This is a genomic window from Vibrio agarilyticus, from assembly GCF_012641465.1.
In the GTDB taxonomy this organism is placed as follows: Bacteria; Pseudomonadota; Gammaproteobacteria; order Enterobacterales; family Vibrionaceae; genus Vibrio; species Vibrio agarilyticus.
Genome location: NZ_JABAIK010000019.1, coordinates 1 through 57,671, shown reverse-complemented (window position 1 = coordinate 57,671; position 57,671 = coordinate 1). Strand labels below are relative to the sequence as shown.

The window sequence follows — 57,671 nt, the reverse complement described above, 5'->3', positions numbered from 1 at the left end:
AAAGACACTTTTATTGTGGGTTATGATGCTATGCGCGGAGAAACGCGAGGGCCGCGCAAGCGCAAAGCCGATCCCAAATCTCTTGGCTTAGGCGATTGCATCGATTGCGATCTTTGCGTTCAAGTCTGCCCCACCGGAATTGATATTCGTCACGGCCTGCAATACGAATGCATTAACTGCGGGGCGTGCATTGATGCGTGTAATAGCACAATGAGCAAAATGGGTTATGCCCAAAATCTCATCAGCTATACCACAGAACGGCGCTTATCCGGGCAAAAAACGCAGATTTTACGCCCGAAACTGCTTGGATATGGCGCGGTTTTGCTGATCATGTGCGGTCTATTTATGACTCAAATTGCGACGGTCGAACCCGCAAGCTTTACCGTATTACGTGACCGCAATGCGCTTTATCGCATCAATAGTCACGGTCAAATAGAAAACATTTACACACTAAAAGTGCTCAATAAAACGCAGTCTTCTCAAGAGTACCAACTGACGGTGGCAGGCTTGCCTGATGCAAAGTGGTATGGTCAACAAATCGTTTCAGTGGCCCCTGGTGAAGTGCTCAATATTCCTATCACTCTCAGTGTTCAACCTGAAGGGCTGCCCTCCTCAATCACAACGATTGCGTTTATACTCAGCAACAAGCGCGAGGCTTTTACTCTTGAGGTAGAAAGCCGGTTTATCAGCGCACTTTAATTTTGATGACGGTAATGGAAAGCGACTCAGTAATGCGTCTCTACAGATCATGAATCACAGCACTTCGCCTCAAAACGGGCCAACACCGAACGACCCTCAATCTCCTAATGAGGCTCAAGGTCACTTTCATTTTAATGCGTTGACACCCGATCTGATCTGGTTTGCTCTAAGTAGTATTGGGATCCGCGCCGAATCGGGCTTTTTGCCTCTCAACAGTTACGAGAATCGCGTTTATCAATTTAGCGATGAAGAGCGCGTTCGCTATGTGGTGAAATTTTATCGTCCCCAGCGGTGGAGTGATGAACAGATTCTCGAAGAACATGCTTTTAGCGACGCTTTGGTCGACGCCGACATTCCGATGGCCACGCCGCTAAAAATTAATGACCAGACTCTGCATCACTATCAAGGGTACCGTTTTGCGCTGTTTCCCAGTTTGGGTGGGCGTCAATTTGAAGTGGATAATCTTGACCAATTAGAGCAGGTAGGCCGGTATTTGGGCCGCATTCATCGCGTCGGCGCTGAGCACCCCTTTGCGTTTCGTCCTACGATTGGGCTTGAGGAATATCTTTACCAGCCACGAGCGCTACTGCATGAAACGCAAATGATCCCAAGTTACCTTGAACACAGTTTCTTTCATGATTTGGACGCGTTAATTCAGCATATCGAAGCGCAATGGCCGGCAGATCGCGCTTCAATTCGTTTGCATGGCGATTGCCATCCCGGCAATATTTTGTGGCGTGATGGCCCGCTGTTTGTTGACTTAGATGACGCGCGCAACGGCCTCGCGGTGCAAGATATTTGGATGCTGCTCAGTGGCGAGCGACATGAAAAAATAACACAACTCGACACACTGTTAGAGGCGTATCAAGAGTTTAATGATTTTGATACCAATCAATTGAAACTGATTGAGCCTTTACGTGGTCTCAGAATGGTTCATTATATGGCGTGGCTTGCCAAACGATGGCAAGATCCCGCCTTTCCGATTGCCTTTCCGTGGTTCAATGAACCCAAATATTGGGAAGGACAGGTCCTTGCATTTAAAGAACAAATTGCCAACTTGGAAGAAGCACCATTAAGCTTGCTCCCTCAGTGGTAACTCAATTTAATTTTTGGAGAACAAACATGAAGAAGTTGTTGGCGTTTTTTTCGCTATGTTTCATCGCTCTATCCACTCACGCTGTCAGCGCGCCGTTTGAAGAGGGTGAGCATTACAAGGTGTTGCCAACCAAAGCATCGACACAACCCCAAGTCACCAAATTTTTCTCATTTTACTGTCCGGCCTGCTATAGCTTTACGCCGATTTTCGACCTGCTAAAACAGGAAGTACCTGAGGGAACCAAACTGACCAAAAATCACGTTTCATTTATGGGCGGAAACATGGGACTGGCTTTTGGCAAAGCCTATGCCACCATGGTCGTACTCAAAGTAGAAGACAAAATGACACCGGTGCTGTTTAAGCGCGTGCAAGATATGAACAAGCCGCCACGTAATGAAGCCGAATTACGCCAGCTGTTTATTGATGAAGGCATTGATGCCAAAAAATACGACGCGGCGTACAACGGATTTGCGGTTGACTCAATGGCTCGTCGTTTTGATAAGCAATTTACTGACGCAGGTCTAACTGGGGTGCCTTCGGTTGTGGTTAACAACAAGTATTTGGTGCAAGCCAATAGTATTAGCTCTGCAGAAGAGTATTTTGCCTTGGTGAACTATCTACTTAAAAAATAAGTTTGCTTAGACAAGAGATATTCCAATAAAAAAGCCGCATTCATTGCGGCTTTACTGTATACCCTTTCCACTTGAAATTGCAGCGTTGTTGGCTGGCTCTCACAAACCTCATCACATAGTCAATCTATGCTCAGAGGCTTTGTTCGTTTGCCGCCTACCTGCAACTCCAAGTTGTTTGGGTATATTCAAATCATCTCGCTATTTTGCATAGAAGGGGGATATATACCCCATTACGCCGCTTGTGAATCATGAGGATCAGTATCGCGATTGGCTAAGGTTGATGGCGCATAAATCTGAGTCAGCTGACGATCTTTTCGCTGCCATACCTCGGCCAACCACAATTGAAACTGACGCTTAAACCGCTTGTCATGAAAATAATCGCCACGTACCGACTCATTAACCGGTAACACTTCCACTTGCACCACAATTCGCGCCATTTTGCCTCGTAACAAATCATAAAATGGGCGCGCGCGGTTATCGGGATACGCAATCGTCACATTCAATATCGAATCAAATTGGTCCCCCATAGCCGCAAGCGTATACGCAATGCCGCCCGATTTTGGCGCCAACACGTGCGTAAAATCACCCCGTGACCGCCGCTGCTTGTCATCAGTGAATCGCGTCCCTTCAACAAAGTTAACGATCGTTGTTGGCGTATCACGAAATTTTTCACAAGAGCGACGTGTGGTTGCAAGATCTTGGCCGCGTTTATCAGGATGGCGCAGCAAATATTCGCGTGAATAACGCCGCATAAACGGCATATCCAATGCCCAACAAGCCATTCCAATAAAAGGCACATACAGCAGTTGCTGTTTAAGAAAAAATTTGGGAATGGGAATCGCATCTTTAAACACACAAAGCAGCACCACGATGTCGGTCCAACTTAAATGGTTTGAAATGAGCAAATGCCAACCTTGAGCATTAAGGTTTTCAGCGCCCTGTATCTGCCACTGCGCTCGGTTGGTAAAAGAGAGAATTTTCGCGTTTCCTGTTGCCCATAGCCACATGCCGCGATTGGCAAACTTCGTCGCCTTCAATTTGAGCCGTCGAGTTGGCATAAGCAGTTTAATCAATGCCGCTGCGCACACCAGCGTAGAACAAAAAACTGCGTTAACGACAGCCAACATCACATTAACGATTAGTATAAAATATGCCAACATATTGAGGGCAATGCTCACCGTGAGTAAAAAAACAGCGTATAATTATACGGTTTCACATTCAATTTTAAATAATAATCCCAATGGTCTGATTTGTTTTTAAACAGTCAAGGAAGATGTATTTTATGAAAAAATGGTCTGTAACTATCTCTGCCCTCACCTTATGCCTCGCTTCGGTCACACAGGCTAAGGTCCCAACCGCTTCGGTCTCTCAAGGCCCGACTCAACGCGCAGGTGTGTCTGGCGATATCGCGATTAACGCGTTTGTGTTTGATACCAAAAACAATCTCAGTACCAGCAGTGATTCACGCATCGAATCGTTAGATCAAGCGGCGCCCTCAAAACAGAAAGTGTTTGTCGCACCACTTGGTAACGTGCGTTACACCTTTGGTCGCCAACGACACCAACAGGTCTACCTGGGGACTGCTCGTGAAGACGTTGCGGTCGGTAACCTTGCTTTGCAACTGGGTTATCGCTACACCTTTAGCAATGGCGTTGTCAGTGACATCTCCATCTTACCCACGGTTTTATCCGGAGAAGTATGGCGTGACCCTTATAAAGAGGGGGTTTCGCGCAGTAAAACCGATGAACATGGCATCGCTTACCGATTTCAACTCAACCGCTTATTTGGTTTTTTAGGTCTGGATATGGCCTATGCTCGAAATGATATTGATCATGATGATTTAGCTGGCACCGCGCTGGCACGCGATGCCGATACTTATACGATTAAAGCCTCAACACGATTTCCTGTAAGTCGCGGCCTGTTTATTGCGCCATCATTGCGCTATTTGCGCCACAATGCCGATGGCGATGCGGCCAGCTTTGATGAATATCGATTGTCTGTCAGTGGATTTCAAATGTGGCAACGTCAAAAATTAGGCCTCACACTGGATTACGCTAAGCAAGACTATCGCGCCACCAATCCAATTTTTAGTAAAAAGCGACACAATAACGTGGTCAGCCTTTTTGCGGTCTATGAATACGAACAGCCCTTTGGCTGGCAAAATTGGTCCGCGGTTGGGCTCGCGGGGTATGAGCATAATGACGCCAATATTCGATTTTATGATGTTCGCCAAGGCATGATTTCTGCGGGTCTAAATTATAAGTTCTAAGCACTCTATACCCAAACTACTTGGCGATGCAGGTAGGCGGCAAACGAACAAAGCCTCTGAGCACTTCGTGAACATAGATAAACTATGCGATGAGGTTTGTGAGAGCCAGCCAACACTGCTGCAACTTCAAGTAGGACGGGTATACACCGCCTGTTGCGATAACTGACGCAGCAGCCGATCCATCGCGCGATATCCCAAGGCTTCCGCTAAATGCGCCCGTTCAATCCGTGGCGCATCTTGCAAATCTGCTAGAGTCCGAGCCACTTTAATAATGCGGTGGTAAGCGCGAATAGACAGCCCTAATTGGTGCAGTGCGGCCTCTAAAAACTGGGCGTCACGTGCGTGAAGCGGGCAAAAGCGCTCAATATCACGACTGCCAAGCCAAGCGTTGATTTTGCCACTGCGTGCCAACATGCGTTCTCGCGCAGCTAACACACGAGCCTTAACATCCACGGTTGACTCTCCACGCTCTCCGCCTTGGGCTAGCGTTCCTGGCGGTAGCGCTGGGATCTCAAGTGACATATCAAAGCGATCGAGTAATGGGCCCGATAATCGACTCAGATAACGTAACGTCGTCTGCGGCGAAGCACGTTGCGCGCTTTCCCGTTCATAATATCCGGTCGGGCTTGGATTTAATGCTCCGACCAACTGAAATCGCGCTGGAAATCGCACCTTACCTTGAGCGCGAGAAATGATAATTTCTCCCGATTCTAGAGGCTCGCGTAGAGAATCGAGCACCTTACGATCAAATTCGGGCATTTCATCTAAAAATAACAACCCATTGTGCGCTAAAGAGATCTCACCAGGTCGAGGGACAGACCCACCACCGACCAATGCCGCCATTGAACTTGAATGGTGTGGCGCGCGAAAAGGCCGCAGACGCCAATTGTCACGATGAATATCATTTTGAGTCAATGAAGCCACTGATGCCGTTTGCAATGCCTCTTCATCACTCATAGGGGGCAATAAGTCACGTAGCCGCGACGCCAACATGGTTTTTCCTGTTCCGGGAGGGCCGAGAAAAAGTAAGTTATGCGATCCTGCCGCCGCAATTTCTAGCGCACGCTTACCTTGCTGCTGACCAATGATATCTTGCAGATCTCGTTCGTTTTCATCTTGTGTGGCTTGTGGCGCTCGATCAAATAATCCAAGTCGCTTCTGCCCTGCGAGATCGGCGCAAACGTCTAATAAATTTGCGGCAGAACTGTGATTTTCTTTACCCACAAGCGCCGCTTGTGCGCCGTTAGCGTGGGGTAATATCAATCGGCGCTGAGCACGATTGGCGGCAATGGCGGCAGGTAGCGCACCTTTGACATAACGCAACGCACCAGAAAGCGCCAACTCACCAATAAACTCACACGAACTCAACGCCGCTAAAGGTATTTGCTCTGAAGCCGCCAAGATCCCTAAGGCAATTGGTAAATCAAACCGCCCCCCTTCTTTGGGCAAGTCGGCAGGCGCTAAATTGACTGTGATCCTTTTCGCTGGAAACTCAAAGCGGCTGTTGATCAGCGCGCTACGCACGCGATCTTTGGCTTCTTTTACTGTTGTTTCTGGCAGGCCAACCAAAGAAAATCCGGGCAGGCCATTACTGATGTGTACTTCAACACTCACCAACGGCGCTTCTACACCAACGCAGGCTCGGCTGCGAACTATCGCAAGAGACATGATACTCCTCGGTTATCGCTCGCAATCCAGTGAACACCAGGCTAAAGCGCGAGAACAAGACAAAGCATTAACGATATACCGCAGAACATGAAGGACACCCAGCCAAGACGATAACTATGATCTAGGCATCATGGAATCACGCTATTCACACTCACTTTGCAGCGCGCTTTGTTACCCCAAAATGACTGAGTGAAAAAGGTCAATATGTGTGTGGTTTTTTGCTTATCATAAACTGGCAAATTCGACACATACTCAAACAACTTGAAAGTGCAGGCAGGCGGAAAACGAGAAAAACCTCGCCTGCGAGCCATCGGGTTCGATTATTTGAACAAAAAGCGATCCGCTAACAATACGCAAAACCATCGCCAATGGCTCGGTAGAATAAAAATCTAACAAAATTTAATACTGATAACGTTATCTTTGATAACAGATAATGTGATTAACACCCCCTTAAATTACCAAGTTTGTGATATTTTTTGCTTGTCAGGCAGTCAATATGTATGTTACCACTAACGACGCAAACGATTTTGTCCAACAACTAAAACGATATTTTAACGACAGAACTTATGAACGTATTTACTCCTGCAGCTCAGCTCGTCGCTCTGATTCTCGTGGTCATTATTGGCACCGAGCGGGGGGCTGTGGGTAACGTTTAACCACAACATCAAAAAAACCCCCGCACTGAAAAGTCCGGGGGTTTTTTTACACTTGTGGATTTTTCCATCACATTAACGTGATGTGAATTGACACAACCAAGTCACCCAATCACCACAAAGGGGCGGTGATAGGACTCACACGGAATAGATGGAGCACATGATGTGCATTGAAACTCAAATTAGTACGCTGACAACGCGCCAGCAAGGAGAGGGATAATGACAGGAGCGGAACTGGTTGTTGCTGCGCTTCGCCAGCAAGGAATTGCCACCGTATTTGGGTATCCCGGCGGGGCGATTATGCCGATTTATGACGCCTTGTACGACGGTGGCGTCGAACACATTTTATGTCGTCATGAACAAGGTGCCGCCATGGCTGCCATCGGTATGGCTCGAGCAACACAACGTGTTGCTGTTTGCATGGCGACATCAGGCCCAGGCGCAACCAATTTAGTCACTGGACTGGCAGACGCAATGCTCGACTCTGTTCCGCTTGTCGCCATCACCGGCCAAGTCGCCAGCAGCCATATCGGTACCGATGCTTTTCAAGAGATGGACGTGATTGGCATGTCACTCGCGTGCACTAAACACAGCTATTTGGTCACCGACATTGATGACTTGGCGCCAACGCTGGCGGAAGCATTTGAAGTGGCTCAAACAGGCCGTCCTGGCCCTGTGATTGTTGATATCGCAAAAGACGTTCAGCTTGCGCAAGCCCCGACTGAGTTATTGCCCCCCTTTTGTGCGCCCCAATTGCCCAATATTTCATCAGATGCTATCGAACACGCTCAGAGTTTATTAAGCGCCGCTACGCGTCCCGTTCTGTATGTGGGAGGTGGCGTACAAATCGCCAATGCCACCGAAACTGTGCGCGAATTTTTACGCTTAAATCCCATGCCTGCGGTCAGCACACTGAAAGGCTTGGGCACCATTGAACGCCATCACCCCTACTACTTGGGCATGCTTGGAATGCATGGCACAAAAGCGGCCAACCTAGTGGTACAAGAGTGCGATCTGCTGTTGGTGGTCGGCGCACGATTTGATGACCGCGTGACCGGAAAGCTCGACACCTTTGCCCCTAACGCGAAAGTCATTCATCTGGATATAGATGCAGCCGAGATTGATAAACTGCGCCACGCCAACGCACCACTGCGCGCAAAAATTTGCGATGCGCTTCCACAATTGGAATTGAGTCAAGAGATCACGCCATGGCTACAACATTGCGAGGCACTGCGCAGTGGGTTTAAGTGGCGTTACGATCACCCTGGTGAGCCGATTTATGCACCGCTGCTGCTCAAGCAGCTCTCCGACAGCATGCCAGACTCAAGTATGGTTTCCACCGATGTCGGACAACATCAAATGTGGGCGGCGCAGCACATACAGCCACGTGAGCCGCAAAACTTCATCACCTCAGCGGGTCTTGGCACCATGGGTTTTGGCCTTCCTGCCGCGATGGGCGCAGCCGTAGCCAGACCAAACGATCAATCGATTTTGATCACGGGTGACGGTTCCATCATGATGAATATTCAAGAGCTTGGTACGTTAAAACGACGCCAAATTCCAGTGAAGATCGTACTGCTGAATAATCAACGTCTAGGCATGGTACGCCAATGGCAATCACTGTTTTTTGATGGCCGCCACAGCGAAACCATTTTGGACGACAACCCAGACTTTGTCATGCTGGCGCGCGCCTTTGATATTCCTGGTCGCACCATCACTAAAAAATCAGAAGTGCAACCGGCAATAGATGAAATGCTAGCAAGCAAAACCGCTTACCTGCTTCATGTCCTTATCGATGAAGAAGAGAATGTCTGGCCACTCGTACCACCCGGCGCATCAAATAGTGATATGCTGGAAAACACTTAAGGAGAAGGACATGGAACGTTATTTACTGGACATAAAAGCCGACGATAAGCCGGTGTTATTAGAGCGTGTACTGCGTGTGGTGCGTCACCGTGGCTTTACCATAAAACAAGTTGCGGCAACACAAAACCACGAAAGCAAAATCGCCAGCGTCGAAATTATTGTCGATAGTGACCGCCCCATCTCTTTTATTACCAATCAAATTGAAAAGCTGTGGGATATACGCAGTGTCGATGTGATAAAAATTCGCAACGATGAACTGCCTAATCACAACCTTCAACAACATGTCAGCGCATAAGGATGGCACTATGACAGCAAAAACAGCAGACGTAATTTGGTTTAACGGTGAAATGGTGCCGTGGGCCAATGCTAATGTGCACGTATTAAGCCATGCCATGCACTATGGCACCTCGGTTTTTGAAGGTGTGCGATGCTACAACACGCCAAAAGGCCCCATTGTTTTTCGTCACCGTGAGCATGCGCAACGTCTTAAAGACTCAGCCAAAATCTATCGCTTTCCAATTCCTTACACGATTGAAGAGATCATGGAAGCCACACGCGAAACCTTGCGCGTCAATCAACTAGATAACGCCTACATTCGCCCATTGGCGTTTGTTGGTAACGTTGGCCTTGGCGTCTGCCCACCCGCTGACACTCAAATGGATCTGATCATCGCCGCGTTCCCTTGGGGCTCTTATTTAGGTGAAGAAGCCTTAGATAATGGGGTTGATGCCATGATTTCCAGCTGGCATCGCGCTGCGCCAAACACCATCCCAACAGCAGCCAAAGCGGGAGGCAATTATTTGTCGTCTCTCTTGGTGGGCGGTGAAGCGCGTCGTCACGGTTACGCGGAAGGCATTGCATTGAGTGTTGATGGTTATCTTTCAGAAGGTGCCGGCGAGAACATTTTTGTAATTAAAAATGGCGTGATTACCACACCACCAGCCACCAGCGCAATTTTACCCGGGATCACTCGTGACTCTATCATGACGCTGGCACGCGAGCTGGGCTATGAGGTTCGTGAAGCCAATATTGCTCGCGAAGCTCTCTATCTTGCCGATGAAGTGTTTATGACGGGCACCGCTGCCGAAGTGGTTCCTGTGCGCTCAATCGATCAAATCGACATTGGCGCTGGCAGATGCGGCCCTATCACCAAAGCTCTGCAAACGGCTTATTTTGGCCTATTTAACGGCACCACTGAAGATAAGTGGGGCTGGCTTGATTATATCTATCCAGAAAAGAATTAAGAGGATAAGGAAATGCCTAACTACCGTTCTGCCACTACCACACACGGTCGCAATATGGCGGGCGCACGCGCGCTTTGGCGTGCTACTGGAGTCAAAGATGAAGATTTTGGCAAGCCAATCATTGCCGTCGTCAACTCATTCACGCAATTTGTTCCCGGTCATGTTCACCTGAAAGACTTAGGCCAGTTAGTGGCGCAAGAAATCGAAGCCGCTGGTGGCATCGCCAAAGAATTTAATACCATTGCGGTCGATGACGGTATCGCAATGGGCCATGGTGGTATGCTCTATTCTCTGCCTTCGCGTGAGCTGATTGCCGATTCAGTCGAATACATGGTTAATGCGCATTGCGCAGATGCAATGGTGTGTATTTCCAATTGCGATAAGATCACACCGGGAATGCTAATGGCCTCAATGCGCCTTAATATTCCGGTCATTTTTGTTTCTGGTGGCCCAATGGAAGCGGGCAAAACCAAATTGTCTGATCAGATCATCAAGCTGGATCTGGTTGACGCCATGATCCAAGGGGCGGATCCTAAGGTGTCTGACGCGCAAAGCGAACAAATTGAACGTTCAGCGTGCCCAACCTGTGGCTCATGCTCAGGCATGTTTACGGCCAATTCAATGAACTGCTTAACGGAAGCTCTGGGGCTGTCTCAACCCGGCAACGGTTCTATGCTCGCCACTCACGCCGATCGTAAACAGCTGTTTATCAGCGCAGGTCAACGCATTGTTGAGTTAACCAAACGCTATTATGAGCAGAATGATGAATCGGCACTGCCACGCAATATTGCGACTAAAGATGCGTTTGAAAATGCCATGGCACTCGACATCGCTATGGGCGGCTCAACCAACACGGTATTGCACCTACTCGCGGCAGCGCAAGAAGGTGAGGTCGATTTTGATATGTCTGATATCGATCGAATGTCTCGTCTGGTTCCTCACTTATGTAAGGTTGCGCCCTCAACGCAGCAGTATCATATGGAAGATGTGCATCGTGCTGGTGGCGTAATTGGTATTCTTGGCGAACTTGATCGCGCCGGTCTATTGCACAACCAATCTAAAACGGTTCTGGGATTAACCTGGGAAGAGCAATTAGCGCAATACGACATCACGGTAACCCAAGATGAAGCGGTGAAAACCTTTTATCGCGCAGGCCCTGCGGGCATTCGCACCACACAAGCTTTTTCACAATCGTGTCGCTGGGACACGCTGGATGATGACCGCGTTTCAGGCTGCATTCGAACCAAAGAAAATGCGTTTAGCCAAGACGGTGGCCTTGCTGTACTCAAAGGCAACATCGCGCTCGACGGTTGTATCGTTAAAACGGCAGGGGTTGATGCGAGCATTTTAACCTTTACTGGCCCTGCGGTGGTATTTGAAAGCCAAGAAGATGCCGTTGATGGCATTCTGGGTGGAAAAGTGACGGCAGGTGATGTGGTGGTGATCCGTTATGAAGGGCCAAAAGGCGGCCCGGGCATGCAAGAGATGCTCTACCCGACCACTTATCTTAAATCAATGGGCCTTGGCAAAGCGTGCGCGCTGCTTACCGACGGTCGTTTCTCTGGCGGTACCTCTGGCCTTTCGATTGGCCACGCTTCCCCAGAAGCTGCCAATGGCGGGGCCATTGGTCTGGTCAAACAAGGTGATATCATCGCTATCGACATACCCAACCGTACCATCTCGCTGAATGTTTCTGACCAAGAGCTTGCCGCTCGTCGCGCAGAACAAGACAAGCTGGGTTGGAAGCCGGTTGATCGCGTACGTGAGGTCTCTTTTGCCCTCAAAGCGTACGCCAGTATGGCGACCAGTGCCGACAAAGGTGCGGTACGTGATAAATCCAAATTAGAAGGGTAAATTGATGGCGCAGATCCCATTTGAGCCTTCCGGCGCAGAGTATCTGCGCCACATTCTTCGCGCGCCAGTGTATGAGGTTGCCACCATCACGCCACTGCAAACCATGCCTCGGCTTGCAGAGCGTATTGGCAACCAAGTACAAATTAAACGTGAAGACAGGCAACCGGTGCACTCATTTAAACTGCGCGGTGCATACAACATGGTGTCCAGCTTGTCGCTAACTCAGCAACAAGCTGGAGTGATTGCAGCATCGGCAGGCAATCACGCACAAGGTATGGCGCTCTCTGGTACTAAACTGGGTATCAAAACCACGATTGTGATGCCCAAGACCACACCAGACATCAAGGTGGATGCGGTGCGCAGCTTTGGTGGTCAGGTGGTGCTGCACGGCAATAATTTTGATGAAGCCAAAGCCGAGGCAGAGCGCTTAGCTGATGTGCATGGTTATACCTTTGTTCCGCCGTTTGACCACCCATTGGTGATTGCTGGACAAGGGACCATCGGCATGGAAATGCTGCAGCAAAATGGTCATCTCGATGCGATTTTTGTTCCTGTCGGTGGCGGTGGGTTGGCCGCAGGTGTCGCTGTGTTGGTGAAACAATTGATGCCCGAAGTCAAAGTGATTGCGGTTGAACCGGAAGATTCCGCCTGCTTAAAAGCGGCACTGGACGCGGGAGAGCCCGTGGTACTTGACCGAGTCAGCATGTTTGCCGATGGTGTTGCCGTTAAACGCATAGGGGACGAAACGTTCCGCTTATGTCAGCACTACATCGATGATCATATTTGTGTTTCGAGCGACGAAATTTGCGCCGCGGTCAAAGATATTTTTGAAGACACGCGTGCCATTGCTGAACCCTCAGGTGCGTTAGCGTTGGCAGGGCTGAAAAAATACAGTGAACAACATCAATGGCAAAACAAGCAATTAGCAACCATTCTCTCTGGTGCGAATACCAATTTCCACGGACTGCGGTATGTCTCTGAACGTTGCGAATTAGGTGAAAAACGCGAAGGTCTGCTTGCGGTCACCATACCGGAAAGGCAAGGCGCGTTTTTTGAGTTTTGCCAGTTGATTGGTAATCGCGCTGTCACCGAATTTAACTATCGTTACAGCGATGACGATCAGGCGAATATTTTTGTTGGGGTTCGGCTACAAGGTGGCCAAGAAGAGCTTGAACAGATTATCGCTGAACTGCGCAGCGCGCACTACCCTGTTGCGGATCTTTCCGATGATGAAATGGCTAAAGTCCATGTTCGTTATATGGTCGGAGGTAAACCGTCCAAGCCACTTAAAGAACGTCTTTACAGCTTTGAATTCCCAGAATACCCAGGCGCATTAATTAAGTTTTTAAGCACCCTTGGCAATCATTGGAATATCAGCCTGTTCAATTATCGGAATCACGGCGCGGATTACGGCCGCGTCTTGTGTGGCTTTGAACTTGAATCTCATGATTTAGCCCGTTTTTCAGCGCATCTATGTGAGCTTGGGTATCAATACAAGGACGAAACCAATAATCCTGCCTATCAATTTTTCTTGGCAAAATAGGGATATCCTTTTGAAACACCGCGCTATACCCAAATAACTTGACGATGCAGGTAGGCAGCAAACGAACAAAGCCTCTGAGCACTTCGTGAACATAGTCAGACTATGTGATGAGGTTTGTGAGAGCCTGCCCTTGTCTCGTGAACAAAAAGGCAGCATCAAGTGAAACGGGTATATTTAGCGCGGGGTTCATGCTAGCCAATCTCGATGCAACTGAGCACTATCACCTAAATAATCAACCATCCACTCCACCAGCCGATGTTTACTGTCATTACGCCACACCATACAGCATTGACTTAACGGCTTTGCCTCATCCAAAGCGCGCTCGACCAGTGCACCACGCGCAATTTGTGCCTGAGCAATATGCCTCGGAACATAGCCGACGCCAACACCATTACGCAGGCACTCAATCGCACTGTACCAATTGGGCAACAACAAACGACGCTGCTGTGGGAAAAAACCCGTGTGCCGTTTCGGAAGTTCAATGGAGGTATCATCAAGACAAATCGCGGGATAAGGGCTGACCGAGGCTTCATCTAGCACAGGTAATGCTGCGCACGGATGCCTAGGTGACATCACAAACAACCAATCGAGCGCCCCCATTTCGCGTAATTCAAAATCACCATGCACGGGAACGGCGGTCGTCGCACCAAGCACGATATCCGCTCGCCGCTGCGCAATGGCCTCCCATGACCCATTAAATACCTCCATATTGATTTGCAGCTCCGCAAAATCAAAAGTGGCATAAAAGGTTTCAATTAATGGCTTGAGCTGGTCAAGTTTCACCACGTTATCCAGTGTTAATCGCAATGTGGATTGCCAACCAAAACCAGCTCGACGAGTTTGCGCTTTGGTGGTTTCCATCTGCTGCAATAACAGGCGTGCTTGAGCGATAAAAATCTCACCCGCCGCAGTCAACACCACTTTGCGCGCCTGACGTTGGAATAAGACCACCCCAAGCTCTTGTTCTACCTGACGAACGCCATAACTGATCGCCGAGGGAACTTTATGCAGCGCCACCGCCGCGGCAGAAAAACTGCCAAGTCGTGCCACCGTCTCTAGCATTTCTAACGACGATTGTGAAAACACAGAGATCCTTCCTCTTAATATCAAATCAACCGCATAGTGAGCTGAAAAACTATCTTTCAATTTTTTTGATGAATAACCGCTAATTTTAACGTTTAAAATTAAAAATATCGAAAGATAAACTATCACCCTGTTTTATTATTGCTTAACCACCATGAATTTATCTCTATTTCAATTGGCGTACCTTGCTACACTCTCAATGCTGGGATTTATCGCCACCGATATGTACTTACCCGCGTTTAAAGCGATGGAAATGGATTTTGCGACAGGACCTGAGCCGATCGCCCTTTCTCTCACGCTGTTCTTAGTTGGGATGGCATTTGGCCAATTGCTTTGGGGATTGGCGTGCGATAAATATGGTCACCGCAATACTCTGATGGTCGGTTTGGCGGTGTTTACCCTCGCCTCTTTTGGATTAATCTTTAGTAACGAAATTTGGCAACTGTTAGCGCTGCGCTTTGTTCAAGCGATTGGCGTGTGTGCTCCTGCCGTGATCTGGCAAGCGATGGTGATCAAGCGTTATTCTGAGCGCAGTGGTCAAATATTTGCCACCATAATGCCGCTTGTGGCTCTTTCGCCGGCGTTAGCGCCTCAACTTGGTGTTGTCCTTGAATCCCAATGGGGTTGGCCTTCGATTTTCGTCGCACTGACGCTACTTGGCCTAGCACTCATGGCCGCCACTCTGCGCCAGCCACATGACACGATTGAAACCAATACTCGTCGCGTCTCAAATGACATCAAAACACTGCTCAGCTCCCGAGTCTACTTGGGTAATGTGTTGATGTTTGCCTCGGCATCGGCCGCCTTTTTTGCCTACCTTACGGGTATGCCCGAGATCATGGCTCAATTGGGTTACGATGCCAAACAGATCGGCCTCAGCTTTGTGCCTCAAACCATTGCGTTTATGGTAGGTGGGTATTTGGGCAAACGCTTGGTCGAGCGCTTGGGCGATGGTCGTGTGTTAAAACAAATTTTGGCTCTATTTAGCGTCGCAGCGGTGACAATTTTTATCATGTCACAAACGCAATTAAGTTCTATTTGGCCCATTTTAGCGCCGTTTTGCTTAATTGCCGTTGCCAATGGCGCGCTTTATCCCATCGTTGTGAATCGAGCATTGGCCAGTGCCAAAGAGAGCCCTGCCACGGCGGCTGGATTACAAAATAGTCTGCAAATAACCGTAAGCAGCGCCGCAAGTGCATTAGTCGCGTTAATGGCCAGTCAGGCGCAGTGGGTCACTGGGGTGGCTATCATTCTTTGTACCTTAACGCTTTGGCTTGGTTATGTGACTGCGAACCGAAAAAGCCGCAAGCTAATCAACCCAGCGAATCAACAAGCATAATCGTCCGTGACGAATAGCTTTCAAAAACACAAAGGCCTGCAAACAATGCAGGCCTTTTAACTCATTTCAACTCGAACAGGGGGAACGATATCAGTTCGACTTTTTCTTAGGTCGTTGCCACTGTGAAATTCGACGCTCTTTCGCGCGAGTGATCACAAGCTCTCCTTGGGCCACGTTTTTAGTCAACGTGGTTCCTGCGCCAATCGTTGCACCATCTTCAATGGTTACAGGCGCAACTAACTGACTATCTGAGCCAACAAAGACATCGTTGCCAATGATCGTTTGAAACTTATTTGCACCGTCATAATTGCAGGTGATCACGCCAGCGCCAATATTGGTTCGCTCTCCGACAACAGCGTCTCCCAAATAGGTCAGATGGTTTGCTTTCGCGCCTTGCGCCAAAGAGGCATTTTTCATTTCGACAAAGTTACCAACGTGAGCGTCGTTATGCAGCTCTGCGCCTGGTCGTAAACGTGAGAAAGGCCCAACAGTACAAGATTCACCAATGGTCGCCCCTTCAATCACGCTATAAGGGCGTAATACGGTGTTATCGTCAATTTCACAATCTTTAAGGATACAACCTGCCCCAATTAACACGTTGTCGCCAATAGAGACCGAGCCTTCAATAATCACATTAACATCAATTTCAACGTCTTTACCGCATTGCAACTCACCGCGCAAATCAAAACGACTCGGATCACGCAGCATAACACCTTGCTCAAGCAACTTATTTGCTTGCGCGGTTTGATAGGCTCGCTCTAAACGTGCTAATTGAATTCGGTCATTGACCCCTTCCACTTCAATCGGGGTCACCGGGTGTACCGCTTCTACAGCGCGGCCTTCATCGTGTGCAGCCGCAATCACGTCGGTAAGGTAATATTCGCCTTGCGCGTTATTGTTGGTTAAACCAGACAGCCAACGCTTAAGATCGCTCCCCGTTGCCACTAGCACGCCCGTGTTGACTTCTTTGATGAGCTTTTGCTCTTCCGATGCGTCTTTTTGCTCGACAATGGCGACCACAGGGCCATTTTTACGCACAATACGTCCGTAGCCCGTAGGGTTGTCCATCACATTCGTTAACAGGGCAATACCGCCTGTTGGTTGTGCTTCCAATAAATTTTCGATGGTCTGCTCTGAGATCAGCGGCACGTCGCCATAAAGCACCAAAATTTTCTCATCTGGCTCAAAGAAAGGCGCAGCTTGATCGACCGCATGTCCTGTCCCTTTTTGCTCCGATTGCAATACCCAATTGACCGCTTGACCTGCCAATGCCGATTGCATTTGCTCGCCACCATGGCCATAAACTAAGTGAATATTTTGCGCTCCAAGCCCTTCACAAGTATCAATAACGTGCTGAACCATTGGCTTTCCTGCCAAGGTATGAAGCACTTTGGGTTTTTCGGAGTGCATGCGGGTGCCTTTGCCGGCCGCGAGGATCACTGCGCTAAACTTCATTACGTAAAACCTACTGACTGTCATAAATATAAGTCTTTAGTTTAGCGGTATAAGTGAGACAAATTAACTAAAAAAAGGAATATAGATGAATTTAATGGCCCAAAACCAAGGATCGTGAAATTAACTATTCAATTGAATGGGAAGGATTAAATATATAAAAATATCAATAGGTAAGCATCTAATGATATCGGGTGTCGTTTATATTCAACAATCAAACATGAACACATCAATCATGGGTTGGTTTTCCACCAGGCAATAACGGGCAATAAAAAAGGTGGTCTCAATGACCACCTTTTTCTTTATCACTAACAAACATTAGCGATGCTTTTTGGTTAGCTCAATTACGCGAAGCTGCGCGATGGCTTTTGCCAACTCGCTGGCCGCTTGGGCAAAGTCCATATCACCATGCTGATTATGAATATATTCTTCAGCACGACGCTTAGCTTCTTCCGCTTTCGCAGCATCAAGATCTTCACCGCGAATGGCCGTATCCGCTAGCACTGTTGAGGTGCCAGGTTGCACTTCTACCATACCACCAGAGACATAAATGAACTCTTCTTGGTCGTATTGGTTTACGATGCGCACCATACCAGGCTGAATAGCGGTCAACAGCGGCGTGTGGCCGTGGTAAATCCCCAGCTCACCTTCGCTACCGGTCACCTGAAACGTTTTTACTCGGCCAGAAAACAGCTGTTTTTCGGCACTGACCACGTCTAGGTTAAAGGTTATAGCTGTCATATCGCCTCCTAATGAGCCTTATAGCTTTTTGGCATTCTCGATGGCATCGTCAATCGTACCGCAGTACATAAACGCTTGCTCTGGAATGTCATCATAGTCGCCAGCTAATAGGCCTTTAAAGCCGCGTAGCGTCTCTTTAAGAGGAACGTAGATACCAGGGTCACCAGTAAAGACTTCCGCTACGTGGTAAGGCTGAGTCAAGAAACGCTCAATCTTACGCGCACGAGCAACCACTTGCTTGTCGTCTTCAGACAGCTCGTCCATACCAAGGATGGCGATAATGTCTTTAAGCTCTTTATAACGTTGCAATGTTTGCTGAACGTTACGAGCTACATCGTAGTGCTCTTGACCAACTACCAATGGATCAAGCTGACGAGAGGTTGAGTCCAATGGGTCGATCGCTGGGTATAGGCCCATAGCAGCGATGTTACGGTTCAGTACAACGGTTGCATCCAAGTGCGCAAACGTGGTAGCTGGTGATGGGTCCGTCAAGTCATCCGCTGGTACGTATACCGCCTGAACTGAGGTGATAGAACCCGATTTGGTTGACGTGATACGCTCTTGAAGCACACCCATCTCTTCTGCTAATGTTGGCTGGTAACCTACCGCTGAAGGCATACGGCCAAGCAGTGCCGATACTTCGGTACCTGCAAGCGTATAACGATAGATGTTGTCAACGAACAGCAGAACATCACGGCCTTCATCACGGAATTTTTCCGCCATGGTAAGACCGGTCAGAGCAACACGTAGACGGTTACCTGGTGGCTCGTTCATCTGGCCATAGACCATTGCTACTTTTGATAGCTCTGGATTTTCAACGTTAACAACGCCCGCTTCCTGCATTTCGTGGTAGAAGTCGTTACCCTCACGAGTACGCTCACCTACACCTGCGAAAACAGATAGACCTGAGTGTTGTAGTGCGATGTTGTTGATAAGTTCCATCATGTTAACGGTCTTACCAACACCTGCACCACCGAATAGACCGATTTTACCACCCTTGGCGAATGGGCAAATCAAGTCGATTACTTTAACACCGGTTTCAAGCAATTCAGTTGAGTTTGATTGCTCTTCATAGCTTGGTGCTTCACGGTGAATTGAGTACAACTCTTCTGCACCGATATCACCACACTCATCAATTGCATCACCCAGTACGTTCATGATACGACCAAGTGTTTTGGTTCCCACAGGAACCGAAATTGGTTTACCTGTGTTTTCCACAATCATGCCGCGACGTAAGCCATCTGAGCTACCCATTACGATACAACGTACTACGCCACCGCCCAGCTGCTGCTGAACTTCAAGAACCAAACGTTCTTTAGCGTCAGTTACGTTCAGAGCATCGTAAACACTTGGGACATCGCTCTGAGGGAACTCTACGTCGACTACTGCACCGATGATCTGAACGATCTTACCTGTAGCCATCGTTAATCCTCTAAATAATTCGTTTTACCTAAGCTTAAACCGCCGCAGCGCCGCTCACGATTTCCGACAGTTCTTGTGTGATAGCCGCCTGACGGGCTTTGTTATACACAAGTTCAAGATCTTCAATCAAATTCGTCGCGTTATCTGTTGCAGCTTTCATTGCAATCATACGAGCTGCTTGCTCACAAGCGAGATTCTCGACCACACCTTGATACACTTGAGACTCGACAAAACGCAGCAATAGCGCGTCAAGTAGTGCTTTAGGTTCGGGCTCGTAGATATAATCCCACTGGTGATTACGTTGCATCTCTTCGCTGTTCGATTTCGGCAAAGGTAACAATTGATCGATCGTTGGTTGTTGAACCATAGTGTTTACAAACTTGTTGTACACAACATACAGACGGTCCAATTCCCCTTCATCGTATTTTCTTAACATCACACCGACAGAGCCGATCAAATCTTCTAGGCTTGGGCTATCGCCTAAACCCGAAACTTGAGCTGCGACTTTCGCACCACTGTGGTTAAAAAAAGCGGTCGCTTTTGAGCCAATAATCGCTAGCTCAATATCTGCACCTTGCTGTTTCCAAGTTTGCATATCGGTCAGGGCTTTTTTGAACAAGTTAATGTTCAAACCGCCACATAGACCACGATCCGTTGACACGATGATGTAACCAACACGCTTGGCTTCACGCTCATCTAAGTATGGATGACGATACTCTAGAGAAGCGTTAGCCACGTGACCGATCACTTTACGTATTGTTTCCGCATAGGGACGAGAAGCACTCATTGCGTCTTGCGAACGACGCATTTTTGATGCTGCTACCATCTCCATTGCTTTCGTAATCTTCTGAGTGCTTTTTACACTCCCGATTTTACCACGTATCTCTTTTGCGCCGGCCATCGTCACTCTCCGTTAGTTGGTGGCAACCTTTGCCACCGACTGATTACCAAGTTTGGGTTGCTTTGAAATCGTCAGTCAGCTTGGTTAGCTGAGCTTCGATGTCATCGTTATAAGCACCCGTCTTGTCGATCTCAGCTGCTAATTCAGCGTATTGACCGCGAGCGTACGATAGTAGCGCCGCTTCGAAATCGAGAACTTTATTCAGTTCTACGTCATCAAGGTAACCGCGCTCTGCCGCAAAAATAACCAACGCTTGGTCAAAAACAGACATTGGTGCGTACTGTTTCTGCTTCATAAGCTCAGTTACTTTCTGACCATGGCTTAACTGACGCTTGGTCGCTTCATCAAGATCAGATGCGAACTGAGCAAACGCCGCAAGTTCACGATAAGCGGCAAGGGCAGTACGGATACCACCAGACAGCTTCTTGATGATTTTCGTTTGCGCAGAACCACCTACACGAGAAACTGAAATACCTGGATCAACCGCCGGGCGAACACCCGCATTGAACAACTCAGTTTGTAGGAAGATCTGACCATCGGTAATCGAGATTACGTTAGTCGGTACGAATGCTGAAACGTCACCCGCTTGGGTTTCAATGATAGGTAGAGCGGTTAGAGAACCAGTCTTACCTTTCACTTCACCGTTAGTAAAGCGTTCTACATACTCTTCATTTACACGAGCAGCACGCTCAAGTAGGCGAGAGTGGAGATAGAATACGTCACCTGGGAATGCTTCACGGCCTGGTGGGCGTTTTAGCAATAGAGAGATCTGACGGTAAGCAACCGCTTGTTTAGAAAGATCGTCATAAACAATCAGTGCATCTTCACCGCGATCGCGGAAGTATTCACCCATTGCACAACCTGCGTATGGCGCAAGGTATTGCAATGCCGCAGATTCAGACGCCGATGCCACAACTACGATAGTGTTAGCGAGAGCACCGTGTTCTTCCAATTTGCGTACTACGTTAGCGATAGTCGACGCTTTTTGGCCGATCGCAACATAGATTGAGTAAATACCAGAGTTTTTCTGGTTGATGATTGCATCGATCGCCATAGCGGTTTTACCCGTTTGACGGTCACCGATGATAAGCTCACGCTGACCACGACCGATAGGGATCATTGAGTCAACCGACTTATAACCTGTTTGTACTGGTTGATCGACCGATTTACGATCGATTACACCCGGTGCAATCACTTCAACAGGTGAAGACAATTTTGCTTCAATTGGGCCTTTACCATCGATAGGCTCACCCAGTGTATTCACTACGCGACCTAACAGCTCAGGACCAACTGGCACTTCAAGAATACGGCCAGTACCTGTTACTTTCATGCCTTCCTTAAGGTCAGCATAAGGGCCCATAACAACCGCACCTACCGAGTCACGCTCAAGGTTAAGTGCGAGGGCATAACGGCCACCCGGTAATTCAATCATTTCGCCTTGCATTACGTCCGCTAGGCCGTGAATGCGCAAGATACCGTCGCTTACCGATACGATAGTACCTTCGTTGCGAGCTTCACTAACAACTTCGAATGACTCGATGCGTTGTTTGATTAGATCGCTAATTTCCGTGGAATTAAGTTGCATGCTCCAATCCCCATTAAGACTGCAATGCATCGCTCAGACGGTTCAAACGCCCGCGTGCTGAGTTATCGATGACTAAGTCTCCGGCTCGAATTATAACCCCACCAAGTAGGGTCTCATCTACACTGCAATTCAGCTTAACTTTGCGCTCAAGGCGCAGTTCAAGTTTGCGACTGATCTCTGCAAGTTGTTCATCTGAAAGTTCGGATGCTGACACAACGTCCACATCAATCTCTTTCTCATGCTCTTGCTTAAGCAGCAGATACTGCTTATAGACATCAGGAAGGGCCAATAATCGACCATTCTCGGCCATTACCTTAATCAGGTTTTGGCCATGTTCGTCCACTTGTTCGCCGCAAACAGTCACAAACAGATCTGCCATTTTGGCAGGTGTTAATGAGCTGGTTAACAGCTCATGCACTTGTGTGTTTTTGGCCACTTCCGCAGCAAAAGCCAGCATCTGACTCCAAGAGTCGAGCTGATTTTTTTCCACGGCAAAGTCAAACGCTGCTTTAGCATAGGGGCGTGCGATTGTAGTCATATCCGACATAAGCGCCCCCAGCGTTAAAGTCTTGCAGTAATGTTGTCGAGAATATCTTTCTGCGCATCTTTATCGATAGCACGTTCCAGAATTTTCTCAGCACCAGCTACAGCCAGAGTTGCAACTTGTTTACGTAGTTCATCACGCGCACGAACGCGTTCAGCTTCGATTTCTGCTTCCGCTTGCGCAAGAATTTTTTGGCGTTCTGCCAAAGCTTCTTCACGTGCTTCGTCAACAATCTGAGCTTTACGTTTGTTCGCCTGCTCGATGATCTCAGTTGCGTGTTGCTTCGCTTCTTTCATTTGAGAAGAAGCATTAGCTTGTGCTAGATCCAAGTCTTTTGCTGCACGTTCAGCAGCTTGAAGACCGTCAGCAATTTTTTTCTGACGCTCTTCAATCGCTTGCATGATAGGCGGCCATACATATTTCATGCAGAACCACACAAACAAGAAAAACGAAAAAGCTTGACCTAGCAGAGTTGCGTTCATATTCACAACAGCTACCCCTCTTTATTGGACTTAGTGTTAATCAAAACAAGCCGTAGCTTATTTTCGCTTAGGTGATTAACCAGCTAGTTGACCAACGAATGGGTTTGCGAACGTGAATAGTAGTGCGATTACGATACCGATCATTGGAACCGCGTCCAATAGACCTGCGATGATGAACATCTTAACTTGCAGCATCGGTGCCATCTCAGGTTGACGCGCAGCACCATCAAGGAATTTACCGCCTAGAAGTGCAAAACCGATCGCTGTACCTAGTGCACAAAGACCTACGATGATTGCGACTGCGATTGCTGAAAAGCTCAATACAGTTTCCATTACTATCTCCAACTATAAATATTGACTGAATGTCTAATAAGAATCTAAAAAATTAATGATCACTGTCTTCGTGTGCCATCGACAGATATACGATGGTCAGCATCATAAACACGAAGGCCTGAATCAGGATAACCAAAATATGGAAAATCGCCCACGGAAGTGAACCCATCCACTGCAAGTACCATGGTAGCATTGCGGCACAAAGAATAAATACCACTTCACCAGCAAACATATTACCGAATAGACGCATACCCAATGATAATGGTTTCGCCAATAACGAGACCACTTCAATAAGTAGGTTAAATGGAATCATTGTCCAGTGATTAAACGGGTGTAGAGCTAATTCTTTTGCAAAACCGCCCAGGCCTTTTACCTTAATGCTGTAGTAAATCATTAAAGCAAAAACACCTAGCGCCATCGACATGGTGATATTGACATCAGCTGACGGTACCACCTTCAAATAAGGGATTCCGAGCCAATGTTGTGCTGGGTAAGGTAAGAAATCGATAGGCACAAGGTCCATCAAGTTCATTAAAAATACCCAACAAAAGATAGTCAGTGCTAACGGTGCGATCAGTGGATTGCGTCCATGGAAGGTGTCTTTGACGTTTTGCGCGACAAATTCAACAATCATTTCAACAGCACACTGAAGCTTACCGGGTACACCCGCTGTTGTTCCCTTTGCTACCTTGTAAAAAATTCCTAAGAAAATTAAACCAGTCAACCAAGAAAAGAACAGGCTATCGACATGTACGTTCCAGAAACTTGACTCCGAAGAGACCAAACCCAATTTATACAAAGAGAGGTGGTCTAAATGGTGTTCAATGTAACCGGACGCAGTTAGCGCTTCACCTGGCGCAGCCATAACTCATCCTATTTTTTTGTTGTGAATGAATAGCACTGGTGCACAGAGATTAATTCCTAGTACCAGCAAATAGGTTAGTTTGAGGGGAACAAGTTCCACCTGCATATACATGTAGACAACACAAAATAGCGCCACCGTGATTAGGATCTTTAACGCTTCACCGGTATAAAACGACACCGCGACAGCTTTCGCCATTCGAGCGCCCGCAAAAAGAAACGCACATCCAGCAAAAACCGCATTAGCGAGCACAAAAATGCCCCCACCAATCAGCGCAGAAATTCCCCAATCACTATTAACGGCAAGCGCCATTGCGGCTGCCACAAATATAACCGCGCCGAACTCAATCATTAACAATCGCTTGGCAAGCATTCGCCCTGATTTTGTTAACGCAGCTACCATGTATTCGTACCTCGAGTCATCCCATCCATTGATGTTATCAATGAGGGAATTTGGCGAAAATTATACGTTCCGTCTTTTTAATTGCAATGAATACGCAGCAAAAACTTACAGTTTCATTTACAAATAGACAACTTCCGCACAAAAATAATCATTTCTACAAAATTGACAGAGATCAACTGTCTCATTCTATTTCAAGTCGAGCAATTAATTGCTCTAACTTGTGAGGTTCATCAATATTGATGGTGACCTTAGCTTGACCATTGGCTTTACGCACCAACGCAATCTTCATCCCTAGGCGCTCACTGAGTCTTTGTGCCAACTGTTCGGCTTCAACATCGACCTCAGGTTGATGCTCAGCGACAGGCGTCAGTAGTTTTTTGACCAGTTGCTCGGTTTGACGCACAGTTAACGCTTTTTTCGCCACTGTTTCTGCCGCTTCAACTTGAGATTCACCATTCAATGCCAATAAAGCGCGTGCATGACCCATTTCAAGCTGTTTAGACGCTAACGCATGCTTAACGGGAGCTTCCAGCGCATTCAAACGCAATAGATTACTGACCGTGGTGCGCGACTTACCAATCGCATCCGCCACCTGTTGGTGAGTTAAGGAAAACTCCGCTTGCAATCGCTCTAACGCTTGCGCTTCTTCAATGGCATTCAAATCTTCGCGTTGAATATTTTCTATTAAAGCCATCGCGATAGCGGCGCGATCTTGCACGTTTTTAATCACACAAGGCACATGTGTGAGTCCCGCCATGCGCGCTGCGCGCCAGCGTCGCTCGCCCGCAATAATTTCAAACCGAGCCTCGGCCACTTTTCGTACCACAATCGGTTGAATGATACCTTGCACTCGAATCGAGGCGCTGAGCTCTTCAAGCGCTTCTGGCGCAATCGCTTTACGTGGCTGATAAACGCCTGGAATCAATTGTCCTATGGCCAGCTCCGCCAAGTCACCATCATTAGATAACGTCTGACTGTGCACAGCAGCACTTTGTTTTTCTCGAGCTAGCGAGCTAGTTGATAACAGAGCATCAAGCCCTTTTCCGAGACCACGCTTAGACATGAAGTATCTTCCTTGCTAGCAAAATTTAAACGGAAATGTCTTCACGACGTAGCATTTCACCGGCAAGCGCTAAATAAGCCTTAGAGCCTGCAGAGTACTTGTCATAGTACATAGCAGGTTTACCGTGGCTTGGCGCTTCCGCAAGGCGAACATTACGAGGAATAACCGTGCGGTACACTTTGGTACCAAAATGTTTTTTCAGTTGGTCGGAAACTTCAGTCGAGAGGCGATTGCGTGGGTCATACATAGTGCGTAGCAAACCTTCTATTTTGAGATTTGCATTGACCACAGCTGCCAACTTACTGATGGTATCCATAAGAGCGGTTAAACCTTCTAACGCGAAATATTCACATTGCATTGGTACTAGCACGGAATCTGCCGCAGCCATAGCGTTGATTGTAAGAAGGTTTAAAGAGGGGGGACAATCAATAAAGATGAAATCATAGTTATCGCGAACCGCAGCTAATGCGTTCTTGAGACGCACCTCGCGAGCAAACACTTCCATCAGTTTAATTTCGGCGGCCGTCACGTCACCATTAGCGGCAATTAAGTCGTATTTACCACTGGTACTGCGACAGACGACTTGGTCAAAAGTGGTTTCTTCTACCAGAAGATCATAGGCGGTGGCATCGACCATATACTTGTCGACACCACTGGCCATAGTAGCGTTGCCTTGTGGGTCTAAATCAATCACTAAGACTTTGCGCTTGGTGGCGGCCATTGATGCCGCTAAATTAACACAAGTGGTGGTTTTACCCACGCCGCCTTTTTGATTGGCGATAGCTACTATTTTTCCCACGCTGGTGGCCTCGTTAATTATCCCTAGGCGATAAGATTACTAGATGTCGCTCGCCTGCCAACTCAGGAACCGTCAAAGATATGATCTCAGTCACAGAGCACCACGTTGGTAAATCGGCTATTTCATCTTGAGGGTGTAATCCCTTTAACGCCAAAAACCGTCCAGTGTCAGGTTTGGGAAGGTGATGACACCACTCAACCATATCGGTCATTGAAGCAAACGCACGGCTCAGTACGCCATCAAATTTTATCTCTGGCTGAAACTCTTCAACGCGACTTTGAACCGGCATCACATTTGTGAGTTTCAACTCGTGCACGACTTGCTTGAGAAAGCGCACTCGCTTACCAAGGCTATCGAGTAACACAAATGTCTTTTCCGGACACATAATCGCCAAAGGGATCCCGGGTAATCCAGGTCCAGTTCCCACATCGATAAAACGCTCACCTTGTAAGTGAACGCTTACCACTATGCTATCGAGAATGTGTTTAACCAGCATCTCTTGCGGATCGCGCACCGACGTCAGGTTATACGCTTTATTCCATTTATGCAGCAGCGCCACATAACCAAGCAGTTGTTCACGCTGTTTCTCGCTCACATTGAGCGAGGTTTGCGCAATCAAGTGGTCGAGATGGGCTCGTAATGCGCTCATGCTGCGTCCTCACCCAACTTTAACATGCCAATTTTCTTAAGATGCACAAGCAAAATGGAAATTGCCGCAGGTGTCACACCGGAAATGCGAGACGCGATACCGATGGTTTCGGGCTTAGCCGCGTTCAATTTCAACACCACTTCATTTGACAGACCTTTAACAACGCTATAATCAAGCTCAAAAGGTAGCTTGGTGTGTTCATGACGCAACGATTTTTCAATCTCATCTTGTTGACGCTTGATGTAACCTTCATATTTTACTTGAATTTCAACTTGTTCAGCCGCTTGAGTGTCTTCCAGCGCTGGCGCAAACGCATCCAGTTGGGTTAACTGGTCATAACTCATCTCTGGGCGACGCAGAAGATCTTCACCGCTGGCTTCGCGCACCATCGGCGTTTTCAACAGTTGATTCAGCGTATCAATCCCAACGGAATTCGGATTCATCCACGTTTCTTTTAAACGTTGACGTTCTTTTTCCATATTGTCGATTTTCTGATTAAAACGAGCCCAACGAGCTTCATCAACTAAGCCAAGTTCATACGCTTTCGCGGTCAAACGCAGATCGGCATTATCTTCACGAAGAAGCAGGCGATACTCCGCGCGTGAAGTAAACATGCGATAGGGCTCTTTGGTGCCCATCGTCGAAAGATCGTCAATTAAGACACCGACGTATGCCTCATCACGGCGTGGGCTCCAACCCTCTTTATCTTGACTGAATAAACTGGCGTTCAAACCGGCCATTAAGCCTTGCGCCGCGGCCTCTTCGTAGCCGGTGGTACCATTAATTTGACCGGCAAAAAACAGACCTGAGATAAATTTGGTTTCATACGTTGATTTCAAATCTCGAGGATCAAAGAAATCATACTCAATTGCGTATCCGGGGCGCACGATGTGCGCATTTTCAAAGCCCTTCATCGAGCGAACAATGGCCAACTGCACATCAAAGGGCAAGCTGGTTGAAATGCCATTCGGATACAGCTCGTGGGTGGTTAATCCTTCAGGTTCAATAAAGATTTGGTGACTGTCTTTATCGGCAAATCGCATCACCTTATCTTCAATTGAGGGGCAATAACGCGGACCAATACCTTCAATCACACCCGCATACATAGGACTGCGATCCAGGTTAGCACGAATGACATCATGCGTTCGCTCGTTAGTATGCGTGATAAAACAAGGAATTTGATGTGGATGATGTTCACGTTTTCCCATAAATGAGAAAACGGGGGTCGGATTATCACCGTGTTGCGCTTGTAGCACAGAAAAATCGACACTGCGTGCATCAATGCGTGGCGGAGTGCCTGTTTTCAGACGATCGACGCGAAATGGCAGATCACGTAAACGATCCGCAAGAGCAATCGACGGAGGATCGCCTGCACGCCCTCCAGAGGCGCTTTCCATACCAATGTGGATCTTTCCACCTAAAAAGGTGCCGACGGTCAATACAACCGCTTTGGCGTGGAATTTGAGGCCCATTTGAGTGACCACACCATGGACGTGATCATTTTCAACGATCAGATCATCGACAGATTGCTGAAACAGTGTCAGATTCGGTGTGTTCTCAAGTGCCTGACGTACATAAGCTTTGTATAGCGCGCGATCCGCTTGCGCGCGAGTCGCTCGAACAGCGGGTCCTTTGGATGCATTTAACGTTCGAAATTGAATACCAGCATGATCAATTGCTTGAGCCATTAAACCGCCCATAGCATCGACTTCTTTCACCAAGTGGCCTTTGCCAATACCACCAATCGCAGGGTTGCATGACATTTGACCTAATGTGTCGATGTTATGAGTAAGAAGGAGTGTTTTTTGACCAGTGCGGGCTGATGCGAGCGCGGCTTCCGTTCCTGCGTGTCCGCCACCGACCACAATGACATCAAAATTTTCGTGATAGAGCATGAACTGACCTCAGGTTTTCGAACGATTTTTACAAAGGAAAAGAGCGGTAGTTTACCTGCTTTATTCAAGACTGAACATTGTTTTCTGTTTGAACTAATCGAAACTCGAGATGGCTTATTATATATAAGATCTATATAGAGATCTTTTATTGGATCTATTATTAAGATCACCAGTTTCTGTGGATAACCAGGAAATGATCAACAAGATCATTGATCTTTTGTGGATCATTTCTTGTGATCAGTCGTTGATCTATCTTAGGATTAACTGGGATCAAAATAGCATGTTATTCACAGCCCAAACCATGATCATAAATTGTTCTTTGGATAACTATAGCTTTATAACCGCTTTTGCTTATTTTTATCCACAAATGATATTGCAGCTTTTGAATAAATCATGATGAGTTAATGAAGGATGTTATCCACAATACACCTCTTGATTGGCGTATACCTTCGTTTATGACGTGAAGGATAAAATGAAATGTCAGACTATGTTGAAGTGAATAAAGGCCAGAGTGGTCACATCGCGCCCAGTGGAGACTTGATGGGCGCGTCTGTTTTTAGTGATTCAAAATGCATGAAGGTGCTGTTCTAACCAAGCCTCTGCAGCGTCTTCTGGTACGGTTTGCGCCAAAATATCAATCAAACAACAATCGGCGATAGCGGTTGCGCCGATGTCTTGTAATAGCGCATGGGCGTGGAGTCCTGCGCCGCAGAAAGTATCATAACTGGAATCACCAATTGCGATAACCGCATACTTGAGCTGATCGGTTCGTGGTGGTGTTTCTTGTAGCTTGCTGATAAAGGGACGAATATTGTCTGGATAATCTCCCGCGCCATGCGTTGAGGTAATGATAAGCCAGGTACCTGTTGCGGGGATTTGGCTAAGGTTGGGGTGGTTATGTACCTGCGTGATATGGCCTTGTTGGCTCAATAGATCATTGAGGTGATCGCCGACATACTCAGCGCCGCCTAAGGTACTTCCTGTAATGATGTGGATCATGACGATTTCCTTATTATTTATTAATCCACCCATCATCGAACGTTTTGCCAAAAAAAGCAAAATCGCTCAATGAAGTGAAATTGCGCTCAAAAAAAAGCCTCTGAGCATAGCGTACCATGCATGAGGCTTTGGCATTTTGCTTGGCCTTAGAGGTACAAGCATTGTGGATATCTTGTTATTTACCGATGCAAAACGAAGAAAAGATCCGCCCAAGAAGATCGTCTGAACTGAATTCACCGGTGATCTCACTCAAATGGCGTTGAGCAAGGCGCAGCTCTTCAGCCAGGATTTCTCCTGCCATATAACCTTCTAATTGATCTTGTCCTATATGTAAATGTTCTGCTGCGCGTTCCAATGCATCCAGATGACGCCGACGAGCCATAAAGCCGCCTTCTTGTTGGCCGGTAAAGCCCATACAGGCTTTTAAGTGCTGGCGCAGAGCATCGACTCCTTCGCCTGTTTTGGCAGATAGGCGGATGAGAGTCGGCGCGCTCACATGACAAATACCAAAGCCCTCACCGGTTTCTTCGGCTTTATTGCGGATCACTGTCATGCCAATATGATTTGGCAATCGGTCGACAAAATCAGGCCAAATCTCACTCGGATCGGTGGCGTCAGTTGTCGTGCCATCGACCATGAATAACACGCGGTCTGCTGCGGCGATTTCATCCCAAGCGCGCTCAATGCCGATTTTTTCGACGGCATCAGACGCTTCACGAAGGCCGGCAGTATCAATAATATGCAGTGGCATACCGTCAATATGGATATGTTCACGCAGGACATCTCGAGTGGTTCCGGCTATGTCGGTGACAATCGCGGACTCTTTACCAGATAATGCGTTGAGCAAGCTTGATTTGCCCGCGTTGGGGCGGCCGGCGATCACCACTTTCATTCCTTCACGCATGATGGCGCCTTGATTGGCTTCTTGACGCACCGCATCGAGATTATTGATGATCCCTTGTAAATCGGCTGCCACTTTGCCATCGGCAAGAAAATCGATCTCTTCTTCAGGAAAATCAATGGCCGCTTCAACGTAAATACGCAGATGGATCAAAGCGTCCACCAGCGTTTGAATGCGTTTGGAAAATTGGCCCTGTAATGAGCGCAGCGCCGATTTTGCCGCTTGTTCTGAACTGGCATCAATCAGATCGGCAATGGCTTCGGCTTGAGCCAAATCGAGCTTGTCATTGAGAAACGCCCGTTCAGAGAACTCGCCAGGTCTTGCAGGACGAACGTCAGGTAGGGTGAGAATGCGTTTGAGCAACATATCCATTACCACAGGCCCACCATGGCCCTGTAACTCGAGCACGTCTTCGCCAGTAAAAGAGTGTGGGTTGGGGAAGTAGAGTGCAATACCGGAGTCTATCTCACTGCCATCAGTATCACGAAAAGGCAGATAATGCGCGTAGCGAGGTGTCAGTGACTGGCCTGTGATCGCTTGAGCTACGGCCGATGCTTGTGGCCCAGAAACGCGAATAATACCCACGCCACCGCGGCCCGGGGCTGTCGCTTGCGCGGCAATAGTGTCTGTTGTCATAGAAAACCTTGAATTGTGCTGGCTAAGTCAACAATAAATAGAATTTAGCGACTCAGGAATAGCCAAATTGTAATCAGCCGCTAACAAAAAGGCGACCCTTGGGGCCGCCTTTTTCATTCGATTGAGGGGATTACTTGGTATGCAATCCTTTCTTCTCAAGCGAGCGATAAATGAGCGTTTGCTGGATCAGTGTCACAATGTTTGACACGAGCCAGTAAAGCACCAAACCTGCCGGGAAGAACAAGAAGAATGCCGTAAACATGATTGGCATGAAGTTCATGATCTTCTGCTGCATTGGGTCGGTGACCGTTGTTGGACTCATCTTTTGGATGAGGAACATTGATGCACCCATCAGCAGCGGCAAAACATAATATGGATCTGGCGCTGATAAGTCGTGGATCCACAAAATGAATGGCGAGTGGCGCAGCTCGACGGACTCCATGAGTGTCCAATACAAGGCAATGAAAATTGGCATCTGCAGTAAGATAGGTAAACAACCACCCAGTGGGTTCACTTTTTCTTTCTTGTACAGTTCCATCATCTCTTGGCTCATACGCTGGCGATCATCACCAATGCGTTCACGCATCGCTTGCAACTTGGGTTGCAGCATACGCATTTTCGCCATTGAGGTGTACTGAGCTTTGGTCAGTGGGTACATGACACCACGGACAATGAACGTCAGAACAATGATGGCCACGCCCCAGTTACCGACTAAACCGTGAATGGTATCCAATAACCAGTGCAGTGGTTGAGCGATAAACCAAAGCCAGCCGTAATCGACCACCAAATTCAAGTTCGGTGCGACTGCCGCCATTTGATCTTGCAGTTTAGGGCCAACCCACAAGGTGGCCGTGAAATTGGCCGTGTCGCCATCAGCAATGGTCTTGTTTGGCATGCGAATGCCGATATCACCCAGGTTACCAATCACACGAGTATAAATATTGGTGCCTGGCTCTTCACGAGGGATCCACGCCGAAGCGAAGTAATGCTGAATGATCGCAGCCCAACCTTCACCATTTGGCAGGTTGATAGAAAGATTGCGGTCTTGCATCTCTTCAAAGCTGTACTTTTCATACTTTTCATTTTCAGTTGAAAAAGCACCGCCGAGATACGTTGGCATGGTTAGGCTGCCACCATCATCGCTCAATGTATGACGAAGATGGGCGTACATACCAAAGGTCGCGTTGCTACCAGATTGGTTAACCACATCGTATTCGACATTCATGGCATAGCTGCCACGAGTAAATTGATACGTTTTGGTGTACTGCAGACCGTTTGCGGTAATCGTTAGCGGGATTTCCAACGTCTCTTGACCATCGGCAAGCGTAAAGCTGTCTGCCGTTACATGGTAATGAGGACGATTGTCACTGCTTAAATCGATACCTTGTGGGCCAACAAGACCACTTTGTGCGATATACACCAGTTGTGGCGTATCTTGCAAAAGAACAAAAGGAGTGTCTGAATCAAGTGTTTCATCGTATTGATTAAGCTCTGCAGCAACCACATCGCCACCAATAGTGTCGATAGACAGAGTTAATACGTCGGTTTTCACCGTGATGATTTTACCCTGAGCCAGTGAATGCGGATTTGGGTCTAAATCATTCGCCGCCGTTGTCGGCAGTGTGGTGTTAGCTTGCGCCTGTTCAACCGCTTGAGGCGCTGGTACGTCCTTAGCATTCCATTGTTGGAACAATAAGAAAGAAACCAAAGCCAGTGCGATAAGCAGGATATTACGTTGAGAATCCATCGTTAGTTATCTCTGTCTTGTTTTTGGACTGGTGGAACGGGGTCATACCCCCCTTCATTCAAAGGGTGGCATTTTAATAGACGTTTGCTTGATAACCAACACCCTTTTACAAAACCGTGAGCTCTCAATGCTTCTATCGCATATTGGGAACAAGTAGGCGTAAAACGGCATCGAGGGCCTAGCAGTGGACTGATAAACCCGCGGTAGAGTTGAATGAGCCCAATGGCTAGCCACGAGAAGGGCGAGAGAGGCGCTGCCATAATTTATCAAACAAGGTGAACAATTCTTCGTTGCTCAAATCTTGCGCGCTTTTTTTGGCGATCACAACAAAATCTTTATGAGGTAGTTGATGTTGTTTGTTACGAAAACTTTCACGAGCCAAGCGTTTGAAGCGGTTGCGACCAACGGCGGTTTTGATCTGTTTTTTCGGAACGGCCAAACCCAGACGAGGATGCGATAGGGTATTATTGCGTGCGATAATCGTGAGATGAGGTGAGCCTGCTCGGTGAGCTTGCTGGAAGACTGTTTTATAATGCTCGGGAGTTAACAAGCGTAACTCCCGATTGAACGCGTACGTATTCAAAATAAACGTGGGATTATTTTGACAGGCGCGCACGGCCTTTAGCACGACGTGCATTAATTACTTTACGACCGTTCTTAGTTGCCATGCGAGCACGGAAACCGTGAGTACGCTTGCGCTTTAGAACTGTAGGTTGAAAAGTGCGTTTCATGATAATTACCTTACTGATCAGTAGTTTTAGGTCAATGTTAACCCGGCGTGGGCATTTTGCTCAGCTTTATCTTGGTAAAGCGAACCACCGACGCCTCTCAACAAAGAGGCGGAATTGTAATCACAGTGACTGACAGTGTCAATCATCGGTGATATGACAATCGCGCCGGGGGATTATACGGAGTGTGAGCAAAATCTCAAGGATCTTAAGATCCTGACGGCGATCTTGGCGTTGGATCGGCGAGTGTGATAAATCGCGGTCAATGAATATGTTGTGGATTATCAAAAATAGCTTGTGTTAGTACAAGTTCGATGAGTCAACCGCTGAATTAAAATGGCTCTCGATATCGGCCATATTCTTTATTTTCGCTCAAGCCACTTCAATAAAAGCGATAACGATGGGGATAAGTTGGCAATGACATTGGCTAAGATCCACTATTTTTGCGTGATCATGTGGGTAAACTCGGAGTAAGTTGTGGCGATCTCGCGAATTTGGCGCAAAATTTTGTGAATAACTTAGATCTTATTCACTGGATCATCGATCAATCGCTGGCGATCTCGGTTATCAACAGGTAAAATTGCCAATCTTTTTCGAACATCAATTTTCCCTGGGGGCATCGTGTCATCGTCGCTTTGGTTGCAATGCATGCAACAGCTTCAAGAAGAGCTACCGGCTACTGAATTCAGTATGTGGGTTCGTCCACTTCAAGCGGAGCTTAATGATAATACGCTCACTTTGTTTGCCCCTAATCGATTTGTATTGGATTGGGTTCGTGATAAATACCTCAATAGCATCAATCGAATGTTGCAAGAGTATTGTGGTCAAGATCTTCCGAGTTTGCGCTTTGAGGTTGGTTCGCGCCCTGTGGTGGCGCCCAAACCGAAACCGGCGCGAACGCCAGCTGACGTCGCTGCAGAATCGTCAGCGCCGGCGCAACTGCAAGCGCGTAAGCCAGTACATAAAACGTGGGACGATGATGAGCAAGCCATTGCCGATATTAATCATCGTTCAAACGTCAATCCAAAACACAAGTTCACCAACTTTGTTGAAGGTAAGTCGAATCAGCTGGGTTTGGCTGCGGCGCGTCAGGTGTCCGATAATCCAGGGGCAGCGTATAACCCACTATTTTTATACGGTGGCACAGGCTTAGGTAAAACACACCTTCTGCACGCCGTCGGCAATGCGATTGTTGATAACAATCCCAATGCCAAGGTGGTGTACATGCACTCTGAGCGATTTGTGCAAGACATGGTAAAAGCACTGCAAAATAACGCGATTGAAGAATTTAAGCGTTACTACCGTAGTGTTGATGCTTTACTTATCGATGATATTCAATTTTTTGCTAATAAAGAGCGCTCGCAAGAAGAGTTCTTTCATACCTTTAACGCCTTGCTTGAAGGTAACCAGCAAATCATTCTCACATCAGACCGTTATCCCAAAGAGATCAGCGGGGTTGAAGACCGTTTGAAATCTCGCTTTGGTTGGGGACTCACCGTGGCAATTGAGCCACCTGAGCTGGAAACGCGAGTCGCGATTTTGATGAAAAAGGCCGAAGATCATCAAATTCATCTTGCCGATGAGGTGGCCTTTTTTATTGCCAAACGACTGCGTTCAAACGTGCGAGAATTGGAAGGCGCGTTAAATCGCGTGATTGCTAATGCCAATTTTACTGGTCGCCCAATCACGATTGATTTTGTTCGTGAAGCGCTGCGTGATTTGCTGGCACTGCAAGAAAAGCTGGTGACGATTGATAATATTCAAAAGACCGTGGCGGAGTATTACAAAATCAAAGTGGCGGATCTTTTATCAAAGCGTCGTTCTCGCTCAGTAGCTCGTCCTCGACAGTTGGCAATGGCGTTGGCAAAAGAGCTGACCAACCACAGCCTGCCAGAAATTGGCGATGCGTTTGGTGGGCGAGATCACACCACCGTATTGCACGCGTGCCGTAAAATCGAGCAGCTACGTGAAGAGAGCCACGACATTAAAGAAGATTACTCTAATCTAATTCGTACGCTTTCGTCGTAATGGCCAAGTTGAATTTATTTGCGTAAAGAGCTTAGTATGAAATTTTCCATTGAACGTCAGCAACTGCTAAAACCGTTGCAGCAAGTCTCTGGTGCGCTTGGCGGCCGCCCGAGTTTGCCTATTTTGGGTAACTTGTTACTTGAAGTTCGTGATGGCGTGCTGTTAATGACCGCAACGGACTTAGAAGTCGAACTGGTCAGCAAAGTCACGCTGAATGGCGATTTTGAAGCGGGGGCGATTACTGTGCCTTCGCGTAAATTTCTCGATATTTGCCGTGGGCTTCCTGATGATGCACAAATTGTCTTTACTCAAGAAGGCGATCGCGTGCAAGTGCGCTCTGGTCGAAGTCGTTTCTCGCTTGCCACCTTACCTGCGAATGATTTTCCTAATATCGAAGATTGGCAAAGTGATGTTGAAGTCAGCTTAACTCAAGGTCAGCTTCGCGGCATTATTGAAAAAACACAATTTTCGATGGCGAACCAAGACGTCCGCTATTACCTCAATGGTATGTTGTTTGAAATTGAAGGTAATACATTGCGAGCTGTTGCTACCGACGGGCATCGCATGGCCGTTGCGACAACCACGCTTGAAGGCGATTATGCAACCCAGCAGATCATTGTGCCACGTAAAGGGGTGCAGGAGCTGGCGAAATTACTCGATGCACCAGAGGCGATGATGACATTGCAAATTGGCAATGCCAATGTTCGCGCGGATATCAATCATTTCGTCTTTACGTCAAAACTGGTGGACGGTCGCTTTCCGGATTACCGTCGAGTCATGCCGCAAAACACCACCAAAACATTACAAGCCAGTTGCGATGATTTGCGCCAGGCGTTCGCGCGCGCGGCGATTTTATCGAATGAAAAATTCCGTGGCGTTCGTGTGAACTTGGTCGACAGTGAAATGCGAATCACAGCCAACAATCCCGAGCAGGAAGAAGCGGAAGAGATGTTGGATGTTGAGTTTCAAGGAGAGGCAATTGAGATTGGCTTTAATGTCAGTTACGTTCTTGATGTGCTCAATACTCTACGTTGCCCAACGGTGCGCATTTCAATGTCGGACGCCAATGCCAGTGCGTTGATTGAAAATGCCGATGACGACAGTGCCATGTATGTGGTGATGCCAATTCGTCTGTAAGAGCACATCGTATGCCACTGACGCGAATCGTCATTCTAGATTTTCGTAACATTAAAGCCTGTGATATTGAGTTATCGACAGGCTTTAACTTTCTTATTGGCGAGAACGGAAGCGGTAAGACCAGCGTGCTTGAAGCCATTTATTTGCTGGGGCACGGGCGATCGTTTAAGAGCGCGTTAACAGGACGAATCATCACCCATGGCATGGCTGAGCTGTTTGTTCATGGCCGTTTTTTGACCCCTGATCAAATTGAGCTACCAATTGGCATTAATAAGCGGCGTGATGGCTCAACTGAGGTTAAAATAGGCGGCCAGCAAGGGCAAAAGTTAGCTCAGCTTGCGCAAGTGCTGCCATTGCAATTAATTCACCCTGAAGGGTTTGAATTGCTCACGGATGGGCCTAAAGCGCGACGTGCCTATATCGACTGGGGTGTGTTCCATACCGAGAATCGTTTTTTCGACGCCTGGGGGCGTTTTAAACGTCTTAATAAGCAGCGTAATGCGCTGTTGAAAACGGCGCGAGATTACCGAGAGCTGAGTTACTGGGATCAAGAGCTAGCCATATTGGCCGAGCAGATTGACCAATGGCGCGCAGATTATATCGCACAGCTTATCGCGGTTGCCGAGCCGATTTGTCAGCAATTTTTGCCTGAGTTTGACGTGCAAATGCGTTATTACCGCGGCTGGGATAAAGATACGCCGTATCAAGATTTGTTGGCGAATAACTTTGAGCGCGATGTCGTACTCGGTTATACCGTCAGCGGTCCCAATAAGGCAGATTTGCGCATTAAAGTGGCAGGCACGCCAGTTGAAGATGTGCTGTCACGTGGCCAACTTAAGTTGCTGGTGTGCGCGCTCCGTGTTGCACAAGGCCAACATTTGACGGCTCAAACGGGCAAGCAGTGCGTTTATTTAATTGACGACTTTGCCTCTGAATTAGACAGCCAACGTCGTAAGCGTCTCGCAGATTGCTTAATCGAGACGGGGGCTCAAGTTTTTGTCAGCTCTATTACTGAAAGCCAAGTTGCCGACATGTACGGCGATAATTACAAGATGTTTCATGTGGAACATGGCACAATAGAGTCAATGTAAATAGTGGAAGATAACTCATGTCTGAAAATTACGATTCATCGAGTATTAAGGTACTTAAGGGTCTGGATGCAGTACGTAAGCGCCCAGGGATGTACATCGGCGACACCGATGATGGCACCGGTCTACACCACATGGTTTTCGAGGTGGTGGATAACTCGATTGATGAAGCGTTAGCAGGCCACTGTAAGGACATCGTTGTTACCATTCACGAAGATAACTCTGTCTCTGTGTCTGATGACGGCCGCGGTATTCCGACCGAGTTGCACCCAGAAGAAAAAGTGTCTGCCGCGGAAGTGATCATGACCGTGTTGCACGCCGGTGGTAAATTCGATGACAACTCCTATAAGGTGTCAGGTGGTTTGCACGGTGTGGGTGTGTCTGTGGTTAACGCGCTATCTGAAAAGGTTGAGCTGACTATCTATCGTGGTGGCAAAATCCACCAGCAAATTTACCGTCATGGCGTGCCGGATGCGCCGCTTGCTGTGATTGGCGACACCGACCGTACCGGTACGACGATTCGTTTTTGGCCAAGCGATCAAACATTTTCTAATGTTGAATTCCATTACGATATTTTAGCGAAACGTCTGCGTGAGCTGTCGTTCCTAAATTCTGGCGTGTCGATTCGCTTAAATGATGAGCGTGAAGAAGATAAACACGATCATTTCATGTACGAAGGTGGCATTAAAGCCTTTGTTGAGCACTTGAATACCAACAAAACCCCAATTCATGACAAAGTGTTCCACTTTAACTTTGAACGTGAAGATGGCATTGCGGTCGAAGTGGCAATGCAGTGGAACGATGGTTTCCAAGAGAACATCTACTGTTTTACCAACAACATTCCGCAGCGCGATGGGGGTACTCACCTTGCTGGTTTCCGCGCGGCATTGACGCGTACGCTAAACACCTACATGGACAAAGAAGGCTATTCGAAGAAAGCCAAAACCGCGACCTCAGGTGATGACGCGCGTGAAGGTTTGACGGCGGTAGTATCCGTTAAAGTGCCAGATCCGAAATTCTCAAGCCAAACCAAAGACAAGCTCGTATCTTCAGAAGTGAAGTCGGCGGTCGAATCGGCGATGGCGGATAAATTGAACGACTTTCTTGCAGAGCATCCAAGCGAAGCGAAAATGGTGTGTTCAAAAATTATTGATGCCGCGCGCGCGCGCGAAGCGGCTCGTAAAGCGCGTGAGATGACTCGTCGTAAAGGCGCGCTCGATTTGGCTGGCCTTCCAGGTAAACTTGCAGACTGTCAGGAAAAAGATCCGGCACTCTCTGAACTGTACATAGTGGAGGGTGACTCTGCAGGCGGCAGTGCGAAGCAGGGGCGTAACCGTAAGAACCAAGCGATTTTGCCACTCAAAGGTAAGATCCTAAACGTAGAAAAAGCGCGTTTTGATAAAATGCTTTCTTCGCAAGAAGTGGCAACGCTTATCACCGCGCTGGGTTGTGGTATTGGTCGTGATGAGTACAACCCAGACAAACTGCGTTACCATAACATCATTATCATGACCGATGCGGACGTCGATGGCTCGCACATTCGTACACTGCTGTTAACCTTCTTCTACCGTCAAATGCCTGAGCTCATTGAGCGTGGCTATGTGTACATCGCTCAGCCACCACTGTACAAAGTGAAAAAAGGCAAACAAGAGCAGTACATCAAAGATGAAGAAGCGATGAGCCAATATCAAGTGGCTTTGGCACTGGATAACGCCGCGCTGCACGTGAACGCAGACGCGCCAGCTCTCGGCGGTGAAGCGCTAGAGAAATTGGTTCAACAATACAACGCGGGTATTAAGCTGGTGGATCGCATGAGCCGCCGTTACCCACGTGCGTTAGTACATGAGTTCATCTACGTACCACGTCTAACGGTAGAGCAGTGCCAAGACGCGCAAGCGGTTGAAGCATGGACTCAGAATCTGGTTGAGCAGTTAAACAGCAAAGAAGTGGGCGCAAGCCACTACAACTTCGAGATTGAGCACAACCAAGAAATCGGTGCTTACTTACCGAAAATCATCGTACGCACTCATGGTGTGACGCATGAATATCGATTGAAAACCGATCTACTTGGCTCGAAAGAGTACGGTAAGTTAGCCGAGCTTTCGGAAGCATTGAACGGTTTGATTGAAGAGGGCGCGTACATTAAACGTGGTGAGCGTACTCAGCCTGTAGTGAGCTTTGTTGAGGCACTAGAGTGGCTTATCAAAGAATCTCGTCGTGGCCTTAGCCTACAGCGCTACAAAGGTCTGGGTGAGATGAACCCAGACCAGCTTTGGGAAACCACGATGGATCCTGAAACCCGTCGTATGATGCAAGTGACGATTGAAGATGCGGTTGGTGCTGATCAATTGTTCACGACATTGATGGGCGATCAGGTTGAGCCGCGTCGTAACTTCATCGAAGAAAATGCACTCAAGGTGGCGAACCTAGACGTTTAGATTGTTTTTTCTTTGCTGGATGCGCTGATTTCGGTATCGAAAGTGCTCACATACACTTGTATGCTGTGCGCTTTCTCCTAGAACTCAGCACATCCCGCGTCGATAAAACGAATCTAATCCCTAAAGGACGTAATAATAAGCACTGCCATTGGCGGTGCTTTGTTGTATCTGGTGCTGCTTGAAATTTAATCAACTAAAAATCAATGAGATGAAAAATAATTGATGTTCACCTCTTGAAAACACCCTAATAGACCTTATATCGTAAGTAACGAGGACGCCACAGTTGGGCCTCGCGACCGTCGGCAACGCTTCGCTCATGAGAGGAAGACGATGCAGATACTTTGTTCAAACCATCACGCCATGTCTGGGCTTATTGCTCGAAACGAATGGCCTGTGATGCGCTTAACCCAACCATTACTGGGTAAGCACTATTGCTTTATGAGGATATTATTATGCGTAATGTTGATTTCACTCCCCTATACCGCCACGCGATTGGTTTTGACCGCCTATTCAATTTGATGGAGGCGGGTAATGTAAAAAATAGCTCTGGTGGCTACCCTCCTTACAATATCGAACAACGTGGTGATAACTACTACCGTATTACAATGGCCGTTGCTGGTTTTGCTCAAGAGCAGTTGGATTTAACTCAGAATGAAAACATGCTGATTGTCAAAGGTGAACGCCCAGCGGAAGAGGGTAAAAATTACATTTACCAAGGTATTGCCGAGCGTAATTTTGAACGCAAATTCCAATTGGCCGATTACGTCAAAGTGATTGGTGCCACCATGGAAAATGGTTTGCTTCACGTTGACTTGGAAAGAGAAATTCCCGAGGCGATGCAGCCACGTAAAATTTCAATTGGTGAGAGCAAGCTGATTGAAGGCCAAGAGTAAGCTATGATGGTATGAGTGAAAAGAGCGCGGATGCGCTCTTTTTTATTGTCTGTAATAAAGGCGAATTAGCCTTCCTGATACGCTTTCGTCACTTCTTCAGCGATAGCGGCTATGCCTTGTTGCATCATCTCATCGCTTTGAACGTAATTCATTCGAACGCACTGCTGAGTATGAGGCCATGAGTCACTTTCTTCTTGGCCGATAAAGAAATATTCACCGGGTACGATTAAGACACCACGCGCTTTGAGTCGGCGATACAACTCCATCGTTGTGATCGGTAGGGCATCAAACCATAGCCAGAGAAAAATCGCACCTTCAGGTTTGTGAATGCGAAAGCGCGGATCTGGGATCGCTTGTTGTAGCCAGGTCACCGCTTGTTGTGCCTTTTGCTGATAAAACGGGCGGATCACCGTTTGGCTTAATGGCAAAATATCACCTTGCTCAATCATGTGCTGAGCAAGGGCAGGGCCGACACTTCCCGGTGCTAGGCTGACAATACCATTCATATTGCTGAGTGCTTCTGTGACCGCTTCGTTCGCAATAACAATGCCGCAACGAACGCCGGGTAAGCCTAACTTAGACAGACTCATGCATAAAATCGTGTTCTCATTCCAAAACGGTTTTACATCCGCAAAAACGATATTTGGAAACGGTAGACCGTAAGCATTATCGATAATGAGTGGGATCTTGTGTTGGCGCGCGAGTGCATCCAGTTTTTTGATCTCATCGTCGGTTAATACGTTACCGGTTGGATTGGTTGGCCGTGAAGCGCAAATGGCGGCAATCGAATCATCGATGGTTAAGGATTCAAAATCGACATGATATTTGAATTGACGCTCTTCAAGTAGCGCAATTTCGGGTCGGTAAGAGACAAAAATATTCTCATCAATACCTGCATCCGCATAACCAATGTACTCAGGTGCCAGTGGCAGTAAGATTTTCTTGTGAGTCCCATCGGGCTGACGACCCGCAAAGAGATTAAACAGATAAAAAAAGCCACTTTGGCTGCCGTTCGTCAGGCTGATGTTTTTCTCACTAATGTTCCAGCCATAGGTATCACGAAAAAGTGAAACAAGGGCTTTTATGAAGGTGTCTTTACCCTGTGGACCATCGTAGTTGGTAAGCGCGGCGATCCATTCACCATTGGCGAGAAGGGTTTCGCTGGCTTTTTGAAAATAGTCGACCATTTCTGGAATTGCAGCGGGGTTTCCACCACCGAGCATGATTGCGCCAGGGGTGCGTAGGCCATCATTTAAGTCATCCATTAACTGGGTGATGCCTGAATATTGATTAAATTTTTCGCCAAAGGTAGAGAACGGCATTTGGGTTTCCTGCTCCAAGAGCGCTGAGGGTTGAGCTAGTATAAACGGTGGTTTTATGACAAAAAAGTCATCTCTTTGAGTAATTACTGTTCAAGGTTGGAATAAAAAACCCAGTGTAATAACACTGGGTTTTATCCCGGCTAACGTAATGCTAGCGCGGTCTTATTTTTGCAGTAATGAGATATCCGCTATCTGCAAGAAAAGATTGCGTAAATCATTGAGTAGCGTGAGTCGGTTGATTTTCAGCGCCTCATCATCCGCCATCACCATGACATTATCAAAGAAAGCATCGACCGGTTCACGCAGATTGGCTAACTGGTTTAACGCGTCTTGATAATTGCCAGTACTGAAGGCGGGCTCGAGTGCTTCGCTCATGACGGCGACATCTTGAGCCAATGCTTTTTCAGCGTCTTCTTGCAGTAGCGCTAAGTTAACGTCACTGGCTAACTGACCTTCAAATTTCGCAAGAATGTTACCAACACGTTTATTCGCCGCGGCCAGCGCTTCTGCTGCGTCGAGTTCGCGGAAGTGTGAAACCGCTTTAACGCGTTGATCGAAATCTGCAGGCTTGGTTGGGTGGCGAGCCAATACGGCTTGAATTGTATCAACGCTAAAGCCTTCATCTTGGTACCAAGCGCGGAAACGCCCTAACATGAACTCAATCACGTCTTGTTCAACGTTATCGTTAGTGAGACGAGCGCCAAAGAGCGATTTTGCTTTTGCCACAAGGTCGACAAGATCGAGGTTGTAACCATATTCAACAATAATGCGCAGCACACCCAGAGAGGCGCGGCGCAATGCAAATGGATCGGAGCCTTTTGGCGCCTGACCAATACCAAAGATACCGACGATAGTGTCTAGCTTATCTGCCATCGCGACAGCAGCAGAGACGCCGTTAGAAGGCAGTTCATCGCCAGCGAAACGAGGCATGTATTGCTCGTTGAGTGCGACCGCAACCTCTTCTGCTTCGCCATCATGACGTGCATAGTGCATGCCCATCACGCCTTGGGTTTCGGTAAACTCAAACACCATCGAGGTCATTAGATCGCACTTGGCGAGTAAACCCGCACGTTGTGACTTTTCAACATCCGCGCCAATTTGCTCAGCAATATAGCCCGCAAGCTCAGTAATGCGGTCGGTTTTATCTTTAATCGTACCCAGTTGTTTTTGGAAAATAGCGTTTTCCAATAATGGCAGACGGTCAATCAACTTGCTCTTGCGGTCGGTATTGAAGAAAAACTCTGCGTCGGCAAGGCGAGGGCGCACCACTTTTTCGTTACCTTCAATAACGTAGCGAGGTTCTTTTGATTCAATGTTGGAAACAAAGATAAAGTTTGGTAGCAGTTTTTTGTCTTCACCGTACGCATAGATAGGGAAGTATTTTTGATCGCCCTTCATCGTGTGAACCAGAGCTTCTGCTGGCACCTTCAAAAACGACTCTTCAAAGGTTGCAGTAAGCACGACGGGCCATTCAACCAAAGAGGTCACTTCTTCAACTAAATCGTCATCCAGATCTGCGATACCACCAATGGCTTCGGCCGCTTTTTGCGCATCGGCAAGGATGATCGCTTTACGGGCCTCATAATCTGCCATTACTTTGCCACGCTCGAGCAAAATAGCCGGGTATTGATCGGCTGAGTCAATCGTGAATTCACGTTCACCCATAAAGCGGTGGCCACGAATCGTGCGAGTTGAGTGAACGCCTAAGATCTCACCTTCAATTAGGTCCGATCCCATCAGCATGGTGAGGGTTTTGACTGGACGAATGAATTGCGTGGTTTTGTTGCCCCAACGCATCGGTTTGGCGATTGGTAAGCCAGCAAGTGCTTTGGCTGCCAATTCAGTAATAATCGCCGCAGTGGCTTGTCCTTTGACTTGCTGTTTGAACAGTAACCACTCGCCCTTATCTGTGATCATGCGCTCAGCTTGGTCCACCGTGATGCCGCAACCACGAGCCCAGCCCTCAGCGGCTTTGGTCGGGTTGCCGTCTGCGTCAAAAGCGCCCGCAATGGCCGGGCCACGCTTTTCAACCAGTTTGTCGGCTTGTTGCTCGGCAAGTGATGCCACTTTTAAGGCTAAGCGGCGAGGCGATGCGTACCAAGTGACGCCTTGATGCGTGAGTTCAGCGCTGTTTAATTCATTTTCAAAATTACGAGCAAACGCTTCAGCCAGGGTGCGTAACTGAGTTGGTGGTAGCTCTTCTGTGCCCAGTTCAATTAAAAATTCTTTGGCCATCTTTATTTCTCCTCATCCTTTTGGCACATCGGGAAACCAAGGGCTTCACGTGATGCGTAATACGCTTCTGCTACTGACTTGGTCAGGTTACGAATGCGTAGGATGTAGCGCTGGCGCTCTGTCACCGAGATGGCTTTGCGCGCATCAAGCAAGTTGAAGGCGTGTGCCGCTTTTAGAATGCGCTCATAAGCCGGAAGAGGCAGTGGCTTTTCAAGTGCTAATAGCGTCTGACACTCTTTTTCACATTGGTCAAAGAAAACGAATAGGAAATCGACATCTGCGTATTCAAAGTTGTAGGTCGATTGTTCCACCTCGTTTTGGTGGAAGATGTCGCCATAAGTGACTTTGCGACCGTCTGGTGCAATGTTCCACACCAAGTCATACACCGAATCCACTTCTTGAATGTACATTGCAAGACGTTCGATACCGTAAGTGATTTCACCGGTCACTGGCTTACATTCAAGGCCACCGACTTGCTGGAAGTAAGTAAACTGGGTCACTTCCATACCGTTCAGCCACACTTCCCAACCTAAACCCCATGCGCCAAGCGTTGGGTTTTCCCAGTTGTCTTCAACGAAGCGAATATCATGCACCAGTGGGTCAACACCAAGCACTTCCAGCGAACCTAAATACAACTCTTGAATGTTGTCCGGAGAAGGTTTTAACGCCACTTGGAATTGGTAGTAGTGTTGCAGGCGGTTTGGGTTCTCACCATAACGGCCATCGGTTGGACGACGAGACGGTTGTACGTACGCGGTCGACATTGGCTCTGGGCCAAGTGCTCGCAAGCAAGTCATTGGGTGAGATGTCCCAGCGCCGACTTCCATATCGAGAGGTTGAACAATGGTACAGCCTTGTTGGGCCCAATAATCCTGCAGCGCGAGGATCATACCCTGAAAGGTTTTGATATCGAATTTTTGCATAATGTGTCAGGTTCGCGCGGTTGTGCTCATTGTGATGGATTAAGACACGAGAACGTGGCCAATCGGGCACAAAGAGTGACTAAATGTGAGTGAAAATAACGTTTAAGTATACCCAGATATTACCTAAGGGAGTAGCGCTAATGTTGAATAATCATCCGGCTTTTTAGCAAATTTCGTGTTATCCCCGTTCTACTCAAAGCTGCAGTGTTGTTGGCTGGCTCTCACGAACCTCATCACTAAGCCCATCTATGCTCAGAGGCTTTACTCGTTTGCCGCCGACCCGCTTCTTCAAGTGGTTTGAGTATAAATAAAGGCACAAAGTGGGTCTGAGCTTGTGATTCGAGGATTAGGTGAATAAAATAGCGCCGCTTTTCAATGTTGTTTGGCTGAAAGTGGCGGCAGTTATACAGCAATAAATTGATGATTTCTCCGTCCGTTGTGAGCCTTTCGTGAGCGTGTTAGCCATTTCAATTACCACTGTTGCTTTAGCCGAAATTGGTGATAAAACTCAACTTCTTTCACTGCTGTTAGCCAGCCGTTATCGTAAGCCATTACCGATCATTGCCGCGATTTTTTTTGCCACTGTGGCAAACCACGCATTGGCAGCATGGCTCGGTGTGGTGGTGGCAGATTGGTTGTCGCCCGAAGTGTTAAAATGGGCTGTTGTCGTCAGTTTTGCTGCGATGGCAGCGTGGGTATTGATCCCCGATAAACTGGACGAGAACGAATCTATCTCGAATCGCGGTCCTTTTGTGGCCAGCTTTATTGCATTCTTTGTCGCTGAAATTGGCGATAAAACTCAAATTGCGACCTCCATATTGGGCGCGCAGCACGCACAAGCGCTGACGCTAGTGATACTCGGAACCACGGTGGGCATGTTAATTGCCAATGTTCCTGTGGTGTTAGTGGGCAAATTATCGGCAGATAAATTGCCTTTGGGATGGATTCGTAAAATCACTGCTTTGCTGTTTGCGGGCTTAGCGATAGGCGCGGCGGGCTGGCTTTAGAAAACGTCGAGCATGAGTGAAAGTTGCTCGAGCGCTATTCACCCTCTACCCTTGGAACAGGCGCGATTTACGTTGCTTAGACAAATGTGCTCGCCGTCAAAGAGCGCAACTATTTTGTCGCTGACGTGAGCGCTGACCTATTTGTGTTGCCAGCGACATGCTAGCGTTGGTTAATGCGCTTAAGTTGCCTCATATCTTGCGGTTGCTTAAGTATAAACACCAAGAGGATACGTACCATGCTAACACGTTATATGGGTATGAGTGCCAAAAGTCAGAGTTATCTGTTTACCTTTGGGTTGGCTCTGACCTTTTTGGGTATGATGCTAACCGACATGTGGTTGCCAATGGTAGCCGGTGCGATTGTTCTGACCGGACTCTCTGTTGAAGCTTGGATTCGAGTTGCGCACATTATGCCGATGCATGATGAAATGCGCGCAATGCGGCAGCAATTGAAAAAATTGGAAGCTGAAGTTCGTAGCATAGAATACGACCGTCAGTAAGCCTCACGGTATTGGGCTAAAGCCCTTTCTTAATCACATATTGGTAGGGCAAGGTTTCAATTTGCGATGCCATAAGCTGGTGATCCATAAAACGACAAAAGCTTGGAATATCTCGCGTCGTTGATGGATCATCTGCAAGCACTAACAGCGTCTCTCCCTCTTTCATCATTCGAATTGTCTTCCTGACCATCATTACGGGCTCTGGACAGCGTAATCCCTGCGCGTCTAAGGTCTGAGTCACTTGATTGATATCTAAAGTCATCGGTTCATCTCTTGGTCATTCGCGGCAAATTTTAAGGTCGTGGAAAAAATATGCAATATCCTCTTGGCAAGAAGAGTAAAATGTTTTACTTTTAATTAACAACTTGGTAACAATTCAAATTAAAGTCAAGCTGGCAATTATGATTGCCGCCTTGGCTGATGATGAGACCGGTTATCGACAGTTTCTTCAAGACACTTCATTCCGACACTATCCCCATTTTCTTGGGCTTCCCCGCCGAAAGGCGGGATTTTTTTGCGCTTATTTCACGTAGAATGGTTATATTGCCGTTTCATCGATTTCGTTTTGAGTCATGCTTGCGCTCCTGCAGAGCTTGGGGCATCTTGCACTTATCAGTCCAATCAAAAGAGTGAGAGTCATGGAGCTGGAAGAAGTTTATCGTCGAGATTTGAACCTGCTGGTGGCCTTACGGGTATTAATTGAAGAACGCAGCGTCAGCAAGGCGGCGCATCGTTTGAATTTGAGCCAATCGGCGATGAGCCGAGTATTGGGGCGTTTGCGCCAATTATTGAACGATCCACTTTTTACGCGTCAGGGGCAGCGGCTGATCCCCACAGAAAAAGCACGCGAGTTTGATCGCGCGCTCAATGAGCCTTTAGAATCATTACGCCAAATTTTGTCACCGCTCGAATTTGACCCTAAAGCGTGCTCTCAAACGTTTACGATAGCGACCACCGACTACGCAATGCAGACTATTTTGCCCTTTGCTTTACCGCGTATTTATCAGGAAGCGCCCAATGTCTCATTTAACTTTTTGCCTTTGCAACATGACCGCTTAGCCGACCAGCTCACCTATGAAAATGCCGATCTGGCGATTTGTCGTCCGACAGGGCCCGTTGAGCCATTGCGTAGCGAAATCTTAGGCCGTGTTGGCGTGTTATGTATGGTCTCCAAGCAACACCCACTGGCAGATCAGCAAATGCGTCTGCATGATTACCTCCATTATCCACATGCCATGATTGCGATAAGCGATGGTGTGAAGGCATTAATTGAGCAAGCTTTGGTCGATAAGCCGTCAAGACGAATGGTGCTGCGGGCCTATCATTTAGAAGCGGCGCTGGCGATTGTAGATATGTTGCCGATTATTATTACGGTGCCAGCAGACTTGGCCTATCTGGTAGCAGAGCGGTTTGATTTGGTGGTGAAGCCGTTGCCGTTTCAGTTCACGCCGTTTGATTATTCGATGATTTGGCATGCTCGCTGTGAACACTCACCGGCGCAGGAGTGGCTTCGCTCTGTGGTGCGCGAAGAGTGCAGTCGTTTAATTGCGAAACGAATTGAAGATATGGGCTTGAGCGCGGAGTAACATACATATACCCAAACAACGTGAAGATGCCGATAGGCGGCAAACGAGCAAAGCCGCTGAGCACTTTGTGAACATAGACTGGCTATAGCCCTTAGTTTTTCAAAGAAAAGCGCTGCAACTTCAAGTGGGACGGGTATAAAAAGGAGCGATTTTTACCGCTCCTTTTTCATCTGTTCTCGTGTGAGATTAACTTAGCGGGAATATTAGAGTTTTATCACGACACGTCCAGTCACTTGACCGCGGGTGATTGCTTCGGCGTATTGTGGCGCTTGCTCTAATGTGACCTCGGTACACGCTTGGTCAAAGTAATGTTCTGGCAGTAACTCAATTAAACGATCCCATGCGGCAATGCGTTTCTCAATTGGGCACATAACAGAGTCAACACCTTGTAAGCGGACATTGCGCAAAATAAACGGCATTACCGTGGTTGGCAGGTCAAAACCTCCAGCCAAACCACAAGCGGCAACAGCGCCGTTGTAGTCCATCTGCGCTAATACTTTTGCTAAGACCTTACTGCCAACGGTATCGATAGCGCCAGCCCATAGCTGTTTTTCAAGCGGACGAGCCGGAGCTTCCAGTTCGCTGCGTTCAATAATGCGGCTCGCACCCAGTTTTTCAAGCAGTGGCCCGTTCTCTTCTACTCGACCGGTAACCGCTGCAACGTTAAACCCGAGCGAGTGCAATAAAGTGACGGCGACAGAGCCAACACCACCGCTTGCTCCTGTGACTAAAATCTCACCAGATTGTGGTGTCAGCCCTGCATCGAGTAAGGCTTGAACGCAGAGCATGGCGGTTAAACCTGCGGTTCCAACCATCATGGCTTTTTTGCTATCAATGCCTTTAGGCAGTGGCACTAGCCAATCGGCTTTAAGTTGAGCACGTTGTGCCATGCCGCCCCAGTGGTTTTCTCCTACACCCCATCCGGTCAGTACGACAGCATCGCCAGTTTGATAGCGTGGATCATCAGAGCGGATCACGGTACCCGCAAGGTCAATCCCCGGCACCATTGGAAATTCGCGAATGATCTTTCCTTTGCCGGTAATTGCTAACCCATCTTTATAGTTTAGTGATGAGTAGTCGACATCAATGAGCACATCTCCCGCGGGAAGTTGGGTTTCATCAATGTGTTCAATGCGCGCTGTGGTACGGTTATCTTCTTGATTAAGGATCAGAGCTTGGAACATGGGTTATCTCCACAAATGCAGTGCTGAATTTATTTTTGACTAAGTGTAGTGGCTTGTTGTGAATGAAAAAAATGAAACTTTATCATGTTAATGATGCGTTTAACGCATAGCTTGTAGGATTGTGATGCGTCAAATGCAAGCTGTGGTGGTGAATCGCAAAGGTAGTGACGCTACCCTTGCGATTTTACGTTATCAGTTTTGTCTGTTTAACGAGGTTTATTCACCATTGACTGAGCGTTCAAACACAGTCGCGATCCCTTGACCTAACCCGATGCACATTGCCGCGAGGCCATAGCGGGCATTTTTTCGCTCCATGATGTTAATCAGCGTGGTAGAGATGCGCGTGCCCGAACAGCCTAGTGGGTGGCCAAGCGCGATAGCGCCACCGTTAAGGTTCACTTTTTCTTCCATTACATCGCTAAGTCCTAAGTCCTGAATACAGGGTAGCGCTTGAGCGGCAAACGCTTCATTGAGCTCAATCGCCTCCATGTCATCGATGGTAAGTTTGGCTCGCTGTAACGCTTTTTGGGTTGCCGGTACTGGCCCATATCCCATGATTGCCGGATCGCAGCCTGCGATAGCCATAGATTTTACCCGCGCACGAATGGGCAGGTTGAGTTGTTTGGCTTTGTTCTCACTCATGAGAAGCATAGCGGATGCGCCATCGGAGAGGGCTGATGACGAGCCTGCGGTCACACTGCCTGTCATTGGGTCAAAAACCGGACGCAAAGTGGCTAAGGTCTCGATTGTGGTTTCGGGACGAATCACTTCATCGTGTTCGAGAACAAAAAGCGAACCGTCACTTTGATGACCGGGCGTGGCAACAATTTCGTTAGCGAAATAGCCTTCAAGGGTGGCGGTATGCGCCCTCGCATGCGAACGTGCAGCAAAGGCATCTTGACGTTCGCGAGAGACGTGGTGCAACTTCGCTAACATCTCTGCTGTTAATCCCATCATTCCAGCCGCTTTCGCCACATGTTTGGATAAGCCGGGATGAAAGTCGACGCCATGCGTCATCGGAACGTGGCCCATATGCTCAACACCCCCAACCAGACAAATTTGCGCATCTCCTGTCATAATCGCGCGAGTCGCATCGTGCAGCGCTTGCATCGAGGAGCCGCACAGTCGATTGACCGTTACGGCACCAATACCTATTGGTAAACCGGCCAGCAACGCGGCGTTACGAGCAATGTTAAACCCTTGCTCTAAGGTCTGTTGTACGCAGCCCCAATAAATGTCTTCAATCTCATTTGGGTTCACTTGAGGGTTACGCGTAAGTATGCTTTGCATTAAATGTGCGGAGAGATCTTCGGCGCGAGTATGGCGAAACGCGCCGCCTTTTGAACGGCCCATTGGGGTACGAACACAATCGACAATCACAACGTGGTTCATGGTGCACTCCTTTACAGTGAACTGTGTTGCTGCGCGGCATAAAATGTCTCGCCTTGCTGCGCTTTTTCAATAATGAGTGATGGCAGTTGATAAAGTGCGCCAAGATCTCGGTGGTTTTGTGCCATTTCGATATAGGCGGAAAGGCCCAATTTATCGAGATAACGAAACGCGCCGCCTTGGTAAGCGGGGAAGCCTAAACCATACACTAGTGCCATATCCGCTTCGGCGGGCGACGCGATAATCTTCTCCTCTAGGCATAAGATGACCTCGTTGAGCATTGGGATCATCATGCGCTCAATAATGGTTTGATCTGAAAAGTCTTGATGGGATTGACAGATTGGGGTTAACAGTGAGTGAACGCTTGGATCGAGTGACTTTTTCGGTTTGCCTTTTTTGTCGGTCTGGTATTGATAGAAACCGGCCCCAGATTTTTGACCAAAGCGTTTGGCGTTAAACAGTGCGTGAATAACATCGTTCTGATCATGGCTCATGCGTTCAGGGTAACCCTGCGCCATCACAGCTTGTGCATGATGAGCCGTATCAATGCCAACCACATCGAGTAGATACGCAGGGCCCATTGGCCAACCAAACTGCTTTTCCATCACGCGATCGACTTGAGCAAAATCGGCTCCATCGCGCATCAACTGGCTGAACGCGGCGAAGTAGGGAAAGAGCACGCGGTTGACAAAAAATCCGGGGCAGTCGTTCACAACAATAGGTGATTTGCCCATTTTTGCCGCATAGGCGACAACGCGCTCTATTGTGTTGTCGTCGGTATATTCACCGCGAATGATTTCGACCAGTGGCATGCGATGAACCGGGTTAAAAAAGTGCATGCCGCAAAATCGTTGTGGGTTGGCGAGAGATTTTGCAAGATGATTGATTGGAATTGTCGAAGTATTTGACGTGATAATAGTGGTATCAGGTACTTGTTGTTCGATTTCAGCCAGCACGGTTGATTTTATTTTGGGGTTCTCGACCACAGCCTCAACGACGACATCGACATTCTCAATGCCTTGGTAATACAAAGTTGGCGTGATTGAGGTTAGAATTTTGGCCATGGATAAGCCATCAATTTTGCCTCGCTCGAGACGTTTATTTAATAGTTTCGCCGCCTCGTTCATTCCCAATTCTAGTGCTTCTGGTGCAATATCTTTTAACGTGACAGCAACGCCTTTAAGTGCGGACTGGTAGGCAATGCCGCCTCCCATGATGCCGGCTCCAACGACGGCAGCGCGATGGGTTGTTGGCGCGTTTTTTTGAGCCTGTTTGGCAAGCCCTTTGATGTATTGGTCATTGAGGAAAAGCCCGACTAAAGCACTCGCTTCCGATGATTGTGCGAGTGTAATAAAATGCTCACTCTCAATAGTTAGCGCATCATCGCGGGTACAATTTGCCGCCGCTTCGATAGCCAGTACGGCTTGCATTGGTGCGGGATAGTGAGGGCCTGCTTTTTGAGCAACGAGGGCTTTTGCTGTTGTAAAGCTCATGCTGGCTTCGAGAGCACTCAGTGTCAGTTTTCCGAGTTTCTGACGACGACTCGCGCGCCAATTGACTTTCTCTTCAATGGCGAGCTTGAGTGTGCCTAATGCACTGGTGATTAATGCCTCTGAATGCACCACAGCATCAATTAACCCAACACGCTGCGCCTCATCAGCAGAACAGGCTTTACCTTGAGTGATGATTTCCATTGCACTGTCTGCGCCAATAAGTCGCGGTAATCGTACGCAGCCACCAAACCCAGGCATGATGCCAAGTTTTACTTCTGGTAATCCGATGCTGACGCTGGTGTCGGCGACACGAAAATCAGTGGCAAGTACACACTCACAGCCACCGCCGAGCACATAACCCCGCAAGGCCGAAATGGTTGGAATGGGTAACTGTTCTAGCTTGCAAAAAATGGCATTGGCGTATTTGAGCCAACTCATCAGCTCTTCTTTTGGTTTGGCAAATAAACCTAGAAACTCAGTAATATCTGCGCCAACAATGAAATTGTCGTGTTCGCTAGTCAGTATTAGCCCTTTGAGTTCAGTCAGAGTACTGAGCTTATCGAGGGCTTCGCTCAGTGCGTTGAGCGTGGCTAAATCAAGTTTGTTTATGCCGTTAGGTGAGCAAAACTGCAATTCGGCGATGCCAGGGTCAAGCCATTTTAACTGTAGGGTGGGGGTTTGATAAATCATTGTCGTTCTCCATAACCCAATGGGTGTTGGCGAGCGCATAGGGTTCCATTGCGCTCTATCCCTGTCTTACTTGAAGTTTTAGTACTTTTTATTAACAAAACAGTTTGTTAACCAAGCAAAGAGCGCACAACAATCTTTACACAAAGCAAGGTGTTGTCGAAAGCTTTGAGCATTTGTTGTTTGGGTATATCTTCAAGTGATTTGGGCATACCTTCTTTTTAACTATGTACGTTACTGGATGAAATACTCTGGTTAGACCAGTGAAAATAGTCTGGACGTATAAATCAGCTTTTTCAATACACCGGAGCAACATTTATTTAACATTGTGGTTGGGTTAACGACTTTTGGCTTCGAATGGGGTGGTTATTCTGCATTCGACACTCTCGTGTTACACTGCCGCATCACTCTTAACTATCCAGCCCATGAATCCATCACCTTATTTGATCCCTAAGCAACCGGCTATTTATGAAGAAGAGATAAAAAAAAGCCATTTCATCACTTATTTGGCTCATACGCCTTCAATTGAAAGCGCTAAAGCATTTGTTGAGCAGATCAAAATGAAACATCAGGACGCTAGGCATAACTGCTGGGCTTTTGTCGCTGGGCGACCTACCGATTCAATGCTCTGGGGGTTTAGCGACGATGGTGAACCATCTGGTACGGCTGGGAAGCCTATTTTGGCTCAGTTGACCGGTTCGGGTGTGGGGGAAATTACGGCTGTGGTAACACGATACTATGGCGGTATTCGTTTAGGCACAGGCGGATTGGTTAAAGCGTATGGCGGTGGCGTGCAACACGCATTAAAGCAGTTGGTGACAGTAGAGAAAATCATTACTTCGTCATTAAGACTGCGTTTTGAATACAGTTTTATGCCGCTAGTTCAATCACTCATGAGTCAGCTCGAGGTAAAAGAAAATATGGCTCATTACAGTGATATAGTCGACATTATTGTTGATATTGATGCACGTTGCGTCGATGAGTTTACTCAAGCAATCATTAATAAAAGTGGTGCGAGAGTCACCGTTGAGTCGTTAAAGGAAATTTAACGTTATGCCCCTAGTTAACTTTGTGCCTATTTATTCATGCAATTTCGCTCCATAATTCGAATCGTTGGGCTTTTGCTCGCTCTGTTTAGTGTCACTATGCTGGCGCCTGCGTTGGTTGCGTTGATTTATCGCGACGGTGCGGGTGTGCCTTTTGTTCTCACATTCTTTTTTCTTTTGCTGTGTGGCGCCATTTGTTGGTTCCCTAATCGTCATCATCGACATGAATTAAAGTCTCGTGATGGTTTCCTGATCGTCGTGCTGTTTTGGACTGTATTGGGCAGTGCGGGCGCTCTGCCTTTTTTGCTCTCAACGTATCCGGGACTGTCAATCACCGATTCTTTTTTTGAGTCATTTTCAGCATTAACCACCACTGGCGCTACAGTCATTGTCGGATTGGATGATCTGCCTAAAGCGATCTTATTTTATCGCCAGCTACTGCAATGGTTTGGTGGAATGGGGATCATTGTGCTTGCAGTGGCCATTTTGCCGATCCTTGGGATTGGTGGTATGCAGCTTTATCGCGCAGAAATCCCTGGACCGGTGAAAGACTCCAAGATGACGCCGAGAATTGCCGAGACAGCGAAAGCACTGTGGTATATCTATTTAAGTCTCACCATTGCATGCGCTTTGGCTTTTTGGCTAGCAGGAATGACACCATTTGATGCGATTGGCCATAGTTTTTCCACCATTGCTATCGGTGGCTTTTCCACATATGACGCGAGTATTGGGCACTTTGATAGCTATGCAATTAACATGATCACTGTGGTCTTTTTGCTCATTTCAGCCTGCAATTACTCGCTGCATTTTGCGGCGTTTGCATCTGGTGGAGTACATCCTAAATATTATTGGCGAGATCCTGAATTTCGGGCGTTTTTTGCGATTCAAGCATTGCTGTTTTTAATTTGTTTTCTCATGCTGCTTGAGCACCACACTTATGACAGTGTTTACGATGCGTTTGACCAAGCGCTATTTCAAACTGTATCGATTTCAACGACAGCTGGGTTCACCACCACAGGCTTCTCCGACTGGCCACTTTTTTTGCCGGTTTTATTGTTGTTCTCGTCGTTCATTGGAGGGTGCGCAGGATCTACAGGTGGCGGCATGAAAGTGATCCGCATTTTACTGCTGACATTGCAAGGCGCTCGTGAACTCAAACGATTGATTCATCCTCGCGCTGTTTACACGATAAAAATTGGTGGGAGTGCATTGTCGCAACGTGTTGTTGATGCAGTATGGGGGTTTTTCTCTGCTTATACTTTAGTTTTTGTTGTGTGTATGTTGGCGCTTATCGCAACAGGGCTTGATGAGTTGAGTGCCTTTTCTGCGGTTGCAGCGACATTGAATAATTTGGGGCCGGGTCTAGGGGAGGTTTCATTGCATTTTGGCGAAATCAACGATCCCGCCAAGTGGGTCTTAATTATTTCAATGCTTTTTGGGCGCTTAGAAATATTCACGTTATTGATTTTGCTCACGCCAACGTTTTGGCGGAGTTAACATCGGTAGTTTACTTTGAGGAACTAACAGTGAAAAAAGCACTGTGTCTCTATTCCAGTCGGGAAGGACAAACGCGCAAAATATTGGCATTTATTCAGGAACAATTACCTGAGTATGATTTTGACATTCTTAACCTTCATGAGCATCCAACAGTCGAATTTTCACGCTACGATAAAGTGCTGGTGGGCGCATCAATTCGTTATGGTCATCTTAATAAAGCGCTATACCAATTCATAGCGCGCTATTATCGTGAGTTGACGCAAGTGAATGCCGCCTTTTTTTGCGTCAACCTAACCGCAAGAAAAGAAGCACAAGGAAAAGATACACCAGAAGGTAGTGCCTATATTCGAACCTTTTTAAGTAAATCTCAGTGGCAGCCAAAAATGATTGGTGTGTTTGCTGGGGCGCTGTATTACCCTCGCTATGGTTGGTTTGACAAGATGATGATTAAATTCATTATGACAATGACAGGGGGAGAGACAGACACCAATAAAGAGGTTGAGTACACTAACTGGGAAAAAGTCGCCATTTTTGCGAAACGCTGGAGTGAATAGTGTGCTTTTAAGCCGTTTGGTGTGAGAAATAGGCAAAATGGGTAAAAATATAAAAAAAGTATAAAAAAGGGTTGCTAACACGATCTCAATCCCTATAATGCCACCTCACTGACACGGCAAGCGTTCAAAGCTCTTAAGAGTGAGAAACTCAAACAGTGTACAGTCGCCAAGATAGCCAAGCAAATTGCTTGAAAAAGTTTTGAAAAAAGTGGTTGACACGAAAACTTAACTCGCTAAAATGGCCGTCCGTTCTGAGTAAAGCGAAGAACGAAAGCTCTTTAACAATATAAACCTATCAATCTGTGTGGGCACTCGTTGATGATAATCCAATTAGAAACTTCTCTTATATAAAGAGGGGCTTCAAATTCGATTTCAATGAACTGAGTGACCAATTCAAGTTGGAAATCAGCCTTGAGCTGTTTTGTTTCACTTTTTTAAAAGTGAAAGCCAATAAGAGCACAGTCAATTCACTATCGAAAGATAGAATCAGTATTCATTGAGTCACAAAAAACTTTAAATTGAAGAGTTTGATCATGGCTCAGATTGAACGCTGGCGGCAGGCCTAACACATGCAAGT

The 57,671-nt window shown here is 47.5% G+C and carries 51 protein-coding genes and 1 rRNA gene (1 of these 52 running past the window's edge); 22 read left to right on the top strand and 30 right to left on the bottom strand.

The genetic code is table 11. The annotated features are described in order from the left end of the window. The 3 genes in view from ccoG to HGP28_RS15835 are tightly spaced (at most 49 nt apart) and all read left to right on the top strand, a layout consistent with a single transcriptional unit that may run on beyond the window. A protein-coding gene (gene ccoG / locus HGP28_RS15845) for a cytochrome c oxidase accessory protein CcoG (protein ID WP_168837450.1) crosses the window boundary here: on the top strand, positions 1 to 699 show its end. The gene continues 723 nt to the left of window position 1, outside the view; the window shows 699 of its 1,422 coding nt (coding positions 724–1,422); its start codon lies off the left edge, out of view; its stop codon occupies positions 697 to 699. A gap of 49 nt (positions 700 to 748) precedes the next feature. Continuing rightward, positions 749 to 1,795, top strand: coding sequence for a serine/threonine protein kinase (locus HGP28_RS15840; RefSeq protein WP_168837449.1), 1,047 nt, complete (start codon positions 749 to 751; stop codon positions 1,793 to 1,795). A 26-nt stretch (positions 1,796 to 1,821) separates the two neighbouring features. Next, positions 1,822 to 2,427, top strand: coding sequence for a thiol:disulfide interchange protein DsbA/DsbL (locus HGP28_RS15835; protein WP_168837448.1), 606 nt, complete (start codon positions 1,822 to 1,824; stop codon positions 2,425 to 2,427). A 230-nt stretch (positions 2,428 to 2,657) separates the two neighbouring features. On the opposite strand, the gene yihG is transcribed toward HGP28_RS15835, so the two are convergent. Continuing rightward, positions 2,658 to 3,587, bottom strand: coding sequence for a 1-acylglycerol-3-phosphate O-acyltransferase, YihG family (gene yihG / locus HGP28_RS15830; RefSeq protein ID WP_168837447.1), 930 nt, complete (start codon positions 3,585 to 3,587; stop codon positions 2,658 to 2,660). 122 nt (positions 3,588 to 3,709) lie between these two features. On the opposite strand from yihG, the gene HGP28_RS15825 reads away from it, so the two are divergent. After that, positions 3,710 to 4,696, top strand: a complete 987-nt coding sequence (locus tag HGP28_RS15825; RefSeq protein ID WP_168837446.1) for a DUF2860 domain-containing protein — start codon at positions 3,710 to 3,712, stop codon at positions 4,694 to 4,696. Between the two features lie 126 nt (positions 4,697 to 4,822). Here HGP28_RS15825 and HGP28_RS15820 read toward each other — a convergent pair whose 3' ends face one another. Further along, positions 4,823 to 6,364, bottom strand: coding sequence for a YifB family Mg chelatase-like AAA ATPase (locus HGP28_RS15820; protein WP_168837445.1), 1,542 nt, complete (start codon positions 6,362 to 6,364; stop codon positions 4,823 to 4,825). A gap of 872 nt (positions 6,365 to 7,236) precedes the next feature. On the opposite strand from HGP28_RS15820, the gene ilvG reads away from it, so the two are divergent. Genes ilvG through ilvA form a run of 5 tightly spaced genes read left to right on the top strand, consistent with a single transcriptional unit; the run spans position 7,237 to position 13,524 of the window. Next, entirely contained in the window at positions 7,237 to 8,883 is a 1,647-nt protein-coding gene (gene ilvG, locus HGP28_RS15815) for an acetolactate synthase 2 catalytic subunit (protein ID WP_168837444.1), read from the top strand. Between the two features lie 10 nt (positions 8,884 to 8,893). Beyond that, on the top strand, positions 8,894 to 9,178 hold the full coding sequence (gene ilvM, locus HGP28_RS15810; RefSeq protein WP_168837443.1) for an acetolactate synthase 2 small subunit: 285 nt from the start codon (positions 8,894 to 8,896) through the stop codon (positions 9,176 to 9,178). A 10-nt stretch (positions 9,179 to 9,188) separates the two neighbouring features. Further along, positions 9,189 to 10,127 (top strand): branched-chain-amino-acid transaminase, encoded by a 939-nt coding sequence (gene ilvE, locus HGP28_RS15805; protein ID WP_168837442.1) that lies wholly within the window; start codon positions 9,189 to 9,191, stop codon positions 10,125 to 10,127. A gap of 12 nt (positions 10,128 to 10,139) precedes the next feature. Further along, complete coding sequence (ilvD, locus tag HGP28_RS15800; protein ID WP_168837441.1) at positions 10,140 to 11,981, top strand: dihydroxy-acid dehydratase; 1,842 nt, start codon at positions 10,140 to 10,142, stop codon at positions 11,979 to 11,981. A 4-nt stretch (positions 11,982 to 11,985) separates the two neighbouring features. Continuing rightward, a complete protein-coding gene (ilvA, locus tag HGP28_RS15795; protein ID WP_168837440.1) occupies positions 11,986 to 13,524 on the top strand; it encodes a threonine ammonia-lyase, biosynthetic in 1,539 nt (512 codons plus the stop codon). Positions 13,525 to 13,710: 186 nt separating this feature from the next. Here ilvA and punR read toward each other — a convergent pair whose 3' ends face one another. Next, positions 13,711 to 14,610, bottom strand: coding sequence for a DNA-binding transcriptional activator PunR (gene punR, locus HGP28_RS15790; protein WP_168837439.1), 900 nt, complete (start codon positions 14,608 to 14,610; stop codon positions 13,711 to 13,713). A gap of 151 nt (positions 14,611 to 14,761) precedes the next feature. Between punR and punC the strand changes: the two genes are divergently transcribed. After that, complete coding sequence (gene punC, locus HGP28_RS15785) at positions 14,762 to 15,946, top strand: purine nucleoside transporter PunC (protein WP_168837438.1); 1,185 nt, start codon at positions 14,762 to 14,764, stop codon at positions 15,944 to 15,946. Positions 15,947 to 16,036: 90 nt separating this feature from the next. Here punC and glmU read toward each other — a convergent pair whose 3' ends face one another. The 20 genes from glmU to rpmH form a co-directional block, all read right to left on the bottom strand. After that, complete coding sequence (gene glmU, locus HGP28_RS15780; RefSeq protein ID WP_168837437.1) at positions 16,037 to 17,401, bottom strand: bifunctional UDP-N-acetylglucosamine diphosphorylase/glucosamine-1-phosphate N-acetyltransferase GlmU; 1,365 nt, start codon at positions 17,399 to 17,401, stop codon at positions 16,037 to 16,039. Between the two features lie 315 nt (positions 17,402 to 17,716). After that, positions 17,717 to 18,139: a F0F1 ATP synthase subunit epsilon gene (locus HGP28_RS15775; RefSeq protein ID WP_168837436.1), complete on the bottom strand. Its 423-nt coding sequence runs from the start codon at positions 18,137 to 18,139 to the stop codon at positions 17,717 to 17,719. 18 nt (positions 18,140 to 18,157) lie between these two features. Next, complete coding sequence (gene atpD / locus HGP28_RS15770; protein ID WP_168837435.1) at positions 18,158 to 19,561, bottom strand: F0F1 ATP synthase subunit beta; 1,404 nt, start codon at positions 19,559 to 19,561, stop codon at positions 18,158 to 18,160. Between the two features lie 34 nt (positions 19,562 to 19,595). Beyond that, positions 19,596 to 20,462: a F0F1 ATP synthase subunit gamma gene (atpG, locus tag HGP28_RS15765; protein ID WP_168837434.1), complete on the bottom strand. Its 867-nt coding sequence runs from the start codon at positions 20,460 to 20,462 to the stop codon at positions 19,596 to 19,598. Positions 20,463 to 20,505: 43 nt separating this feature from the next. Then, entirely contained in the window at positions 20,506 to 22,047 is a 1,542-nt protein-coding gene (gene atpA, locus HGP28_RS15760) for a F0F1 ATP synthase subunit alpha (protein WP_168837433.1), read from the bottom strand. 13 nt (positions 22,048 to 22,060) lie between these two features. Further along, positions 22,061 to 22,594: a F0F1 ATP synthase subunit delta gene (atpH, locus tag HGP28_RS15755; RefSeq protein WP_168837432.1), complete on the bottom strand. Its 534-nt coding sequence runs from the start codon at positions 22,592 to 22,594 to the stop codon at positions 22,061 to 22,063. Between the two features lie 14 nt (positions 22,595 to 22,608). Next, entirely contained in the window at positions 22,609 to 23,079 is a 471-nt protein-coding gene (gene atpF, locus HGP28_RS15750; RefSeq protein WP_168837431.1) for a F0F1 ATP synthase subunit B, read from the bottom strand. Between the two features lie 69 nt (positions 23,080 to 23,148). After that, entirely contained in the window at positions 23,149 to 23,406 is a 258-nt protein-coding gene (gene atpE, locus HGP28_RS15745; RefSeq protein WP_168837430.1) for a F0F1 ATP synthase subunit C, read from the bottom strand. A 52-nt stretch (positions 23,407 to 23,458) separates the two neighbouring features. After that, complete coding sequence (atpB, locus tag HGP28_RS15740) at positions 23,459 to 24,271, bottom strand: F0F1 ATP synthase subunit A (protein ID WP_168837429.1); 813 nt, start codon at positions 24,269 to 24,271, stop codon at positions 23,459 to 23,461. 3 nt (positions 24,272 to 24,274) lie between these two features. Then, complete coding sequence (locus HGP28_RS15735; protein WP_168837428.1) at positions 24,275 to 24,670, bottom strand: F0F1 ATP synthase subunit I; 396 nt, start codon at positions 24,668 to 24,670, stop codon at positions 24,275 to 24,277. A gap of 181 nt (positions 24,671 to 24,851) precedes the next feature. After that, positions 24,852 to 25,733 carry a ParB/RepB/Spo0J family partition protein gene (locus HGP28_RS15730; protein ID WP_168837427.1) on the bottom strand — a complete coding sequence of 294 codons (882 nt, stop codon included), beginning with the start codon at positions 25,731 to 25,733 and terminating at the stop codon, positions 24,852 to 24,854. Positions 25,734 to 25,758: 25 nt separating this feature from the next. After that, positions 25,759 to 26,532 carry an AAA family ATPase gene (locus HGP28_RS15725; RefSeq protein ID WP_168837426.1) on the bottom strand — a complete coding sequence of 258 codons (774 nt, stop codon included), beginning with the start codon at positions 26,530 to 26,532 and terminating at the stop codon, positions 25,759 to 25,761. 13 nt (positions 26,533 to 26,545) lie between these two features. Further along, positions 26,546 to 27,181 (bottom strand): 16S rRNA (guanine(527)-N(7))-methyltransferase RsmG, encoded by a 636-nt coding sequence (gene rsmG / locus HGP28_RS15720; RefSeq protein ID WP_168837425.1) that lies wholly within the window; start codon positions 27,179 to 27,181, stop codon positions 26,546 to 26,548. Beyond that, a complete protein-coding gene (mnmG, locus tag HGP28_RS15715; protein ID WP_168837424.1) occupies positions 27,178 to 29,076 on the bottom strand; it encodes a tRNA uridine-5-carboxymethylaminomethyl(34) synthesis enzyme MnmG in 1,899 nt (632 codons plus the stop codon). The genes rsmG and mnmG overlap by 4 nt, the downstream gene beginning before the upstream one ends. A gap of 564 nt (positions 29,077 to 29,640) precedes the next feature. After that, positions 29,641 to 30,075: an FMN-binding protein MioC gene (mioC, locus tag HGP28_RS15710; RefSeq protein ID WP_168837423.1), complete on the bottom strand. Its 435-nt coding sequence runs from the start codon at positions 30,073 to 30,075 to the stop codon at positions 29,641 to 29,643. Between the two features lie 175 nt (positions 30,076 to 30,250). Beyond that, entirely contained in the window at positions 30,251 to 31,612 is a 1,362-nt protein-coding gene (gene mnmE / locus HGP28_RS15705) for a tRNA uridine-5-carboxymethylaminomethyl(34) synthesis GTPase MnmE (protein WP_168837422.1), read from the bottom strand. 130 nt (positions 31,613 to 31,742) lie between these two features. Next, complete coding sequence (gene yidC / locus HGP28_RS15700) at positions 31,743 to 33,359, bottom strand: membrane protein insertase YidC (protein WP_168837421.1); 1,617 nt, start codon at positions 33,357 to 33,359, stop codon at positions 31,743 to 31,745. A gap of 2 nt (positions 33,360 to 33,361) precedes the next feature. Next, complete coding sequence (gene yidD / locus HGP28_RS15695; RefSeq protein ID WP_168837420.1) at positions 33,362 to 33,619, bottom strand: membrane protein insertion efficiency factor YidD; 258 nt, start codon at positions 33,617 to 33,619, stop codon at positions 33,362 to 33,364. Beyond that, on the bottom strand, positions 33,586 to 33,909 hold the full coding sequence (gene rnpA / locus HGP28_RS15690; RefSeq protein ID WP_246225764.1) for a ribonuclease P protein component: 324 nt from the start codon (positions 33,907 to 33,909) through the stop codon (positions 33,586 to 33,588). Before rnpA ends, yidD begins: the two co-directional genes overlap by 34 nt. Before the next feature lie 46 nt (positions 33,910 to 33,955). Next, positions 33,956 to 34,090 (bottom strand): 50S ribosomal protein L34, encoded by a 135-nt coding sequence (gene rpmH / locus HGP28_RS15685; protein ID WP_005378825.1) that lies wholly within the window; start codon positions 34,088 to 34,090, stop codon positions 33,956 to 33,958. Between the two features lie 618 nt (positions 34,091 to 34,708). On the opposite strand from rpmH, the gene dnaA reads away from it, so the two are divergent. From dnaA to HGP28_RS15660, 5 genes are all read left to right on the top strand, one after another. Continuing rightward, complete coding sequence (gene dnaA, locus HGP28_RS15680) at positions 34,709 to 36,115, top strand: chromosomal replication initiator protein DnaA (RefSeq protein WP_168837419.1); 1,407 nt, start codon at positions 34,709 to 34,711, stop codon at positions 36,113 to 36,115. Between the two features lie 36 nt (positions 36,116 to 36,151). After that, positions 36,152 to 37,252, top strand: coding sequence for a DNA polymerase III subunit beta (dnaN, locus tag HGP28_RS15675; RefSeq protein WP_168837418.1), 1,101 nt, complete (start codon positions 36,152 to 36,154; stop codon positions 37,250 to 37,252). A gap of 11 nt (positions 37,253 to 37,263) precedes the next feature. Further along, a complete protein-coding gene (gene recF, locus HGP28_RS15670) occupies positions 37,264 to 38,343 on the top strand; it encodes a DNA replication/repair protein RecF (RefSeq protein ID WP_168837417.1) in 1,080 nt (359 codons plus the stop codon). Between the two features lie 17 nt (positions 38,344 to 38,360). Continuing rightward, positions 38,361 to 40,778 (top strand): DNA topoisomerase (ATP-hydrolyzing) subunit B, encoded by a 2,418-nt coding sequence (gene gyrB, locus HGP28_RS15665; RefSeq protein WP_168837416.1) that lies wholly within the window; start codon positions 38,361 to 38,363, stop codon positions 40,776 to 40,778. A gap of 452 nt (positions 40,779 to 41,230) precedes the next feature. Then, the gene (locus tag HGP28_RS15660; RefSeq protein WP_168837415.1) at positions 41,231 to 41,671 is read left to right on the top strand and encodes an Hsp20 family protein; all 441 of its coding nucleotides are present in this window, start codon (positions 41,231 to 41,233) and stop codon (positions 41,669 to 41,671) included. A 65-nt stretch (positions 41,672 to 41,736) separates the two neighbouring features. Here the strand turns inward: HGP28_RS15660 and HGP28_RS15655 are convergent, their stop codons facing one another. From HGP28_RS15655 to glyQ, 3 genes are all read right to left on the bottom strand, one after another. After that, complete coding sequence (locus HGP28_RS15655; RefSeq protein WP_168837414.1) at positions 41,737 to 42,993, bottom strand: valine--pyruvate transaminase; 1,257 nt, start codon at positions 42,991 to 42,993, stop codon at positions 41,737 to 41,739. 162 nt (positions 42,994 to 43,155) lie between these two features. Next, positions 43,156 to 45,228: a glycine--tRNA ligase subunit beta gene (gene glyS / locus HGP28_RS15650; protein ID WP_168837413.1), complete on the bottom strand. Its 2,073-nt coding sequence runs from the start codon at positions 45,226 to 45,228 to the stop codon at positions 43,156 to 43,158. A gap of 2 nt (positions 45,229 to 45,230) precedes the next feature. Next, positions 45,231 to 46,151, bottom strand: a complete 921-nt coding sequence (glyQ, locus tag HGP28_RS15645) for a glycine--tRNA ligase subunit alpha (RefSeq protein ID WP_168837412.1) — start codon at positions 46,149 to 46,151, stop codon at positions 45,231 to 45,233. Positions 46,152 to 46,600: 449 nt separating this feature from the next. Here glyQ and HGP28_RS15640 point away from each other — a divergent pair, with 449 nt between their 5' ends. Both HGP28_RS15640 and HGP28_RS15635 read left to right on the top strand, forming a co-directional pair. Then, complete coding sequence (locus HGP28_RS15640) at positions 46,601 to 47,158, top strand: TMEM165/GDT1 family protein (protein ID WP_168837411.1); 558 nt, start codon at positions 46,601 to 46,603, stop codon at positions 47,156 to 47,158. A 236-nt stretch (positions 47,159 to 47,394) separates the two neighbouring features. After that, the gene (locus tag HGP28_RS15635) at positions 47,395 to 47,658 is read left to right on the top strand and encodes a hypothetical protein (protein WP_168837410.1); all 264 of its coding nucleotides are present in this window, start codon (positions 47,395 to 47,397) and stop codon (positions 47,656 to 47,658) included. Positions 47,659 to 47,674: 16 nt separating this feature from the next. On the opposite strand, the gene tusA is transcribed toward HGP28_RS15635, so the two are convergent. Next, positions 47,675 to 47,920 carry a sulfurtransferase TusA gene (gene tusA, locus HGP28_RS15630; protein ID WP_168837409.1) on the bottom strand — a complete coding sequence of 82 codons (246 nt, stop codon included), beginning with the start codon at positions 47,918 to 47,920 and terminating at the stop codon, positions 47,675 to 47,677. 376 nt (positions 47,921 to 48,296) lie between these two features. Here tusA and HGP28_RS15625 point away from each other — a divergent pair, with 376 nt between their 5' ends. Further along, entirely contained in the window at positions 48,297 to 49,244 is a 948-nt protein-coding gene (locus HGP28_RS15625) for a LysR family transcriptional regulator (RefSeq protein ID WP_168837408.1), read from the top strand. 203 nt (positions 49,245 to 49,447) lie between these two features. Here HGP28_RS15625 and acuI read toward each other — a convergent pair whose 3' ends face one another. From acuI to fadB, 3 genes are all read right to left on the bottom strand, one after another. Continuing rightward, positions 49,448 to 50,428: an acrylyl-CoA reductase (NADPH) gene (gene acuI, locus HGP28_RS15620; protein WP_168837407.1), complete on the bottom strand. Its 981-nt coding sequence runs from the start codon at positions 50,426 to 50,428 to the stop codon at positions 49,448 to 49,450. A 216-nt stretch (positions 50,429 to 50,644) separates the two neighbouring features. Further along, a complete protein-coding gene (fadA, locus tag HGP28_RS15615; RefSeq protein ID WP_168837406.1) occupies positions 50,645 to 51,820 on the bottom strand; it encodes an acetyl-CoA C-acyltransferase FadA in 1,176 nt (391 codons plus the stop codon). Between the two features lie 11 nt (positions 51,821 to 51,831). After that, positions 51,832 to 54,000, bottom strand: coding sequence for a fatty acid oxidation complex subunit alpha FadB (fadB, locus tag HGP28_RS15610; RefSeq protein WP_168837405.1), 2,169 nt, complete (start codon positions 53,998 to 54,000; stop codon positions 51,832 to 51,834). A gap of 422 nt (positions 54,001 to 54,422) precedes the next feature. On the opposite strand from fadB, the gene HGP28_RS15605 reads away from it, so the two are divergent. The 4 genes from HGP28_RS15605 to HGP28_RS15590 form a co-directional block, all read left to right on the top strand. Then, complete coding sequence (locus HGP28_RS15605) at positions 54,423 to 55,046, top strand: YigZ family protein (RefSeq protein WP_168837404.1); 624 nt, start codon at positions 54,423 to 54,425, stop codon at positions 55,044 to 55,046. Positions 55,047 to 55,082: 36 nt separating this feature from the next. Further along, complete coding sequence (locus tag HGP28_RS15600; protein WP_168837403.1) at positions 55,083 to 56,540, top strand: TrkH family potassium uptake protein; 1,458 nt, start codon at positions 55,083 to 55,085, stop codon at positions 56,538 to 56,540. Positions 56,541 to 56,569: 29 nt separating this feature from the next. After that, entirely contained in the window at positions 56,570 to 57,094 is a 525-nt protein-coding gene (gene hemG, locus HGP28_RS15595; protein WP_168837402.1) for a menaquinone-dependent protoporphyrinogen IX dehydrogenase, read from the top strand. A 515-nt stretch (positions 57,095 to 57,609) separates the two neighbouring features. Continuing rightward, positions 57,610 to 57,671: ribosomal RNA gene (locus HGP28_RS15590) — 16S ribosomal RNA — on the top strand; the annotation flags it as partial.

Coding starts and splice junctions, on each gene's coding strand:
- HGP28_RS15625 (WP_168837408.1), top strand. CDS start 48,297: ATGGAGCTGGAAGAAGTTTATCGTCGAGATTTGAACCTGCTGGTGGCC.
- HGP28_RS15775 (WP_168837436.1), bottom strand. CDS start 18,139: ATGACAGCTATAACCTTTAACCTAGACGTGGTCAGTGCCGAAAAACAG.
- ilvD (WP_168837441.1), top strand. CDS start 10,140: ATGCCTAACTACCGTTCTGCCACTACCACACACGGTCGCAATATGGCG.
- yidC (WP_168837421.1), bottom strand. CDS start 33,359: ATGGATTCTCAACGTAATATCCTGCTTATCGCACTGGCTTTGGTTTCT.
- atpD (WP_168837435.1), bottom strand. CDS start 19,561: ATGGCTACAGGTAAGATCGTTCAGATCATCGGTGCAGTAGTCGACGTA.
- atpE (WP_168837430.1), bottom strand. CDS start 23,406: ATGGAAACTGTATTGAGCTTTTCAGCAATCGCAGTCGCAATCATCGTA.
- atpG (WP_168837434.1), bottom strand. CDS start 20,462: ATGGCCGGCGCAAAAGAGATACGTGGTAAAATCGGGAGTGTAAAAAGC.
- mnmG (WP_168837424.1), bottom strand. CDS start 29,076: ATGCTCTATCACGAAAATTTTGATGTCATTGTGGTCGGTGGCGGACAC.
- rpmH (WP_005378825.1), bottom strand. CDS start 34,090: ATGAAACGCACTTTTCAACCTACAGTTCTAAAGCGCAAGCGTACTCAC.
- HGP28_RS15840 (WP_168837449.1), top strand. CDS start 749: ATGAATCACAGCACTTCGCCTCAAAACGGGCCAACACCGAACGACCCT.
- glyQ (WP_168837412.1), bottom strand. CDS start 46,151: ATGCAAAAATTCGATATCAAAACCTTTCAGGGTATGATCCTCGCGCTG.
- ilvG (WP_168837444.1), top strand. CDS start 7,237: ATGACAGGAGCGGAACTGGTTGTTGCTGCGCTTCGCCAGCAAGGAATT.
- mioC (WP_168837423.1), bottom strand. CDS start 30,075: ATGATCCACATCATTACAGGAAGTACCTTAGGCGGCGCTGAGTATGTC.
- ilvE (WP_168837442.1), top strand. CDS start 9,189: ATGACAGCAAAAACAGCAGACGTAATTTGGTTTAACGGTGAAATGGTG.
- HGP28_RS15600 (WP_168837403.1), top strand. CDS start 55,083: ATGCAATTTCGCTCCATAATTCGAATCGTTGGGCTTTTGCTCGCTCTG.
- HGP28_RS15655 (WP_168837414.1), bottom strand. CDS start 42,993: ATGCCGTTCTCTACCTTTGGCGAAAAATTTAATCAATATTCAGGCATC.
- atpA (WP_168837433.1), bottom strand. CDS start 22,047: ATGCAACTTAATTCCACGGAAATTAGCGATCTAATCAAACAACGCATC.
- HGP28_RS15825 (WP_168837446.1), top strand. CDS start 3,710: ATGAAAAAATGGTCTGTAACTATCTCTGCCCTCACCTTATGCCTCGCT.
- yihG (WP_168837447.1), bottom strand. CDS start 3,587: ATGTTGGCATATTTTATACTAATCGTTAATGTGATGTTGGCTGTCGTT.
- acuI (WP_168837407.1), bottom strand. CDS start 50,428: ATGTTCCAAGCTCTGATCCTTAATCAAGAAGATAACCGTACCACAGCG.
- atpB (WP_168837429.1), bottom strand. CDS start 24,271: ATGGCTGCGCCAGGTGAAGCGCTAACTGCGTCCGGTTACATTGAACAC.
- punC (WP_168837438.1), top strand. CDS start 14,762: ATGAATTTATCTCTATTTCAATTGGCGTACCTTGCTACACTCTCAATG.
- yidD (WP_168837420.1), bottom strand. CDS start 33,619: ATGGCAGCGCCTCTCTCGCCCTTCTCGTGGCTAGCCATTGGGCTCATT.
- HGP28_RS15730 (WP_168837427.1), bottom strand. CDS start 25,733: ATGTCTAAGCGTGGTCTCGGAAAAGGGCTTGATGCTCTGTTATCAACT.
- HGP28_RS15605 (WP_168837404.1), top strand. CDS start 54,423: ATGAATCCATCACCTTATTTGATCCCTAAGCAACCGGCTATTTATGAA.
- glmU (WP_168837437.1), bottom strand. CDS start 17,401: ATGAAGTTTAGCGCAGTGATCCTCGCGGCCGGCAAAGGCACCCGCATG.
- HGP28_RS15660 (WP_168837415.1), top strand. CDS start 41,231: ATGCGTAATGTTGATTTCACTCCCCTATACCGCCACGCGATTGGTTTT.
- fadA (WP_168837406.1), bottom strand. CDS start 51,820: ATGAACCACGTTGTGATTGTCGATTGTGTTCGTACCCCAATGGGCCGT.
- mnmE (WP_168837422.1), bottom strand. CDS start 31,612: ATGACAACAGACACTATTGCCGCGCAAGCGACAGCCCCGGGCCGCGGT.
- HGP28_RS15735 (WP_168837428.1), bottom strand. CDS start 24,670: ATGGTAGCTGCGTTAACAAAATCAGGGCGAATGCTTGCCAAGCGATTG.
- ilvM (WP_168837443.1), top strand. CDS start 8,894: ATGGAACGTTATTTACTGGACATAAAAGCCGACGATAAGCCGGTGTTA.
- ilvA (WP_168837440.1), top strand. CDS start 11,986: ATGGCGCAGATCCCATTTGAGCCTTCCGGCGCAGAGTATCTGCGCCAC.
- HGP28_RS15820 (WP_168837445.1), bottom strand. CDS start 6,364: ATGTCTCTTGCGATAGTTCGCAGCCGAGCCTGCGTTGGTGTAGAAGCG.
- recF (WP_168837417.1), top strand. CDS start 37,264: ATGCCACTGACGCGAATCGTCATTCTAGATTTTCGTAACATTAAAGCC.
- glyS (WP_168837413.1), bottom strand. CDS start 45,228: ATGGCCAAAGAATTTTTAATTGAACTGGGCACAGAAGAGCTACCACCA.
- tusA (WP_168837409.1), bottom strand. CDS start 47,920: ATGACTTTAGATATCAATCAAGTGACTCAGACCTTAGACGCGCAGGGA.
- gyrB (WP_168837416.1), top strand. CDS start 38,361: ATGTCTGAAAATTACGATTCATCGAGTATTAAGGTACTTAAGGGTCTG.
- HGP28_RS15635 (WP_168837410.1), top strand. CDS start 47,395: ATGCTAACACGTTATATGGGTATGAGTGCCAAAAGTCAGAGTTATCTG.
- dnaN (WP_168837418.1), top strand. CDS start 36,152: ATGAAATTTTCCATTGAACGTCAGCAACTGCTAAAACCGTTGCAGCAA.
- fadB (WP_168837405.1), bottom strand. CDS start 54,000: ATGATTTATCAAACCCCCACCCTACAGTTAAAATGGCTTGACCCTGGC.
- atpH (WP_168837432.1), bottom strand. CDS start 22,594: ATGTCGGATATGACTACAATCGCACGCCCCTATGCTAAAGCAGCGTTT.
- HGP28_RS15835 (WP_168837448.1), top strand. CDS start 1,822: ATGAAGAAGTTGTTGGCGTTTTTTTCGCTATGTTTCATCGCTCTATCC.
- rsmG (WP_168837425.1), bottom strand. CDS start 27,181: ATGAGCGCATTACGAGCCCATCTCGACCACTTGATTGCGCAAACCTCG.